The sequence below is a fragment of the Rhodococcoides kyotonense genome (genome assembly GCF_001645385.1).
GTDB lineage: Bacteria > Actinomycetota > Actinomycetes > Mycobacteriales > Mycobacteriaceae > Rhodococcoides > Rhodococcoides kyotonensis_B.
On record NZ_LVHI01000015.1, the window covers coordinates 1 to 57,671 of the forward strand.

51 protein-coding genes (1 of these 51 running past the window's edge) are annotated in these 57,671 nt (G+C 63.6%); 32 read left to right on the top strand and 19 right to left on the bottom strand.

Annotation, left to right across the window (positions count from 1 at the left end):
• Window positions 1-580: 580 nt before the first annotated feature.
• Both A3K89_RS13310 and A3K89_RS13315 read right to left on the bottom strand, forming a co-directional pair.
• A complete protein-coding gene (locus tag A3K89_RS13310; RefSeq protein ID WP_068426703.1) occupies window positions 581-811 on the bottom strand; it encodes a hypothetical protein in 231 nt (76 codons plus the stop codon).
• Window positions 812-1,098: 287 nt separating this feature from the next.
• The gene (locus A3K89_RS13315) at window positions 1,099-1,548 is read right to left on the bottom strand and encodes a hypothetical protein (protein WP_068426918.1); all 450 of its coding nucleotides are present in this window, start codon (window positions 1,546-1,548) and stop codon (window positions 1,099-1,101) included.
• 347 nt (window positions 1,549-1,895) lie between these two features.
• Here A3K89_RS13315 and A3K89_RS13320 point away from each other — a divergent pair, with 347 nt between their 5' ends.
• The 3 genes from A3K89_RS13320 (at window position 1,896) to A3K89_RS26585 (ending at window position 3,126) form a co-directional block, all read left to right on the top strand.
• On the top strand, window positions 1,896-2,480 hold the full coding sequence (locus A3K89_RS13320; RefSeq protein WP_157105321.1) for a hypothetical protein: 585 nt from the start codon (window positions 1,896-1,898) through the stop codon (window positions 2,478-2,480).
• Between the two features lie 298 nt (window positions 2,481-2,778).
• Window positions 2,779-3,003: a hypothetical protein gene (locus tag A3K89_RS13325; protein ID WP_068426710.1), complete on the top strand. Its 225-nt coding sequence runs from the start codon at window positions 2,779-2,781 to the stop codon at window positions 3,001-3,003.
• A complete protein-coding gene (locus tag A3K89_RS26585; RefSeq protein ID WP_302050733.1) occupies window positions 3,004-3,126 on the top strand; it encodes a hypothetical protein in 123 nt (40 codons plus the stop codon).
• Window positions 3,127-3,310: 184 nt separating this feature from the next.
• Here A3K89_RS26585 and A3K89_RS25765 read toward each other — a convergent pair whose 3' ends face one another.
• Window positions 3,311-3,514 (bottom strand): hypothetical protein, encoded by a 204-nt coding sequence (locus A3K89_RS25765; protein ID WP_157105322.1) that lies wholly within the window; start codon window positions 3,512-3,514, stop codon window positions 3,311-3,313.
• Window positions 3,515-3,531: 17 nt separating this feature from the next.
• Here A3K89_RS25765 and A3K89_RS13330 point away from each other — a divergent pair, with 17 nt between their 5' ends.
• Window positions 3,532-3,777: a hypothetical protein gene (locus A3K89_RS13330; RefSeq protein WP_157105323.1), complete on the top strand. Its 246-nt coding sequence runs from the start codon at window positions 3,532-3,534 to the stop codon at window positions 3,775-3,777.
• A gap of 319 nt (window positions 3,778-4,096) precedes the next feature.
• On the opposite strand, the gene A3K89_RS13335 is transcribed toward A3K89_RS13330, so the two are convergent.
• The 3 genes from A3K89_RS13335 to A3K89_RS13345 all read right to left on the bottom strand — a co-directional run bounded on the left by A3K89_RS13335 (window position 4,097) and on the right by A3K89_RS13345 (window position 6,069).
• On the bottom strand, window positions 4,097-4,957 hold the full coding sequence (locus tag A3K89_RS13335; RefSeq protein ID WP_084423781.1) for a zeta toxin family protein: 861 nt from the start codon (window positions 4,955-4,957) through the stop codon (window positions 4,097-4,099).
• Complete coding sequence (locus tag A3K89_RS13340) at window positions 4,958-5,428, bottom strand: hypothetical protein (RefSeq protein ID WP_068426924.1); 471 nt, start codon at window positions 5,426-5,428, stop codon at window positions 4,958-4,960. It lies immediately after the preceding gene.
• 272 nt (window positions 5,429-5,700) lie between these two features.
• A complete protein-coding gene (locus A3K89_RS13345) occupies window positions 5,701-6,069 on the bottom strand; it encodes a hypothetical protein (protein WP_068426713.1) in 369 nt (122 codons plus the stop codon).
• Between the two features lie 341 nt (window positions 6,070-6,410).
• Here A3K89_RS13345 and A3K89_RS13350 point away from each other — a divergent pair, with 341 nt between their 5' ends.
• Both A3K89_RS13350 and A3K89_RS13355 read left to right on the top strand, forming a co-directional pair.
• The gene (locus A3K89_RS13350; protein WP_068426716.1) at window positions 6,411-6,725 is read left to right on the top strand and encodes a hypothetical protein; all 315 of its coding nucleotides are present in this window, start codon (window positions 6,411-6,413) and stop codon (window positions 6,723-6,725) included.
• Complete coding sequence (locus A3K89_RS13355; protein WP_157105324.1) at window positions 6,725-7,075, top strand: hypothetical protein; 351 nt, start codon at window positions 6,725-6,727, stop codon at window positions 7,073-7,075. Before A3K89_RS13350 ends, A3K89_RS13355 begins: the two co-directional genes overlap by 1 nt.
• Window positions 7,076-7,197: 122 nt before the next feature.
• Here the strand turns inward: A3K89_RS13355 and A3K89_RS13360 are convergent, their stop codons facing one another.
• From A3K89_RS13360 to A3K89_RS13375, 4 genes are all read right to left on the bottom strand, one after another.
• Entirely contained in the window at window positions 7,198-8,964 is a 1,767-nt protein-coding gene (locus A3K89_RS13360; protein ID WP_068426722.1) for a hypothetical protein, read from the bottom strand.
• A 256-nt stretch (window positions 8,965-9,220) separates the two neighbouring features.
• A complete protein-coding gene (locus tag A3K89_RS13365) occupies window positions 9,221-9,400 on the bottom strand; it encodes a hypothetical protein (protein ID WP_068426725.1) in 180 nt (59 codons plus the stop codon).
• Between the two features lie 422 nt (window positions 9,401-9,822).
• A complete protein-coding gene (locus tag A3K89_RS13370) occupies window positions 9,823-10,911 on the bottom strand; it encodes an acyl-CoA dehydrogenase family protein (RefSeq protein ID WP_068426727.1) in 1,089 nt (362 codons plus the stop codon).
• Entirely contained in the window at window positions 10,889-11,971 is a 1,083-nt protein-coding gene (locus A3K89_RS13375) for a DUF3068 domain-containing protein (RefSeq protein ID WP_084423782.1), read from the bottom strand. Before A3K89_RS13375 ends, A3K89_RS13370 begins: the two co-directional genes overlap by 23 nt.
• Window positions 11,972-12,301: 330 nt before the next feature.
• On the opposite strand from A3K89_RS13375, the gene A3K89_RS26340 reads away from it, so the two are divergent.
• The gene (locus tag A3K89_RS26340) at window positions 12,302-12,640 is read left to right on the top strand and encodes a methyltransferase family protein (RefSeq protein ID WP_254303522.1); all 339 of its coding nucleotides are present in this window, start codon (window positions 12,302-12,304) and stop codon (window positions 12,638-12,640) included.
• On the opposite strand, the gene A3K89_RS13385 is transcribed toward A3K89_RS26340, so the two are convergent.
• The 5 genes from A3K89_RS13385 to A3K89_RS13405 form a co-directional block, all read right to left on the bottom strand.
• Complete coding sequence (locus A3K89_RS13385; RefSeq protein WP_157105326.1) at window positions 12,630-13,580, bottom strand: hypothetical protein; 951 nt, start codon at window positions 13,578-13,580, stop codon at window positions 12,630-12,632. The genes A3K89_RS26340 and A3K89_RS13385 overlap by 11 nt on opposite strands.
• Window positions 13,568-14,179, bottom strand: a complete 612-nt coding sequence (locus A3K89_RS13390; protein WP_068426735.1) for a hypothetical protein — start codon at window positions 14,177-14,179, stop codon at window positions 13,568-13,570. The genes A3K89_RS13385 and A3K89_RS13390 overlap by 13 nt, the downstream gene beginning before the upstream one ends.
• Entirely contained in the window at window positions 14,179-14,628 is a 450-nt protein-coding gene (locus tag A3K89_RS13395) for a hypothetical protein (protein ID WP_068426738.1), read from the bottom strand. Before A3K89_RS13395 ends, A3K89_RS13390 begins: the two co-directional genes overlap by 1 nt.
• Before the next feature lie 103 nt (window positions 14,629-14,731).
• On the bottom strand, window positions 14,732-15,415 hold the full coding sequence (locus tag A3K89_RS13400; RefSeq protein ID WP_068426928.1) for a helix-turn-helix domain-containing protein: 684 nt from the start codon (window positions 15,413-15,415) through the stop codon (window positions 14,732-14,734).
• A 261-nt stretch (window positions 15,416-15,676) separates the two neighbouring features.
• Complete coding sequence (locus A3K89_RS13405) at window positions 15,677-16,156, bottom strand: helix-turn-helix domain-containing protein (protein WP_084423784.1); 480 nt, start codon at window positions 16,154-16,156, stop codon at window positions 15,677-15,679.
• Between the two features lie 831 nt (window positions 16,157-16,987).
• On the opposite strand from A3K89_RS13405, the gene A3K89_RS13410 reads away from it, so the two are divergent.
• The 18 genes from A3K89_RS13410 to A3K89_RS13495 all read left to right on the top strand — a co-directional run bounded on the left by A3K89_RS13410 (window position 16,988) and on the right by A3K89_RS13495 (window position 34,532).
• Window positions 16,988-18,202, top strand: coding sequence for a hypothetical protein (locus A3K89_RS13410; RefSeq protein WP_068426741.1), 1,215 nt, complete (start codon window positions 16,988-16,990; stop codon window positions 18,200-18,202).
• A 90-nt stretch (window positions 18,203-18,292) separates the two neighbouring features.
• Complete coding sequence (locus tag A3K89_RS13415) at window positions 18,293-19,180, top strand: hypothetical protein (protein WP_068426744.1); 888 nt, start codon at window positions 18,293-18,295, stop codon at window positions 19,178-19,180.
• 41 nt (window positions 19,181-19,221) lie between these two features.
• A complete protein-coding gene (locus A3K89_RS13420; RefSeq protein WP_254303523.1) occupies window positions 19,222-20,880 on the top strand; it encodes a cutinase family protein in 1,659 nt (552 codons plus the stop codon).
• 32 nt (window positions 20,881-20,912) lie between these two features.
• Entirely contained in the window at window positions 20,913-21,551 is a 639-nt protein-coding gene (locus tag A3K89_RS13425) for a DUF6668 family protein (RefSeq protein WP_068426931.1), read from the top strand.
• 43 nt (window positions 21,552-21,594) lie between these two features.
• Window positions 21,595-21,888, top strand: a complete 294-nt coding sequence (locus A3K89_RS13430) for a hypothetical protein (protein WP_068426750.1) — start codon at window positions 21,595-21,597, stop codon at window positions 21,886-21,888.
• Entirely contained in the window at window positions 21,885-22,151 is a 267-nt protein-coding gene (locus A3K89_RS13435) for a hypothetical protein (RefSeq protein ID WP_068426753.1), read from the top strand. The genes A3K89_RS13430 and A3K89_RS13435 overlap by 4 nt, the downstream gene beginning before the upstream one ends.
• A gap of 51 nt (window positions 22,152-22,202) precedes the next feature.
• Window positions 22,203-22,844 carry a hypothetical protein gene (locus A3K89_RS13440; RefSeq protein ID WP_068426756.1) on the top strand — a complete coding sequence of 214 codons (642 nt, stop codon included), beginning with the start codon at window positions 22,203-22,205 and terminating at the stop codon, window positions 22,842-22,844.
• Window positions 22,841-23,677, top strand: coding sequence for a hypothetical protein (locus tag A3K89_RS13445; protein WP_068426759.1), 837 nt, complete (start codon window positions 22,841-22,843; stop codon window positions 23,675-23,677). The genes A3K89_RS13440 and A3K89_RS13445 overlap by 4 nt, the downstream gene beginning before the upstream one ends.
• Window positions 23,674-25,245: a hypothetical protein gene (locus A3K89_RS13450; RefSeq protein WP_068426762.1), complete on the top strand. Its 1,572-nt coding sequence runs from the start codon at window positions 23,674-23,676 to the stop codon at window positions 25,243-25,245. The genes A3K89_RS13445 and A3K89_RS13450 overlap by 4 nt, the downstream gene beginning before the upstream one ends.
• On the top strand, window positions 25,242-26,747 hold the full coding sequence (locus A3K89_RS13455) for an SCO6880 family protein (protein WP_068426765.1): 1,506 nt from the start codon (window positions 25,242-25,244) through the stop codon (window positions 26,745-26,747). The genes A3K89_RS13450 and A3K89_RS13455 overlap by 4 nt, the downstream gene beginning before the upstream one ends.
• Window positions 26,748-26,799: 52 nt before the next feature.
• The gene (locus A3K89_RS13460) at window positions 26,800-28,638 is read left to right on the top strand and encodes an ATP/GTP-binding protein (RefSeq protein WP_068426767.1); all 1,839 of its coding nucleotides are present in this window, start codon (window positions 26,800-26,802) and stop codon (window positions 28,636-28,638) included.
• Window positions 28,635-29,024: a transposase gene (locus tag A3K89_RS13465; protein WP_068426769.1), complete on the top strand. Its 390-nt coding sequence runs from the start codon at window positions 28,635-28,637 to the stop codon at window positions 29,022-29,024. Before A3K89_RS13460 ends, A3K89_RS13465 begins: the two co-directional genes overlap by 4 nt.
• On the top strand, window positions 29,021-30,649 hold the full coding sequence (locus tag A3K89_RS13470; RefSeq protein ID WP_068426772.1) for a peptidoglycan DD-metalloendopeptidase family protein: 1,629 nt from the start codon (window positions 29,021-29,023) through the stop codon (window positions 30,647-30,649). The genes A3K89_RS13465 and A3K89_RS13470 overlap by 4 nt, the downstream gene beginning before the upstream one ends.
• A gap of 75 nt (window positions 30,650-30,724) precedes the next feature.
• On the top strand, window positions 30,725-31,057 hold the full coding sequence (locus A3K89_RS13475) for a hypothetical protein (RefSeq protein WP_157105327.1): 333 nt from the start codon (window positions 30,725-30,727) through the stop codon (window positions 31,055-31,057).
• Window positions 31,054-31,602 carry a hypothetical protein gene (locus tag A3K89_RS13480; protein WP_084423785.1) on the top strand — a complete coding sequence of 183 codons (549 nt, stop codon included), beginning with the start codon at window positions 31,054-31,056 and terminating at the stop codon, window positions 31,600-31,602. Before A3K89_RS13475 ends, A3K89_RS13480 begins: the two co-directional genes overlap by 4 nt.
• Before the next feature lie 125 nt (window positions 31,603-31,727).
• The gene (locus A3K89_RS13485) at window positions 31,728-32,828 is read left to right on the top strand and encodes a hypothetical protein (protein WP_157105328.1); all 1,101 of its coding nucleotides are present in this window, start codon (window positions 31,728-31,730) and stop codon (window positions 32,826-32,828) included.
• Window positions 32,829-33,048: 220 nt separating this feature from the next.
• Window positions 33,049-33,864, top strand: coding sequence for a hypothetical protein (locus tag A3K89_RS26000; RefSeq protein WP_068426781.1), 816 nt, complete (start codon window positions 33,049-33,051; stop codon window positions 33,862-33,864).
• Window positions 33,865-33,941: 77 nt separating this feature from the next.
• Window positions 33,942-34,532 carry an HNH endonuclease gene (locus tag A3K89_RS13495; RefSeq protein ID WP_157105329.1) on the top strand — a complete coding sequence of 197 codons (591 nt, stop codon included), beginning with the start codon at window positions 33,942-33,944 and terminating at the stop codon, window positions 34,530-34,532.
• 34 nt (window positions 34,533-34,566) lie between these two features.
• On the opposite strand, the gene A3K89_RS13500 is transcribed toward A3K89_RS13495, so the two are convergent.
• From A3K89_RS13500 to A3K89_RS13510, 3 genes are all read right to left on the bottom strand, one after another.
• Window positions 34,567-35,397, bottom strand: coding sequence for a hypothetical protein (locus tag A3K89_RS13500; protein WP_068426787.1), 831 nt, complete (start codon window positions 35,395-35,397; stop codon window positions 34,567-34,569).
• A 61-nt stretch (window positions 35,398-35,458) separates the two neighbouring features.
• Window positions 35,459-38,203 (bottom strand): class I SAM-dependent DNA methyltransferase, encoded by a 2,745-nt coding sequence (locus tag A3K89_RS13505; RefSeq protein ID WP_068426790.1) that lies wholly within the window; start codon window positions 38,201-38,203, stop codon window positions 35,459-35,461.
• Window positions 38,200-41,469 (bottom strand): helicase-related protein, encoded by a 3,270-nt coding sequence (locus tag A3K89_RS13510; protein WP_068426793.1) that lies wholly within the window; start codon window positions 41,467-41,469, stop codon window positions 38,200-38,202. The genes A3K89_RS13505 and A3K89_RS13510 overlap by 4 nt, the downstream gene beginning before the upstream one ends.
• 385 nt (window positions 41,470-41,854) lie before the next feature.
• On the opposite strand from A3K89_RS13510, the gene A3K89_RS25775 reads away from it, so the two are divergent.
• The 7 genes from A3K89_RS25775 (at window position 41,855) to A3K89_RS13540 (ending at window position 54,285) form a co-directional block, all read left to right on the top strand.
• Window positions 41,855-42,652, top strand: coding sequence for a hypothetical protein (locus tag A3K89_RS25775; RefSeq protein WP_157105330.1), 798 nt, complete (start codon window positions 41,855-41,857; stop codon window positions 42,650-42,652).
• Window positions 42,653-43,181: 529 nt separating this feature from the next.
• Window positions 43,182-43,844 (top strand): TraI DNA relaxase, encoded by a 663-nt coding sequence (locus A3K89_RS13515; protein ID WP_084423786.1) that lies wholly within the window; start codon window positions 43,182-43,184, stop codon window positions 43,842-43,844.
• Window positions 43,838-45,733, top strand: coding sequence for a type IV secretory system conjugative DNA transfer family protein (locus A3K89_RS13520; RefSeq protein ID WP_068426807.1), 1,896 nt, complete (start codon window positions 43,838-43,840; stop codon window positions 45,731-45,733). The genes A3K89_RS13515 and A3K89_RS13520 overlap by 7 nt, the downstream gene beginning before the upstream one ends.
• Window positions 45,730-46,149 carry a DUF4913 domain-containing protein gene (locus A3K89_RS13525; RefSeq protein ID WP_068426810.1) on the top strand — a complete coding sequence of 140 codons (420 nt, stop codon included), beginning with the start codon at window positions 45,730-45,732 and terminating at the stop codon, window positions 46,147-46,149. The genes A3K89_RS13520 and A3K89_RS13525 overlap by 4 nt, the downstream gene beginning before the upstream one ends.
• A 248-nt stretch (window positions 46,150-46,397) precedes the next feature.
• Entirely contained in the window at window positions 46,398-47,012 is a 615-nt protein-coding gene (locus A3K89_RS26345) for a hypothetical protein (protein WP_068426813.1), read from the top strand.
• A 239-nt stretch (window positions 47,013-47,251) separates the two neighbouring features.
• On the top strand, window positions 47,252-52,852 hold the full coding sequence (locus A3K89_RS13535) for a helicase-related protein (protein WP_254303524.1): 5,601 nt from the start codon (window positions 47,252-47,254) through the stop codon (window positions 52,850-52,852).
• Between the two features lie 377 nt (window positions 52,853-53,229).
• The gene (locus A3K89_RS13540; protein WP_157105331.1) at window positions 53,230-54,285 is read left to right on the top strand and encodes a hypothetical protein; all 1,056 of its coding nucleotides are present in this window, start codon (window positions 53,230-53,232) and stop codon (window positions 54,283-54,285) included.
• Between the two features lie 119 nt (window positions 54,286-54,404).
• On the opposite strand, the gene mobF is transcribed toward A3K89_RS13540, so the two are convergent.
• On the bottom strand, window positions 54,405-57,671 hold the 3' portion of the coding sequence (mobF, locus tag A3K89_RS13545) for a MobF family relaxase (RefSeq protein ID WP_068426818.1). The gene runs 2,916 nt beyond the window's last position; only the last 3,267 of its 6,183 coding nucleotides appear in the window; the start codon falls outside the window, past its right edge — the gene reads right to left on this strand; its stop codon occupies window positions 54,405-54,407.

A 57,671-nucleotide genomic window follows, 5' to 3' on the forward strand; every position in this document is an offset into this window, starting at 1 on the left:
ACCGCGGCCCGGCGCGGCCACCAAACAATCCGTCCCTGGCCGAGCTAGCATCGGCATCGCTACAGGTAGCTGCCTCGGAAACTGCGTTCAGGAACGCAGCCATCGGGGTGGGGTTCGAGTTCGCACTTCCTGCGACTCGCAACAGACTACTTGACATAAGGTTTATTATCGGCAGTTTTATTGCGTTGTGGCGCAATGGATTTGAGGCTTATCTGCCGTAACTTCGCTTTCCGCGACTTGCCGTCATCGTACACTAGTCGGGTCGCTGGGTGACGCAATCCATGTTCAGTGAAACCAGCACCGATGCCTCCGAAGTCATCTACGACCGGAAAGACCCTACGTAAGTCTCCACCTTCGGGGCAGCAACCGCCTTCCTGACCGCGGACACCACGTCATCGACGCATGCACAGCTCAGCTGCCCGCCCCGCGCGATCCGCCGAATCGTCACAGTGACAATTCAAGGTTTTGTACGAGGACGCCGATTCGCGTTGCGGTGCAGCGATCTCTGCGCCGATCGGGCGACGAACCGATGTGCGGCGTGTCGGCGTCACCGACCAACGGCCGATGTCGACCCCAAGCGTTAGGTGTCTGCTGTTCCGTCTTCTTCACATGCTGGAGTTGTCGCGAGCAGCGCGCGTATCTGCGTCGGGGTGAGCTCGGCGGCCGTGTTCAGATCTACCAGCCCTGCGCTGTACGCGCGGTTCAGCGCCTCCCGGTCTGCCGTGTAGACGGCTACGGTGTTCGCGATCAGCGGAGCCACTCGCAGTCTGTCGATGCGTTCGTTCAACCGCCCGAACGTGTTGTCATCCACCGATACTCCATGTCTGCCGGCTTTCATGTTCAACCCGTCGGACGCCCTGGCGGTGCCGGAAGGGCGGGTTGCTGGGTAAAGAAGGACCACGCGCCTCGATCGACATCTTCGATCCGGTCCCGCGTAGACGGACCCGCGTAGACGGACCCGCGACGGGATCGTTCGAAGCGTATCTGTCCGAGCAGACAGAGGCCAGTATCGGTCACCAGCTCGCGACCGCCGGGCCACCTGGCGTCGGTAAGTCGTCGAGTATCGCCGCGAGCTCTTTGGAGACCGATGTTGCCGAATCAGCGGGCATTCGCCTGCGCACGTCGATCAGCGGTCGCGTCGAGGAGAGCACCGTAGTCCACGTCGCTCAACAGGTCACCGGCGCGTTCGATCTGATCCCAGCTGCCGCGGACATAGCTTTCTCCGATCGGATCATCATCGGCGTCGTGTCCGTAGGTGTAGTCCCACGCGGTCAGTTCGGTCATCATCGCGTCGTGATCGATGAGCTGAGCGGCGTGTTCGAGTAACACCTCGCGTGGGCTTCGCTGACGCGCCCAGGGCTGCAGCCGTAGCTTTTTGACGATGCGGCTCACTTCCGGCTGAGCGACACCCAGATTGGCGGCGATCACTCGCTGCGGGATCCCGGCATCGACGGCGTGCGCGACCGCCCTCAACAGCCGCAGCTGCAGCAACTCCCGCTGTGCAGGGATCGACCGAAGATCCCGCTCCAGATCGGACACCAACGCCATCGCGACCACCTCCACAAGGACCTATACAAAATAGTATCGCCGTAGAGGGTGGACACTCCACGCTCGGAGCTCATTCTGGGCGACGGTAGAGCAAGCAGGCGACAGGCGGGTTCGCGGCTCGACGCGTTCCCGGGTGAACCAGAACCCCAACCGTGAGATGGCTCGCACTACCAGGACTCCCTGACCGCATCCCGGGCCCGCACATGCCTGCAGGTTCAGACCGTCAAGATTTCTGGCCCTTGTGACTGATGCGTGGGGTCATCGACGGTAGGTAATGGGGGTTGCCGGTGCGACGTGGGGGCGACCTCAAAGACCGGGTCCGCGAAGCGTCGGGATACGGTGGCCCAGTGGTCGACGACAACGCCGAAATCGCCTTCTCCTGGTCGCGTATAGCCGAGGTGCTTGAACGGAACGGTGTCGACGTCGACACCATCGCCGACGATCAGGACGCGAGCGTGCTGCATGACTGGTACTCGCCACAGTCCTTGAACGTCCCCGCCGTCAACTTTTGGTTTTCCAACGAATGCTGGCGATACGCAACGCTTTTGCCGTCCACACAGACTTTGGGTCCGACACGAAGTGTGGATATTTCACGGTTATGGGTCGAAGTGGAGGAGGGGTCGCCCTATGAGACTGAACCTTCGGATTCGAACCAGGCGGATGAAGCGGGTGGGTGGGCGGATACCTATGATCGCCGCTTGGTCCCCATAGCCGATCAAGATGGCGTCACGCTCGTCATCGACACCAGGCCGGGGCTCATGCAAGGCTGCGTCAGCGAGTACACAGGCGCGTTCGTCGACAAGTCGAGCGTTCGCTGGGGTTCAGCACGAGAATTGTTTGCGGACCTACAATCCGCACTGACGGGGAATTGCCTGTTCGCGGGCCGTTACAGGCCCGTATTCGCTGACGGTGCCCTGAGCTGGCAAAGCTAACTTCAGTGGCGGCAGACGCCAGCGCCGACCTTAGCTCTCCAGCGCTGCTGTATAGGTGCTCCAGGCGGCGCGAATTAATTTTGGCGGACCCAGGAGGTCCTGGCTGAAGGACGCGCCTTTCGGTGCCATATTTTCTCTTGGTGCCTGGTGTGTGGGGTCACCGGCGGCCAGGCAGTGACGGTCTGTGTCCTCCGAAGAAGAAATCCTCAGCGCCGCGCCACAGCCGCTCCGCCAGGAATATCGGCCCGGTTCGCTCCCACCGTGTCGGGTTCGTCTGGGTGGTCTGCTTCAATTCTTCATGAGCGAAAACAACGACGGCATCGAATCCGGCCGCACTGTTGGTGACAGAGTACAAATGAAGCGGGCCGGCGTCGAGCAGGAGGCGGGGACGATCGTCGAGGATTTCGCCGAATCGCTGTGTTCCGGTGACGCGCTGGGGCGGACGTGGGCGCGGCCCAAGCGGTGGGCAATTGCCTTGGATTCGGGCACCCTGGTCTTCGCCGACGACAGCGAACTGGCGTAGATGTATCCCGTTCTGATTTCGCTGTTGATCGCCTCGGCGATCGTCCTCGTTGTGGGTGTTCCGATCCTGCTCGTCGACGCGGTGGTCCGTATCGTCGCGGCTGCCCGCCGGCGCGCGAGGTAGGCACTGCCTCAGGCGTGGAGGTGTTGTCGTGCGCTATTGGGGCCGCACTTCGTGGATCGGCGATCAACCCCACGTGCCTGCGCCCATCGCGAAGCCCGGAGCAGGCTGCGCTGCCGCCGGCACATCCAATCGAGTCGCAGGTTGTGCGGGCGAGGGTTCGGGCAACAACGCCCCGGGGAAACTGTCATGCAGGCGCACAGCGGCCACCGGCTGCCAACGGCGGTTCGGTGACGATCCGATCCACGACGTCATAACCCTGCCCGGTGTCGAACGCGGCGCCCGGCGCAGCTCGACCCAGATCGACTGGTACGCACAGCATCTCGGGGTTGTCGGCCAGTGAGGTGCGAGAACCGGACGCCCCATCTTCATCGGGCGGGTACGCCTGCACTGGGTGATACTGGACAGGTGACGCAGTCCGGGCGCGGTGAGGACGACCGCATGGTCGACTTTGCACTTCGGTGGCTCCCCTACGGCGGTGGGCACGCCGAGGACATCATTGTCGGATTCGGCTTGAGCCCCCGCGAGTTCTTCACCCGTCTCGACGCTGCCCTCCGCGGCCCCGCCTGCCCGCCGCATCTCGACCCGCGCGCGGTCGCGGCCCTGCTCGAGGTGAGTAGCCGTCGGCTCCGAATGAACGAAGGCATCGCCTGACACTCCCCCTCAACACCCATACAGCAGTTGAACACCGGATGTGCACGGGAGGGCAGTCGGTGAGGCAGCGCCGGATCGCCGTAAGCCACGCATAAGCCCATACGTATGGCCATACGCATGGCCGCAGCGCCGGTTGAGAGGCGGTAGTGTTGTGAGACAACGGATGTCGAACCATGAGGCGGTTCGGTCACCGATCGTGGATGCCGGTTCGTTGTCGCTATCGCGCGGCTGGGAGCATCCTGGGTGTTGGGCATCGCATCCGAACACCATGACCCCCGGGTTTATCGGACGTCAGACCGAGATAGGTTCCTGAAGAGCGTTATTCGTTGTTCGGGTGCACACGTTCGAATGTGATGTCGAGTTCACCGGTGGTGTTGCGGCGTAGGACCGCGACGCGGCTGGTGCCGATGGTTGCTGCGGCGAGTTCTTCGAGCTCGAGGGCGTGCGCGGTACACAGCGACGATTCGGTGTCGCTGTAGCAGATGTCGATGGCGGCGGGCGGTGTGAAGCGTCCACCGAGGGCGTCGGTTCCTTCGACCCATCGTCGGCGGCCAGACCACCAGCGCGAGAGGGCTTGCTCGTGACAGGTGTGCCGGTCAGCGTCGATCGCGATGACCTCGATCGAGCGGTAGTCGGCTTCGGTGAGTTCGGCGGCGAGCCGCGGCGGCAGACCCTTCCAGCTGAGTGTGCCCTCGATGACGATGTTCTCGCGGCGACTGGTGCAGATGCGTCGGATCTGGTCGATCAGCTGTGTCGATTCGTGATGCACCAGAGCCGCCAGCTCGCGCGGTGCGACCGGGTGTCCATCGGCCAGAGGTGTGGCGAGGATGTCGTCGTAGATCCCGTCGCGGACCGCTTGCTCGATGAGTTGGTCTTTGATGATGTCGGGATCCAGCACCCGGAACCCAGTCAGGTCGTCGCCGCGAAAGTGGGTGAGTGCGGTGGTCTTTCCTGCTCCCGGTGCCCCGGCAGTGACGACTGCCGAACAGCCGTCGCGCGGCGGGCTTTCACGGTCGAGGTAGTCCGCGATGACGCGTTTGCGGAACGCGAAGCGTTCGATCTCGCCGGCGTAGAGCACGCTGGTGTTGTCGCCGGCGCTGGTGTGCAAGCGGCCGCCGGGAACGGACATGGCAATGAGCTGCGCGGCGACGCTGCCGCGCAACTCCAGATCATCGGTCACTTACGCGCTGGCCGCCTTCTCGAGGTCGCTGCGGCGCCGTTCGATCAGCCGGGAGAACTCGTCGTCGGTGAGCCGGTCACGGTAGTACGCCTGCTCGATGTCATCCCAGTCACCCGAGGTGTAGGCGTCGGTGGCGACGCCGTCGACGTACTCGACACCGCCGAAGTGGTAGTTCCAGCCCAGCAGGGTGTCCATCATCGCCGCATCGTCGATCAACCCTGCGGCGCGCTTGTCGATCACCTCGGCAGGAGTTTCCTTCAGCAAGGCCGGATCGGCCGCGAAGCGGGTCAGGATCCGCTGGATGCTAGTGGTGGAGACGTCTGCGACGACAGCGCTGATCTGTCGGTGTGTGAGATGGTGATTCCGCGAGGCCCAGTAGATTTCACGGTTCAGCTCGAGGGTGTCGATGCGGCGGCGCGCTGCTGCTTGCTGCAGCCTCTGCTGTGCCGTGCGGCTTTCGACTGTCGTCATCGCCACCCACCTCCTGGTTCAAAATGAATCACTGCTGGTAAGGATACGTCCGGCGATGCGTTCTCGTCGAGTCCACACACCCGCGAGATAAACGGACGGCCCCCGTTCCGTACACGGCCGCGTGATGGAAGCCCACATTGCCGGGCGTGCGGACGGCCCGCAGACCCGTCGAGAGGAGGAGTAGCCGGCCTCCCCCTCAGACGGCCGACCACCCCTCCGCACTGTTAGATGCAGCGAGGAAACAATCGGTTCCCGTGCGTCCGGAGAAATCTTCAGAAGATCGCCAGTTGCTCGGCGGCCGGCATTGTTCGAGTGCGTCCGCGGGCGCGTGCTGTTGGGCGACGAGCAGCAGGCGGTGCCGGAATGGGCACGGGGGCTGGAATCTCGGCAAGCCCGATGCCGGCGCGGTTGGCCAGCACTGCGCGTACGTAGAGACGCCGGGCATGCTCCTGGCGACCGCCCTCGCTGTCGCGGCTCTGCCACTGCGTCTTCCATGCCGTCGAGCCTGCCTGTGGCGTAGCGAGTGCGCGGTCGGTGAGCCGATCGAGCAGAACGTCGATCTTGTCGGTCAGAGTCTGTGCGAGCTCGTCGAGCACCGTCTCCGGTATCCCGGCGACCACGGCAGGCTCCCTCTCGCGCATGTCCGCATGCTAAACCGACCCACTGACACACAACAGGGGACACGCGGCACCGGTCAGGTACGCCGGGTCTGAGCCGTACTCAGAGGGCCGAACGTCAGTGGTCGGTCGGCGGGGACGTGGGAGGGTCCGCGTCGGAAGGCGGTCACTGCTGCCACCGTCGGGATCGGGGTTCGACAGGGCGGTCGCCACCGCGGTCGACCGTACGATCTCCTGTTGCAGCGGCGGGCCGATCAGGGTACGGATTCGCATGGACACGAGTATGTGACGTGGCACCGATGCCTGCAGTGGGTGAATGTCGAGGTAGGCGGAACCAGACGGGTGGGTGGTGCGTCCAAGTCGATGTGGAGGACGACCCCGAATATCGGCAGGCGCTGCGCGAGGCCGGGCACGATCCCGATGACCCGCGCGTTCGGACTGCCATCGCCGACGTTGTCGGGCTGCTCGAGCAGATCGCCGAGGAGGAACTTTCGGGCGCCGACCCGGTGATCTCCTGCGCCGAGCGGGCATTGATGCACAACACGATCGCCGACGCGTTCGAGCACATACGGCAGGAGTCCGCTGCGGAGGCGACCCGGCCGCAACACCGCGGCGTGGCGGCAGGCCACCTGTCCCGTCATCGCAACACTTCCACCTCGCAGCGAGATCGGGGGGCGTGATGACCGCGCTGATCGTGCTCACCGTCGACTTCGACAATGCCGGTTATTCGGTCATGGCGACCCTGACCGAGGGCGGCTGGGTCGAGCGACTGGCCTTGACCCGGGGCGGCACGAGTGTGTGGAAGCACGGCCAACATCCCAGCGAGGTCATCGACGATGCGCTGTCCCAGTGCACGGTCGCAACCGGGCGCCGGCTCGGTGTGTTGACCCCGCCCGAGCAAATCATCATCACCTATCCGCAGTATTGGTCCTCGGAGTGGATCGACGATGCGGTCGGCGCGCTCACCTGTGCCGCATACCCCCCGGGCGCGGTGTACGTGCGCGCCCGGCCGACACCACGCACCTGTTAGCGCACGCAGCAGGTCTGCACCTCACTACGCACACTCCGAATACTCGACCCAGTTCGACAGACGTGAACCTGTCTAATGTCGCCTGCTGACGTTGACGCTCACCGATAGGCGCTTCTCGGGAATCAGTGATCGGGTGGGCCGGTGTCCAGGACGTCGGCGAGATAGTCCTCGTCGAACCGCTCGAACCCGGCGTCGTCGACCGTGAACAGTGACAGTGCGGGGTCGGGTGGGGTGCGGGCGTCCTCGCGGGCAGCGAGCCATTCCCGCCAAACGATGCGTTCGGCGCGGTGCCGCACGATCCGCGCCCGCACGGCTGCGGTCAGACCGTGCCGGTGGCCGATGTCGTCGAGGTCCGCCGCACCGATCGTCACGACAGCGCCGTCCAGAACGAGGAGCCCGGCCACCCGCAGATCGCCGAGTGCTTCGTAGCCGCTGGTGCGCCCGATCGCGACCGCGGTGAACAGCTCCTCCGCAGTCATCGGTGTCTCGGTCGCCGCAACGGTGTCGTAAAGCATCTTCTGCCGCCACCCGAGCACGCTCCATGCCGGGTGCACCGACTCCACCTCGGACTCCCCCGCCGATCCGCCCTGGTGCTGCTCAGGATCGTTCTGGGCGCCCTTGGTCGGGACGAGGGCGTAGCGGTCGGGGTTCTGGCCCACACCGCGTTCGATCAACAGCAGCGGCGACCCTTCCATCTCCCGGAGACGTTCGAGCACCGACCACACCGTCGACTCCGGCAACATTCCCGCCGCGATCGACAACGATCTTCCCCCTACCCCGACTGTAGGAATCCCTTCGACGATCTGACCGGCCACTGCTGCCGCCCACGCCAGCGCTTGCACGACCACGTGGGTGGTCCAGCGATCACGACGAGAGGCGAATTCATGAGAGACCCAGGTTTGGGCGTGGGTAACCCAGGAACGTAAAACCGGGTCGGCGGTGCCCCCTGTGTGCTTTTGCTTGTGCCCAGCATCCCGGACTGGATCGGGGAGGGTCGATGCGGCCCAGTCGAGGGCGGCGGCGGCGTCGCGGCGGATCGCGCGCGCCGGTTCGGCGTAGTGCGCGTACGCCGCGCGCAGACCTGCCCAGTCGGGCGCGGCGGCGCGGGCGACGATGTCGTCGGGCGAGCCGCCGGCGAGGACGGCGTGGGTGATGACGGACTGGCGGGCCTCCGAGCGGGAGGGCCAGCGTGTGCGGTCGCGGCGGCCTGTTGCGGCGAACTCGGTGACGGCCGCGGGCGGCGGTGCGGAGCGGCAGAACCGCGGGTGCAGCCGAGTATTGCTACCGGTGCCGACGACTCGTTCGGCCACCGTGGCGGTATGAATATGGGCGGTGACCGGGTGCGCGATCGCCGAGCTGCTGCCGCCGAGGAGGGCTTCGAGTCGAGTCAGGGTGCCGGGATCGGAGCCGACGGTCAGATGATCGGCGGCCGTGGCCGGATCCAGATCGACCAAACGCCGGTGTCCGCCCTCTTTGCAGGCCGAGCCCGGGACGGTGATGCAGCCCGAGGCCGGGTTGGTCATCGGTGTGATGTCCAACGTGCGGAGCCGGGCGGCGAGCAGGCGCAGCAGCGGCCGAATCTCCTCGGCCGTGACGGTCTTTCCCGGTGCCAGCGGCACCAACACGTGCCGGCCACCGGATGACGACGCGTCGACGACGGCGCGGCCGCCGCACTCTCTCAGCCACTGCAGCATGCGTGCAACGTCGTCGACGACCGCGTCCACTCCATGACTTTTGGCGTCGAAGTCGAGCGCCAGAATGCGCGCTCGGCCGTGAGTAAACAACGGGACAGCCGCCGGCAGAGCTGGGCGTTTGGTCGTCAACGGTCCCGCTGCGCCGTACTTCTTCGCGACCGGGTCGTACAGCCGCATCGACTGCCGCGCAGCCATGGCCCGGGCGAAGCGTCGCCACAACCGGTCCGGTGTGGTGTCGGCGACATCGCCGACACGAGCGTTAAATCTTGTACCTACTTCAGGGTGCAAGGTACCCTGAGACCTGTCAGGCAAGACAGTGTCCCTTTCTGGGGGTCACGCAGTATGACGGCGAGTTGGCGCTCGTTCGTCAACAACTTGAGCTCAGGGCCTCCGGTCACACCACCGGGGGCTCTGCTGCGTCAAGGGTGCGTTTTATTGATATTTGGTTTTCCTACGCGGTATGCCGCAGCACCTCCGCTTCGCTGTCGGACTGAACTAGCTCCTCCAGACGAACTCCGACCAGGTCAGCGATAGCTTTAGACAGCAGCAAATTGGCGTTCTGTCCTCGCTTAGCGGCCTCCTCTTTGAGCGCCTTTTTGATCGCTGGGTGCACCTTGCAGTTCAGCTGCACGGGGTCATAGTGATGAACCCGCGGACGGCCGACGAGCCGAGGTGGATCACTCCTAGTCATGCCCAACAGCGTGCCTTAACGACTAGCCGAAATTCAGCAGGACACGCCGACCTCGAGAGAAATTCGGATATCCAATTTAAAGTGGCTGTCCGCAACCGGACAGATTTCGTTCGTTTGAGCTGTCCCTGGCGGCCTGTTTGGTGTTCGTTGCGCATCGAAGATAGTCCGCGCCGTCGCTTGTGAGTCCACTTCACTGCGCCCGCAGCAGAGCCACTCCGCGCCCCTCGCGTCGTCTGGCCATTGAGAGTCGGCTGACTTGTGAGCCCTCGGCCTCTACTCATCGCCGGACGATCCACTCACAGACTTGGCCCGCACACCTGACGGCGATTCATGATGATGGTCACCCACACAGCTGCTTGGCTTTAGTTGAGCCGAGTTGGTTGTTCAGACGCACCTTCGGCATGCGCGATAGATTCGATCGAGGCCTGTACGGTCTCCCTGATCTCAGTAGTCGATGTGCACACCAACGCGAACAGAGCTTCACGACTTAGCCGCTCTGCGGTACTTGCCTTCTTCACAGCACCGCTCCCCGCGACTGTTGCATAGTAGGCGGCAACCTCGACCGCAAAATGGCTAGCCTGTGCACGCGCGGCGTAGATGTCTCCGCTTCGATCCTGAAGTGCAAAGTTCAACTGATCTCGGATGACCGCTAGCCGAGCCCTCAGCCGTTCGCTACTCGCTCCAAGTGCATCCAGATTCTGCAGGCAGCCACGTGATACCCCTAGCGCCAGCGATCCGTTGATCCGAATGATCACCCGGTCCAGCATCGACAGTGTGCTTCGCCGATGTCGATTTCCAGGGCCTACATGTACAACGTCATCTTCGTCGACACAGTATTTGTCGAACTCAAGCTCGACTGTGTTGGAGGCGTTGGCTGCGACCAGGTGTTTCGGCAGCGCGGACAATCCCGGCCGTTCTTCTGCTGGCGCGAGGAAGGTAACGGTCTCGTCGCTTCCCTCGTCGTAAGCCGTTATCCCCAGGACGTCGATGAGGTTCCACCCTGTCACGAATGGTGCTCTGCCGGTGATCGAATAGCCGCCGGTAACTCGGCTAGCCCGTATCAGTGGTCGCTCTGGGGCGGCATAGCCGCTACCCGAGACCCCAGCCTTAACTGTCCCTGTGCGCATATTGTCGAGGTACCGCGTCTTGAGCGACTCGTTTCGCGAGGTAGCCAACCTGAGGAGGGTCCCGTGGTGCTGAGCCCACACAAAAGCCGTCGATAGACATCCACTAACGAGAATCTCGCCGATAGCGGGCAGCGTTGCCACGGGATCGTCTGTGGCCATGGCCACGCCGTAGAGTCCCCGCGAAGCCAGGTGCTCGAAGTGAGTAACTGGGATGATCCCTGTCCTGTCGACTTCGGACGATGAGGGCTCGAGAACCTCCGAGCTTGTTTCTTCGGCTAGCTCAATCCAGTTCACCACCTCGTCACCTCGGTTCCTGGTGGTCATTCAGAACGCATTCTCGTGCTGCTTCCGAACGATCTCGCGCTGCGTGATCTGTTTCCAGATCGCGATCCTTCATTGCCACTGTCAGGATGTGTGCTCGATGTCTGCGCGCTCTAGCAGCACCGATGCCGAGGGCCAGTGCAGCGAGCCCTGTAATGCCGAGGGCGGCAGGTGCGTAGACCTCAACCAGGTCGATTAGTCGTTTGGAATCTACCGCGCGTTGGACTTGGTCGTCGACGGTTGCTGTGTCGAGCTGTGGCGACATCTCAACGATCGTGACTGCGGCTGGATCATCGGCCGTACGACCGTAGTACTGCTTGACGTATTGCTTCCCGAATACGATTGCGCCGCTGCGAGGTTCGACGAGCAGCTCACGTCGCGCCGTGTAGAAGCGGTGCATCAGAATCTCTTCGGTTCCGTCAATGCCCCAGTAAGCTGCGGGCAGGCTCAGTTTCCCTCCAGTGTCGAGTGGCGCAATGTCCTGCGTGAAGCGGTAGACGTCGAGGTCGTGAAACGTGGCTTCTCCGGCGAAGTTGATTGCCTGACTCCGTCGCGCTGTCGTGTCGAAGTACGGATACGACTGTGGCTCAACGTCGAACGGGAACTTAAGCTGCAGACCGTCGTGACTGACTTCGTCTGCAGGCTGGTCCGTGTACTTCTGAATCGAACCCACCGGATCGTCGAACGGAATGGCAGTGCGTCGGTTTGCTGTGAATCTGTCGACTGTTGCATTGACCGTCGCTTGTGGGCCTGCCCTGTCTTCGCGTTGCAGCATAACGGCGGATTGCATGGTGATCTTGTCACTATTGGACGGCTCCTCGACGGTAACCTTCTGCAGCACGCGGATAGGAACGTCGTGATCGACCTTGAGCACGCCGCCGACCAGTGCCTCCGTATCCAAGAGCGTCGCAACTCCGGTCGCTACGGTCGATGAGTCCACATCCAGTGGAGTTTTGACCAGCTTCGGAGCCATGTAGAACGCCATGGTTGCTGATGCCGCCAAGAAGAAGGAGCCGGTTCCTACCAGCGCTATTCCGACGCCTGGCCTTAAATGGTTCCTCATTGGATCGTCCTACGGTCTGATCTGCGCACGTCGTACTTCTTTCTGTGCAGGTCTGAAAAGCTGGACAGCGTGATAGCCGAGAAACTCCCTCTTTTTGCGACGAACCGTGCGGCTGCAGGGGTGTTGGCTGCCGCGTTCGCGAGTTTCGCGTGGTCGGAGTACCGGATCGGCAGACAGAAACCGCAGGTGGGTTCGATCAACCGCGACGACGGTTCTGGCCGCGCCGTCGGCCGCGGACTTGTCCTTGCGTATGGCGGTGGCCTGCTGGTGAGCGTTGCGTCGCCTAGTTCAGTGTGTACTCGCCACCGTCGCACAGTTTTCATCACCGGCTTGGCTACCGCCGCCGCGGGGCAGGCTCTGCGTCTGGCGGCGGTGCGGCGGCTCGGACAATCCTTCACGTTCAAGGTCCACACCCATCCTGCCCAGGAGGTCGTGATGACTGGACCGTACCGCTTGATTCGACATCCTTCGTACGCCGGAGCTCTGCTGTGCGCACTCGGGTTCTGCATTGCATACGGCAACTGGCTGTCACCGGCCATGGTGGCGTTTCTGGCGGGCGGGTACGTCCGTCGGATCCCGGCCGAGGAGAGAGCGATGACCGAGGGACTTGGTGAACCGTACGTCGCGTACATGTCGCGTTCGAAGCGTTTGATACCGTTCATTTTCTAGATGAGCTTCCAGTGGGATGCGGAGCTGATCCGTCGACCATTTCCACCATCAGCCGAGTGGAGGCGACGGAGTCCCGGCTGGCTTTCCAGGCAGTCCGCTTGGAACTGGGAATCAAGGCTTCGGCGAGGATTGCGTTGCTTTGGGTGGCCAGAATCTGCCACCGCTCCATGTAGGCCACGATGCGGCGGTAACGTTGCAGGCGGGGAAGCAGCGCAGTCCAGACATACACTGCGGCAACATATCCCGCAAATATCAACGGGGACATGATGAGGAACAACGAGATCTGTTCCGTGTGGTGGGTGTACCAATTGTCGACCCCTCGGTCAAAGGCCACGAGGAATGTGATCTTATGAACGGCATAGAGCAGAACCATGGCACACGCTAGCGCCGCCCCGATGAGCACTCGGGCGAGCTCTCCGGTTCTCACAATCAGGGCCATGCGTACCAACAGGTAAAACGGCACTATCACGCACAGCGCCAGGCTGCCGAGGAAGATCACCCAGTAGGCGAGCATCCATCCTTCTGCTGCGAAGGTCTGGCTCAGGAAGTGAGTCGACCGAGTCGGCGCAGGAGAGAGCAGAAACGAAACGCCCAAAGCGATCGACAACGCAGCACTGAGGCTATAGCGGTATCGACGGGGAAATCTGCGCTGGGTGGAGTGCGCAACTATTCCAACCAGCTGGGTCGCGGCGCAGACCGCAAGGATCTGTGCAACGAGCACCGAAAGATTCCACAGACCCGTTGCCTGATGGAGGATTGGGTCCAACTTGTCGTCTGCCAGTGCGTGTATTCGAAAAGATTGAGCAGCGCTGAGTGTCAAGAGCATGACTGTCAGAGGCCGCGTCCGCGGCTTGTGGCGATACATCGTCAATCTTTGAAGCGCGAACAACAGCAGCACTACCGGCAGTATCGCCTCGAAAAAGGTACTCACATCTGCCATCCGAAAATCGTGGCGACTCTTCGGAGTGTTTCCTCGTCTTTCGGGTCGATTCCCTCAGGGTAGAACGGTTTTCGCAGCGCGTCGGCACGGTCGAGCATCACAGTTCCAAGCCATTCGGCTTCGAGTTCGATCGGTTGGAGGAAGTCCGGTACACGCGTGAAGCACACTTTGTTGCGTTGTTCTTCTACGAGCGCGTTGACCATTTCAATCGGTATGTCAGGCGCCATTCTCATGAACGTCTCTTTCAGGATGGCTTCGATCACGGCTGTGTCGGCCTCATGACCGAGCAGGATGTGCGCTAGCTCATGGAGGATGCACTGCTCTCTGAACAGCGGATCCTCGCCTTTGCGTACATAGATCACGTCTACAGGAGCTGTCCTGACCCAGAATCCGGACACTTCCCCGCTCGCGCTCAGATCATCGGGCAGGTCGAGAACAACGATGACGCGATCGATCTCGAACCCGACCTCTGCGACGAAACGATCAATAGACCATGGGCGGTTGAACGGAAGGTCCAGTACGTCGAGGAAGGCGCTGGCACGAAGCTGTGGGTCGCCGATGTTCGCAACCGCGGCAGCTGCTTCTCGTGCTGAGCCCATCAGTGGGCGTTGCCGGCCTCGGCTGATCCTCGCCGATCCTCAAGTTCGAAACGTTCGTGAGTGTCGCGAACCAACACACTTAGCCGCTCGGCGATGTCGGGTGTCAGCTGTGGCACTCGGGTTCGTAGTGCGAAGACTGTTGCCTGTGAGTTCCGGACGTTGTCGAAGTAGTCGAGTTGAGCGTCGTAGTCGTTCTGCTCGACTGTCGTGCCGACGAGGTAAGTGGACGGTGCGGCGAAAAATCCTGCAATAGCGTCGAGTACGTCAGTTTCCGGATTGGCGGTAGGTCGGGTGCGAAGTGCGTTTGTCTCGTTGACGCTGACGACGTGACCCACAACTTCACTGACGTGATCGGCCACCATCTGATCAAGTTGCTGTGGCGATCCCTTGTGCCGGAAGCCTTCGTAAAGCCGGTTGATTCGATAATGCAACGGGAGTTGCGTTGTCATCGTGGGTAGTCCTTTCGAGCGTTCTCTCCCCGCGGAGCGTTGCCAAACGAGTCCTGGCTACGGACAAGCACCCTTGTCCATTCCGGACTCAACTTCAACCGCATCATTCAGGCTCGGCCCAGCGCTCCTGGAATCGCGCTTTGGTCTCGTAATCGACGCCGTCGAGGCGACCTGCCAACCAACGTCGGTAGAGCTGCTCTTCTCGTTCGTGGGGATCTTGACCGGAGATGGGCATATCGAGCAGGTGCGCGAAGGCCATCTCGACGATTGGAGGAAGCGCTGCTCCCGGTCCCCCGTTGCGTTCCAGCACGGCCGTGGCATACCGTCCGGCGACCCGCGAAACGTATGCGTTGAAGTTCGATACGACGTGCTCGAAATGAGGTTGGGGCGGATCTGTTTTGCGACACTGCTCGTGCGCGGCGTTCAGTTCACGATGCAGTTCCAACAGACTGTTGATCTCAGCCAAAGGCAGGACGATGGAATCCGGTCCGGCTGCAAAGGCGCCCGGGTTCCGTGGTGAATCAAGACCGGATCGGCTTTCGATAGGTGTGGCTTCTCCGCCTGCAAGGACGTCAGCCGCGCTTCCTTTGACCCAACGGAGGCCCCGGTCAAGCTTCTTCAGAGTGGCCGGGCTAGGAGCTCGCCCCAGTGTTCCATTCTCGATGTTTCCAAGAGTGGTGTCGGAAGGGCCGCCCGCGTCGCGAACTTCGAATCTGGTGAGTCCCAGTCTTGCGCGGCGGTCCGCGATGACCCTGCCGAAACGGAGCAGCCCGTTTGCTTCCTGCATTGCCACACCATACCTGCAGAAGGCAAAAAATTTGCAAATCAATCGCAGAGACCTATGCACTGAGTGCTTCACTTCAACCCGAACGGGTTGTTCGCTGCTACACCTTCCTCGCATTTGCTATTTTCTTGCTTCAAACTTGCTTTGAAGCGTCAGACCCTTGATACTGCACCTATGTTCCGGGCAGATAGACATTCCCCCTCTCGCCGGGGAGTCCGTCGCCGCGAAGGCGATCACACACATCGTCGAGTCAGAGCGACCGCTCTACGCCGGGACGCCTGCAGGTCGATCACGCGCACGCTCGTAGCACTGAATCAACTCGTGAACGTCAATCTGAAGAGCCGACGCCAGTCGGCGGGCATTTTCATCGGTCAGTTTGACCTCGCCGCGTTCGATACGCGCGACCATAGATGTGCTGATCCCCACCAACGAGCCGAGCTGGGGCTGAGTGAGACCCTGCAGGACACGCCAATCTCCTGGAAATCGTTCGACGCGAGGAACATCAACGAAGTGCCCTACAGACAGACCCAGCGTCTTAGCAACCAGCGCGAGGGTATCGACCTGAGGACTTCGAGTGCCGGTCTCCCACTGCTGCACGGTAGCGCCGCCAACTCCGGCTTTACGCGCCAAGTCAGCACGGCTCATGCCCTTACTTTCCCGCGCGGCAGTCAGCCTGGCGGGGGCAAACCCTCGCAAGACCCGTCGACTCACTGCCGTATCCCATTCGTCATTGCTAGACACCATGCCGCACCTCAGCTAAGGTCTGAACTGTGCATGACTTTAAACGATGACAATATCGTGATAGATGCGTCGTCGACTATTCCGCCGAACACTTTCCGTTTTCGCGCGAACATCCGGTCTCGAGACAACAGTCGGGAGGCACAGACGAACTGATATAAGACCCCGGGAGCGTAAGTGATTGGCGTCCCGAACGCACCCGGGGCTTCTCAAACCTGCAAATGACGACTTCGTTCACACGTGCCGACACCCGCAGAGTTCACATCCTATGCGGAGCGGCACGGTCTACCGACTGGAGCACCCATGCCTTCTCCGATAGTCGTAGGACAATCGCAGCCCGGGCCACTCAGTACGGCCGAGGGTAATCAGCAAGTCAACCCGTGTCCGTCACTGACAACAGTGAACGGTGTTGACCTGATCGCATGCTCACTTCGACGCGACTATCGACATTCGATCCATCAAAACTGTGCACAGACACCGGCGAGGTTCTGGCTGAGTGGGTTTCGGCGCGTCGACAGGATTTGAAGAACGCAGCCTAGATTCCGCTTTCAGCGCTCTCTGCCGGCTCTTGCTCAGCACCTGCTAGTTCGGACGTGGTCCGAGAACTCCCCTGTTCTGAGACGTTCGAGTCACGTTCTTGGTCGCGATGTCTGTGTGGATTTCCCGCATAGCTGCCGCACCGATCAGGACGCCATTCGCTGAGTGCGAGGTTTGGCACCCGAAGGCTGGCCCTCGCCTTCGGTTGTCGAACCTTCGCTCGACGATGGTTGTCACACCACCAACTATCCACTACGAAAAGTTCTGCTACACAACTACTTACGAAAGGCACTACTGCCCATGTCTCCTCAGCAAGGAATCGGCGGCCGGCATCGCCGCCGAAGGGAACGCGCACTCGTTCTCACCGCCGTCCCCGTCGCAGTCGCACTGGCATGGGGCTCGGGTACCGCCCACGCTGCCCCACAGGACTTTGTGACCGCACCCGACACTGCCCAGTCCGGAACCACCGACACCACCCCGGTCGCGCCGCCGCCGGCACCAACACAGGAACGCCAGTTCCTGCCCGGCTACCAAGCCTCGCCGCAGGTGCAGCAATCACAGTGGCGCAGCTACGACGACTACCGGTCCGGCAACCAGCAGTCCTCATACCAGAACACCTACTACGAACAGGCACCCACGCAGCAGGCAGCACCGACCGAGGCCCCGCCCGCGCTGCAGGCCGCTCCGCCGCCCCCGCCACCCGTCCCGACGGTGCCGCGGACGGTCATCGCACCGATCGACGCCCCCGACGGCTACATCCTCGCCGGTGGCGAACTCGTCCCGTACGACCCCAATCTTCTCGACCGAAACCTGGTCGAGCAGTTCAACAACACCGGCGCCGCGCTCCAAGCCGATGGTGGAAACTGGTTGGTGGACAACGGTTTCGCCGATGCACCGCAGGCCGACCGCATCGCAGCAGGCACCGCGACCGGTGTCCTCACCGGAGGAGCTGCCGGCCTCGCAGCATCCGTCGCCCCTGCCGCGGTGATCACCGGCACCGCAGCTGCCATCGGCGGCGGACTCGGCGTGGCCGCGACCGCAGGCACCGGCGCAATCGTCTGGGGCGGGCCGGTGGGCTGGGTGTTCATCCCCGGCGCAGCAGCACTCGCTGGCGCAGGTGTGGGCGCGGCCCTGTCCGCACCGATCGTGCTCGGTCTGACCGGCGCAGGCGCTGCCATCGGTGGCGTGCTCGGCGCCACCGTCCTCGGCGGCGAGCAGCAGATCATCGAAGAGCCCGCACCGCTCCCGCCCCCCGAAACCGTACCGACACCCCCAGCCGCACCGCTGTCCGTCGGTGACCCTGGGACCCAGAGCGCCATCGACACCGCCGACGACCAGGCGGTCAACGATGCCCCGTTATGGACTGAACCCGCATACGAGGAAGTCCAGCGGTTCACCACGACGGTGCTCGAACAACCCGCTGTGGCCGACACAGTGGCCACAGTGAACACCGCCGTCGCTCCCGTTCTCGACCAGGCGAATGCCGCACTAGCTGGTCTGAACCTCCCGATCTGACCTCTGTGTGCAGCCCGATCACCCAGGTCGGGCTGCACCCGGAGGGGTTTCACCCCTGTTCGCCACCCTCGACTCTCGGAAAGGCCTGTTGTGGCACCTCGAGACCGCACCACCGACGTCGACACTCACGACAGCACCGATGACTGGTTCGACAACCCCGCAGCCGTCGAACCCGATCCTGTCGCAGACGCCCCCGACAACCAGGCCGGTCGACGGTTGACGGTGTTGCCCGAGCGCCACCTCGTCGACAACCCGGACGACGATTGGTTCCGAGACATCGGCGACCACCCCGACGCACACCAGAGCGATCCACACGCCGAGTACAACTCCTTCGACACTCGGACCGCCGTACTCCGCAACACGCGCACCTACAGCACACCGCAGCCACCCTCGCCGCCGTCATGGTGGCGGCAGCACCGCTCGGCGATCGCGGTCACCGCCGCTATCGCCGTCCTCGGCGGCGGTATCACGGGAACAGCAGTCCTGCTCACCGATATCAGCAGCGAACCGGAACCGACCGCGCCGATGGCAATCGACGAAATCGTCACCACCACAGCGTCAACGCCGACCTCGACGGCTCCCGCTGCTGCGGGTGCCGCTGCCGCAAATGTCACATGGTGCAAGGGCCAAGCCGACGGTGACCCAGTCACCGAAAACAGCAATGATCCGGGCGCGGCGGCGATCTGGCGGTTCGAGAAAGCCTTCTACTTCGACCGCGACGCGGCCGCTGCCCGCGCGGCCGGGGCACCGGATGCGGTGATGGGCTCCGCTGCGCGACTACAAGAAGGCATCGACCAGCTCGAACCAGCCGTCGAGTTCTGCGTCCTGGCCGACCCGATCGACGCCGGAATCTACGACGTCACCGTCGTCGAACGCGGACCTGGCATCGACGGCCGCATCAGCGGGCAACGGATCACCACCACCACGCAACCCGGCGGCCAGACGCTCATCTCCGCCATCGTCCCCCGGCCCCTATGACCAGGCACACCCGCCAGGGCCCACCGAAGAAGAGAGAAGCCGTGCACACAACCATCGACCAGGTTCGCCGCGTTACCCCGCGCCTGCTCGCCGCCGCTGCAGCACTGACGATCGTGGTCTCCTCCAGCGGAGTCGCGGCCGCACAGCCATCCGCCACACCCACCCAACCAGGCGGAAGCGAGGACTGCCCAGTCCTGCATCTCGTCGTCGTCCCCGGCACCACCGAGATCGACGAAAACTCCTCACCCGACGCCGATTCCGGCTTCTTCTCCCGCCTGACCGTCCCCGCGATGCGCGATGCGAACTCCGGCGACGGTCCCGCCCTCGAACGCCGCTACGTCCCGTACCCAGCGAGCTTCGGCGGCAAGCCCGGCGACCGCTCCGCCGTCCCCTACGCCCAGTCGGTCGACATCGGTGTCGAGAACACCACCAACATGATCGCCGACATCGCCGCACGCTGCCCCGGCACCAAAGTCTTTCTCTCCGGCTACTCCCAGGGCGGCGAGATCGCCTCGCAGGTCACCCGCGAGATCGGTGCAGGTACCGGACCGATCGACCCCAACCACTTCGCCGGCGCAGCACTGTTCTCCGACCCCACCCGCGCCGAAGGTGAAGACGTCATCATCGGCGGCGGCTCCACCCCTGCACCAGCGCCAGGAACCGACGGCGCCGCAGTGGGCACCATCTCCCTGGCCCCAGCAGTGTCCGCAGCGGCACCCGCAGGCGGAGGCATCGCGCCAACCCCGAAAATCGCCGGGTTCGGAGCAGTCTCGGACCGCGTCGCTTCATACTGCACCGCAGGTGACCTCGCGTGCGACACCCCCAGCGACGCCCCCGCCGCCAAGCTCGTCGCCTCCATCGCCGGACAGTCCTCGATGGACACCCGCGACCCCGTCCGGATCCTCACCGACGTCTCCACCGCCGTCGGCCGTACTGCCCTGATGACTGGTGCTTCGGTGATCAACGACAACATCGACTTCGACTCCAAGGCAGGACGATTCGAGGTCAACTCGGCACCCGAGACGGTGCTGTCGAAGATGGCAAAGTACTCCGATCCCTCCGCGACCTCGACCGATGACATGATCGACGAAGCGGTCGGTGCGGTCACCAAGATCGGCGGAATGGCCATCGGGGCCGCGATCACCGTGGCCAAAGACGTCCTCACTCCCGAGACGATCGGCCAGCTCGCCACCGTCGGTTTGACCAATCCACCCGCTGCGCTTGCACTGCTGGCCACCAAAACGGTTTCTGCCGCAGTCAAACTCGTGCCCCCGGCCACCATCGACTCTGCCGTCGACGTCGCGTTCGAGGAAGTGTCGAACACCATCGACGAGAACGCCGGCCTCGCCCAGCTCGTCACCGACACCTCGTACTGGAACACTGCCACCAAACACGGCTCCTACGACAGTGTTCCGGTCGGGTCCCACGGTGAAACCCCCGTCGAATTGACCGTTCGGTGGATCGTCGCACTCGCCGCCGACCTCACCGGCGATCAGTCTCTCGCCGACAAAGTCGGAGCCGTGATCCGCAGTGGCGCAGCGCTGTTCGCCACCAGTGAGACCGTCCGCAGCGCAGGGAGCATCCTCACCGCTCACGCCACCATCGGCAGCGCCGCCACCCCATCGACGGCCGCAGCGGCGACCACCACCTCTGCCGTACCCGCAGCAGCCACGACCGTCTCGCCGACCACCACTCGGTGACCGAGAAAGCCGGAGAAGGAGGTGCGCCCGACATGGCCGCACAACCAGCAGAGCACCGTGACTTCCACCGAGACGACGCCGCGGCGGTTACCCCAGCCGGACTGCGGATACCGCCGTCGACGCGTCGGGCACCGATCCACGACACCCCAGTCTCGGTCCACGGTCGCCCGCCCGTGATGTGGCTCCTCGCCGCTCACGGGCGCTCCGGCGCAGGCACTCTCGCCCAGATCTGGGCTCCGGCGGGCGATGCTCGACGGGGCTGGCCCGCGGCCGACCGGCACCGACACGTCGTGGTGGTCTCCCGTACCGACCGCGACGGCCTCGACGCTGCACACGATCTGCTCCTGCAATCAGCCGCAGGTCTGACCGGAGGCTGCACCCTTCTCGGATTGGCGCTGGTTCCCGACGTACCCGGCCCACTCCCCAAAACGCTGCGCAGGCGCGCCGACGTCGTCGCCTCCGCAGCTCCAGCGGTGTGGCGGGTGCCCTACGTCGACGATCTACGCACCCACACACAAGCCGAGCTCGCGATCTGGACACCCACCGAACCCGACCCACCCCCGCCGGGGCGAATGCGCGCACACCCGCCGTCGACGACCGCACCGCACCCCGAAATCTCCTCGATCGGGCGGGAGATCTTCACCGCCGCACGCATCGCGGCAGGCCGCTGAACCCCACGCCGACAAAGTCATTCACCATTTCACAGGGAGAGCAATGATCATCACACTGACCGCTGTAGCCACCGACTTCTCTGCTCAGGACATCGGCGGAGTCGACCCAACACTTCCCACAGGTGACGCAGGAGAAAAGATCAACTTGTTGATGTCCTGGCTGATGGGACTCTGCATCACAGCTTCCGTTGCCGGACTGATGATCTGCGGTTCCATGCTCGTCTACGAGAAGATTACCGGTGGTGGCGGCAACTCCACCGGCAAACTCGTCGGGGGCCTGGTCGGTTCGATCCTTATCGGCTCGGCCGCCGGCCTGGTCAACATGCTCGCCCTATGACCATCATTTCCGCTCAGCCACCAACCACGCCGGTGGACTGGCCCGCCGAAGTGTGGGAGCCGATCATGACGGGCCTGTCGTGGCTGCTGGGCTTTGCCACCGTCACCTGTGTTGCAGCGCTGATGGTGTGTGGGGCGGTGTTCGTCAACCAACGCAAGTCCACCGGAACACAGATAGTCGAGGACGCCACCCTCGCGCGCATCCTGATCTGCGCTGCCGTCATCGGCTCCGCCTCCGGAATCGCTCAGGCCGTACTTGCCTGAGTATGCGAATCCGCTGCACCCGAACTGCACTCGACCGAAAGGCCATACCTGATGACCGTCTCGCACACACTCCGGATCGCCGCGACAACGGCGACGGCCCTCGTCTTTGCTGCATGCGGATCCGGCAACGACGACGCGCCGACCACCGTGGCACAGGCTCCGACACCGGATCTGCGGTCAGCTCCGGCCGAGCTGGCCTGGCGCGAAGTAGCGGGAGTGTCCGTGCCTACCTCTCGCGTCGACGGACCCGACACCGGAACGTCCGTCAATCGCAGTGGATACGCCCAGACCCCGCAGGGCGCTGTGCTGGCAGCGATCAACGGTCAGACTGCACTCGCCGTCGCCGACGACCGCGCGTGGCCGGAGGTGGTCAACACCGTCACCGCTCCCGGACCCGGGCGCGACGAATTCGCGGCCGCACGCGCCGCCGTCACCGTCTCCGGTTCGGTGCCCGCCGACGCGGCACCGACGTTCCTCGGGTTCGAGGTCACCGACTATCGCCAAGATCCGCTCTCTGCTGCGGTGTCGGTCGCACAGACCATCGGCACCGACGACCAGATCTACTCCTACCCCGTTGCCTTGCAATGGATTGCCGACGACTGGCGCATCGTCCTGCCGACCACCGCCGAAAACATCGATGCGGTCGAACTGGACTCCCTCGACGGCTACACCGCATTGGAGCAGAACTCATGAGCGCCCTGACCCGCAAACTACTGATCGGCCTCGCAGCGTTCGTCGTCGTTGCTGTCGTCGGCGCGATCGTGTTCGTCATTCCCAACATGAAGGACGACGATCCTGCACAGACCGCGGAGACGTCGCCTACAACGTCTACACCGTCCGCGCCGACGGACACGACCCTCAACACCGGTGCTCCCGGATTCGGCCTTCCTGACGCGGATCTGTCGGGCCGCACCGTCATGGTTCCAGTCAACCCGGCCGGATGGCCCCTCCCTCTGAGCGATCCGGCCGGACCACGCGTCGAGTGCACGAACGACGGCACCCCAGTCACCTCCCCCGAGGAGATGATGATCCAACGCAATTTCGGTGTCGCCACCCTGTACTCCAAGACCGACGGGCCCTCGTACCTCGACGGCCTGGTCCTCGCCGGCTACACCCGCACACCCCAGGGCGCAGCCCTGGCCGCGGCGAACTTCCTCCCCCGTGGAATGGCAGGCGGCGCAGTGGCGATCGAGGCCAGCGAGAAGCTGCTCCTGGGCGGTAGTGAGGCCACCGGGCCGGACGCACGAACCATCGAGGAGGGCAAGCCGGTCAACACCGAGACGGTCGCCCTTCGAGCCCCGATGGGATTCAAGATCCTCTCCTGCACAGACAGTTTCGTTGTCGTCGAGCTCGCGCTCATCCGCGACGTCGACGATTCCGGTCGACGGATGCAGAACCCGACCTACACCGGCATCCGGATGAACATGGTCTGGGACCAAGGCACGTGGAAAGCACGAGAAGCCACCGGGCCTGCACAATTCGGGCCGTACAACTCCCTCGACGGATTTACCCGGTGGGCACTGTGACCCGCACAGCGATCCTCGCCGCACGAGCCGTCGTGATCCTGCTGCTGTCCTTGATCGCCGTCGTGGGAGCCAGCGGACTCGCCCATGCCCAAGACCCCACTCCGGCCCCGGCACCGAATCTGACCGAGCAGATCAACCCCGACGCCGACGGCAACGACTTCCAGAAACAGCGCCGCGAATGCCTGGCCGAAGGCTCTCCTGTCATCGAAGACGGCGGAATCGCAGACAAGTTCTTGGACGCAATCGGGGCACGAGGCGCGGCCGACCAATTCTTCTGCCTCGACAACGCGTTCAGCGATCACCCGGGCGACGCGTTCGCCACCGCCATCTCCTCGGCCGGATCGGCGTTCTGGGGCGACCCGGTCGGCGACTTCGCCAAAGCGGTCATGGAAGGCAACACCCAAGCATTCCGGTCGGTGATGACGTTCTGGATGTCGTCCGGGATTCCCGGTCTGGCGGCCGAGAACGCCATGTCGGGCCTGCGCAACATCATCTCCGGATTCACCGTCGTCGCCTTGTTCGCCTCGATCGTGATAGCGATGACCAAACTCGCGATCGCCCGCAAACAAGCGGTGATGGAAGGCGCGGTCGAGACCGCGAACATGCTGGTCCGCACTGTCGTCACCGTCTCGCTGCTTCCGATTCTGGTGTTGATGTTCCACCAGGGTGGGGACATCGCCTCGTCGTATGCGCTCGAGAAATTCGTCGGGGGCAACCTCGACGAGAAGATCACCGCCATCACTGCATTCGACGACAAAACCGGCCTCGGCCCGATTCTTGCGCTCGCCTGCGCCGGGTTCGCCTTTCTAGGCTCCGTCGCCCAGTTGATCGCACTGTTGATTCGCGAAGCTGTGCTGTGCGTCGTCGTTGCCGTCATCCCGATCGCCGCCGCTGCGTCCGCCACCGGCGCCGGACGCAGCTCCTACAAGTCGATGATCGCCTTCACTCTCGGTGCACTGCTGTTCAAACCGGTCGCTACGCTGTTGTACCTGTTCGCGTTCTGGGCGGCCTCCGCGTCGGGCACGGACCAGATCGCAACCGCCATCATCGGCTCCGTCCTCCTGGCCATCATCGGGTTCTCCCTGCCCACTCTGATCAAAATTGTCGCTCCCGCCGCAGAATCCATTTCCGCCGGTGGCCGCGAAGTCGGAGCCCTCGGTGCAGCAGGCGGTGCAGTCATGGGAGCTGGAGGCATGGCCGCGTCCCGCGCACTAGGTGCGGCAGCGAACTCCGTCTCCGGATCAGTAGCCGGAGGGAAGGGCGGAGCATCCGGTGCCGCCGGTACCGGTGCACGTCCCGCCACCGGCTTGCAAGGCCGCTACACAGGCGGGTCGAACAGCGGTACCTCGCACGCGGGTGCATCATCCGGGCCGATGGGCGCAGCCCGCAGAGTCGGATCGGCCGCAGCATCGGCCGGGCGCACCGGCACTTCGGCGACTCTGCGGGGCGCAGCGGGGGCACTGAAAGCCGCCGGCACCGCCGGGCGGACCGCCGGGTCGGTCTCGAACACGCTCGGCTCCGCTGCAGAAGGCGCGGTCGGCAACTACCACGGACGGATTCAACGATGAGCACCTCTATCGAAGCCCCATACGAACCGCCGATCTATTCGGCAGGTAACCGCCCGCAGTCCACGTTCGCGTTCGGTCTACCGACGAAGATCATCGCTTACGGTGCAGGATTTTTCGCGATCTCGTTTGCCGTCCTGATCTTCGTGAACGTCGTCGTCGGGCTCGCGTTGATGGGTATCGGCGCGCTCATCCTCACCCCTCTGGTCATCGCACCGAACGGCCGAACTCTCTACGAGACAGGACAACTGAGCATGCAGTGGCAGTGGCGCAAACACATCGACAAGTCCACCGAATACCACGCCGGACCGCACTCGCGGATTCCCGGCGGGCGTTACAAGCTCCCCGGACTACTCGCCCGCACCAAGGTCTACATGGGAATCGACCGACACGGCAACGAATTCGGGATGATTCACAACCCCGACGATCACCGCTACACCGTCGTTTTCGACACCCTCCCCGGCGGCGACGAAGCGATCATTCAGCGCGACAAGGATCTCTACACCGCCGACTGGGGTGTCTACCTCGCCGACCTCGGCCTGCCCGGCGACATCGTCGGTGCGGTAGTGGTGGTGGAGAACATTCCCGCCACCGGGCTACGGCTCGCGCGGCGCGCCGAACACGAACTCGTGCCGACAGCACCGCCGCTGGCGGCGACGTTCGTCGAACAGTCCGCCGTCCGGATGCCATCGGGCCGCCACCGCACCCTGGCGCGGCTGTCGATCACCTTCCGAGCCACCACCCGCGAACGGCAGAAAGACCCCGACGAGATGGCCACCGAACTGGCCCGACGCCTCCCGGACCTGTACGAATCGCTGTCCGGTGCCGGGATCGACGCCCAGCCGATGACCGCCGCCGAGATCACCGCGGCCGTGCACCGCTCCTACAATCCCTCCACCGAGAACGACTTCGAGGAACTGGAGATTTCCGGCCTCGAGCATGGCGTCGACTGGGACGACGCGGGACCGGGACGAGCGAAGACCGACTGGGGCCACTACCGCCATGACGGCGGCGTCTCGGTGGTCTGGGAGATGGCTGCGCCTCCCGAGTCGGTGTTCACCGACACCGTCCTCAAACCGCTGCTGCAGCCGCACGACGACTTACCGCGTAAGCGACTGACGCTCGTCTACCGCCCCTACACCGCCGGGGACGCAGCGAAGAAAGTCGACAAGCAGCACCGGGATGCGTTGCATGCGATTAACTCTCGCGGCAGCAAGATCACCTCCGCCGGTTCGGAGAAGCGGCACGAGATCGCCGAGCAGGCCCGCCGGGAAATGGTCTCCGGAGCGGGATACGAACGCTATTCGGCTCTGCTGACGATCACTGTCGGATCAGTCGAAGAGATCGCGAACGCCGCCGCCGTCACCGAGTCACTCGCTGCCCGCTCCCGGCTGCGGCTGCGGCGCGCGTTCGCCTTCCAGGACGCCGCGTTCGCTGCCGGTCTCGGCGTCGGTGTGCTGCTGCCAGATCACATTTCGACCTCGATCCTGGTTCGCCGCAGCTAGACGCTGCTCGCCCGCACCGGCCCACACCCCACGTGAGAAAGAGAAGTCCTCGATGACCCTGACCGACGACAGACCCGACCTGAGGTACGCCGAAGACCTGCATGTCGACACCGACACTGCGCAGCCGTCGGCGTTCGTCCGCTGGATCATCGGCGACACCGACTACGCCGAGCTCGCCGCAGCCGTCGCCGCCGGAGACGCCGAAGAGCCCTACAAATACTCCCGAAAAGGCCTCGGGCTGGCGCGGTGGCGCAACGACCACCCTCAGGCCGAGCAAGCCGTCCACGAGGCAGCAGGGGACCCGTGGTGGCGGGCAGCGCTCTCATCGAGCACACGCGGCCTCAAAGGCGCCGGTGGTGGCCGCATGTCCACCGTCCCGGCCCCGATCGAGTACGAGGCCACCTCGGTGCAGATGTGCGGGCTAAGCCCGTGGGCGATCGGCGCAGCCGCACCGGCCTCGGGCACCATCGTCGGCCAACACGCCATCACCGGTGAAGCGGTGTCCTGCGATCCGTTCGCCTACTTCCGCGACAACCACATCGCCAACCCGTCGATGTTCGTGCTCTCCCTTCCGGGCCTGGGCAAATCGACTCTGATCCGCAAGATCCTCATCGGTGCCTGCGGCTGGGGGCAGTCCCCGATCATCGCCGGCGACATCAAAGGTGAATACGTCAAGGCCACCAAGCTCATGGGCGGGCAGGTCGTCACCCTCGGCCACGGCGGCGGGCACATGAACGTCCTCGCTGCCGGAACCCTCGGCCAGGCTGTCGTCCGGGCGATCGCCGCGCGCGACGCCGAGACCGACCCCATCCGCATCGTCGAGCTGGACCGTTTGATCGACAACGCGAAGATGACCATCCGCGCGCGCCAGATCAACGCCATCTGCGCCCTGATCGAGCTGATCCGCTACGACACCCACTCGGTGAAGGCCTTCGAGAACTCCCTGATCGGCATCGCCCTCGACGAGCTCTACTCCGACACCAGCGAATTCTCCTACGAGAATCCGCCGCTGCTCAAAGACCTCTACGCCGTCATCGACGCTGGATCCCCGGCGATGCACAAGGCCGCCTACAAGCTCGACGCGCAGTCCTACCGCGCCGAGATCACCGAACTGATGCAGACCCTCGGCGCGTTGACCTCCGGGCCACTGGGGGACATCTTCGCCGATCACACCACCGAGCCAATCGACCTCGACGCCCCGATGATCTGCATCGACGTCTCGTCCCTCGATCGGGGAGATTCCACTCTCAAAGCCGCCGTCATGCTCTCCTGCTGGGCCGACGCCTACGGCACCGTCGAAGCCGCGCATCTGCTCGCCGACGCCGGACTGGAACGGCAACGGTTATTCCTGCTCGCTCTCGACGAGCTGTGGCAAGTCCTCGGCGCCGGACCGGGCATGGTCGCCCGCATCAACGAGATCACCCGCCTCAACCGCACCGACGGCGCCGGATTGCTCATGATCACCCACACCGGCCGCGACCTCGAGACCTTGCCCACCGAAGCCGACATCAAGACCGCGAAAGGGTTCATCGACCGCGCCGGAATGGTCGTCTGCGGAGGCCTGCCGATCGGTGAGGTCGAGCGCCTGTCCGGGGAGCTGAAATTCACCGACGCCGAAGCAAGCTTGGTGACCTCCTGGTCCCGCGGCGCTGCGCTGCGCGGATCCGAACGCCGCACCGTCCGCAGCCCGGTCGGACGCGGAAAGTTCCTGATCAAAGTCGCCAAGGACAACACCCCCGGCATTCCCATCCAGACCGTGCTCACCGACATCGAGTACGACACCGGTGTTCACGACACCAACGCGCGGTTCGCCGAGTACTTCGCTGGCGGCGGTCACCACACCGAGGACATCTCGTACGACGAGAGCACCGCGGTAGCTGGTGCACGATGACCGCCACCGATGATCGGCGTGACCATCGCCGCGCCGAATACCCGGCCGCCACCCGGGCTTGGGCAATCGCCGAGTACGAGAAGTCCCGCCACAACTACAGCTCCCGCTCGGAATGCGTTGCTGCTCTGGCTCTTACGATCGGGGCGCACGAGAACACCGTCGCCCGGTGGATCAAACAGCAGCTTGGATCCGCCCGGTCCCCCGCTGCCGACGAGATGACCGTACGGCTGCGAGCATCGGAAGCGGACAACGAACGTTTGCGCCGCGAAAACCGAAGCCTCACCGAACAACTCGCCGCAAAACAACCGCGGTCGATCACCGCCGAATCTCTCGGCACAGCAACTGTATTCGGCACTGGATCGTCGATCGGGACGGCTGCGCTGTGAAGAAGGGCGGTGCGATCGCCCTGAGCGTGGTGCTCGCGCTGTCGCTGTTCGTGATCCTGTTCGTCACCACCGGCGTCCGCGAAGACGTGGCCGATTGCGTTCCCGGACGCGGAATCGCCTCCGCTACAGGCGGAGTCCCGGCAGGATCGTTCGCCAAACCCGTCAAAACCACCGAATCGACACTGTCGAGCCCGTTCGGGCAACGGTGGGGCACGATGCACAACGGTATGGACCTCGCCGCCCCGGTCGGTACCCCGATCTACGCCTACGCCGATGGCACTGTCACCCAAGCCGGACCCGCAACAGGATTCGGGATGTGGATCGTCCTCGAGCACAACATCGGCGGCCAGATCGTATCGACCGTCTACGGGCACATGTTCCCGGACGGCGTCCTGGTGACACCGGGCCAGCACGTCACCACCGGCCAGCACATCGCGAATGTCGGAAACAACGGTCAATCCACCGGTGCACATCTGCACTTCGAATACCACACCGGCACCTGGACTTCCGACAACGCGATCGACCCGAAACCGTTCTACGACGCAGCCGCAGACCCCGGCTCCGGAGCACGGGGAAACTCGGTCCCGTCGACGAGCACACCTGCTCCTGCGGAGCCGTCGCCGAGCCGTGCCGCCGAGATGGCTGCCCTACCCGCCGGCGTCGGCTCCGAAGAGCACTTCCAGGTCGACACCGTGCGTGTCGCCCGCGCCGTCCACGCGACATTCCCGCAGATCGAGCGCATCGGCGGCTGGCGACCCTACGACGAGATCTCCCAAGACCATCCGACCGGTCGGGCCGCCGACATCATGATCCCGAACTGGTCCTCCGAGGAGGGCAAGACTCTCGGCGACCAGGTCAAGGACTATCTGTGGGCGAACCGGGATCAGCTGCAGATCGAATACATGATCTGGCGACAGCAGTACATTTCCTCGCACGGGGAGCCGAACATCATGGAGGATCGGCACTCACCCACGGACAACCATTTCGACCACGTCCACGTCACCACCATCGGACACGGAATGCCTACGCCCGGACAGACCTACGGACCGGTCCCCGGCGCCGCCGGATCCGCACCCGCACCGTCCGGAACCTGCACCACCGCACCCGGCGCCGGTCTGGGCGATCACGACACCGCCAATCTCGCGGCCGGACAAATACCCGAGGCGTTCCTGCGTTGGCTGCCGATCTCGGCCGCGCAGTGCCGCGAGCTGTCCCCCGCGATTCTTGCCGCCCAGCTCAAGCAAGAGTCCGGCTTCACCGCCGGTTTGACCAGTCCTGCCGGGGCGCAGGGCTACACCCAGTTCATGCCCTACACCTGGGCAGACTACGGCTTCCCGGTCGACGACAACGGCGTCGTCACCGGGGCAGCGGGCGAGGGGGACCCCAACGACGTCGGCGATGCCGTCATGGCGCAAGGCCGCTACAACTGTGCCGTCGTCGACACCCTGCGACCGGGTATTGAATCCGGCTCCATCACAGGCGATCCCATCGAGCTGATGCTCGCCGGCTACAACGCCGGACCCGGCGCCGTCCAACAGTTCGGCGGCATCCCGCCCTACGCCGAAACCCAGAACTACGTCACTACCATCACCGCCACGGCCGCCGCCTACGACCTCGCCCAGTAGACCAAGCGAAAGAAGACGCCGATGCCCCTACCCACGAAGTGCCTTCAGCAACACTGCGATCACCAGGAGACCGCTGTGACCACACCCAGCCACAACGACGACCAGCCGACACCGGATCAACTCTGCGATGCCCGAGGATGGCTCCTCGATTGCGGATTCAGCGACGAACTGATCGCCGACCTCACCGACAGTCAAATCATGCGCTTCGTCGACCGCGAATACGACGGCGGCTGGGAGGCGTTCCTCGTCGACAACATCGGACGTCTCATCGTCCCGCCGAGCACCCCGGAGCACCCCTCAGCCGACGATGCGATGGCACAGTGGGCCGTCATGATCGCCAAAGCCGACGCCCTCGGTCAGCTCCGGCCCGACGACACAGACGCCCCGCCCATCCGGAGTGAGCTGTGACGCGCCGCGCCCTGGCGGTGCTGATCGGCCTCGGACTCGTCGTCACAGCCGCGATCGCCGTCCTCGTCGTGCTGACCTTCGGCGGCACCGACCGCCCCGACCCGCCCGGCACCGACGCCGGATACTCGATCTCGCCGATCGGCACCGGGCCCGCCGACGTCGCCGTCGCCGTGATGTCCGGGGTCTTCACCTGGCAACCGGCCATCCAGGACTCTCCATGGAATGCCCTGCACGCGCAACACGATCGCCTGACCGGGCCGATGGCCATCGCGGCCGAGCACCCCCCCACACCGGCGCCCAAGCCACTGCCGGAATGGGCAGCCTGGGCGCGAAGCGGTGACACGATCACCGCCGTCGTTCGACCTGACTCAGAACCCGTCGTCAACGGGAACACGGCCGCGGTGCTCGTGACCATCGCGCAGACCGTGTTGCACGCCAACGGGGAGAGCACCCCGTATTTCACCTACACCGCTACCGTCGATGTCGAGCAGCGCTCGGATGAGTGGCGGGTGGCAAATTATCGTCTCGGCAACAGCCCGCGATAACCCAACCATCACCCGCCCGTACACGTCGAACTCCTCTCCCCAGAGGCAGGCGCACATAGGGCAAGACCCACGGACGCCGTAACGACTGTTCCCTGCAAGATCCCGACCCAGAGGAGTCTTCGCTAGTGGCCAAAAAGCGTAAAGGCAAGACGGACAAACGACATCGCCGCTACAGCCCCGTCGAGCTAGCATCCGCGCGGCGAAGCGCATTGATGGTTCTACCGCGCCTGAGCGCCGCGCAGATGCCGACGTTGATGAACGGTGTGGCAGCTACAGCGGGGCCGCCGATGACACCACTGCTTCACCATCACCACAAGCAGGGTTACCCCGATCCCACTCGACCCCCAGCCGACGTAGAGAAGTTTCTGTCCGGCCCGAGAGAGCGCAGAACACGCACAGCCGACGAGAAGACCACCAACTATTGCTACACATCGTTCGGGGCCACCACCGCCGCGGTCACGGAAGGCCACCACGCGTACTTCGTCAGCCCCGACATGTCAGCCCTCGTCCTCGCCGGCGCGGCGCGGTCCGCAGACGTGCCGGTCACCGTCGCCGATCTTCCCTCACCAGCTGGCGTGGCCTACTTCAAGCCGCAAGACGGGCCGTTCTTTCTCCTCTGGTACGTCTCACTGAACAGGTTCGTTCATCTTCAAAAAGCCACTCGAACCGGGATGCTGCGATTCCTCGAGCAAGACGGCACAACCGGCCTCGAAGTCGGATCGACGAAGTACCTACCGCTACCCACATTCGAGCTCCTACTGAGCCCACCGGACAGCGACATCGCCCCCGACCCAGCATCACTGCGAATCGACAACGCCCACGTTCCCCAACACACCGACCCCCAACAGCTCCAAGATGTCCAGGACATCGGTGCGGGCGGCAAAGAAGTGATGTCCACCTTCCTGTCGTTCGTCAACATGATCAGACAGGAAAAGCTTGCAGGTAGAACAGAAACCACGTCCCGGGTGCGACGGTCCGCAAGCACGAAACTGGTGTCCAACCCCGTCACCTACATCTACTACAAGCGAACCGAATCCTCGTCACCGGCGGACGCCGCGAACTCCGTCGGCCGGCGCCCTGCCTCCCGCCACCCGGTGCGCGGACACTGGAAACGACAGTGGTACCCGTCCCAACAGCGGCATCATCCCGTCTTCATCGTCGAATACCTACGCGGACAGGGTGAACAGCCCAACTCAGCACCCAACAAAGTCAACATGGTGACGTGAGCACACCTCGACATGCGCGGGCCACACCTGCTCTCGTCAAGATATCTTGACGTGCTATTTGAGGGTACCCGGTGTAAACACGCCGGGTGAGGCGGACTCACTCTGCTGACTCATCTGGCCAGTGCCTGCAGGCGAGCCGTTCGACTCGCTCGGGTCCACTGTCTTCTCCCCATGAAGCGATACTGACATGGTGGCCCCCTCCGAAACCGATTATCTGCCAGTGACAGTGCTGCTACCGGAAACGGTGGTCGATTCCATCGTCATGTACGACTCCCACGCCGCGCTTCGACTTGCGGTCGTAGAACGCAATCACGTCTCTCGGCTCGGGCCCGAGTGGGATCGTCCCGGAAACTACGTGCTGCTCGATCCCGTCGACGCAGACGGGAAATGGGGCTGCTACGTCGGGATGGCCGCCCCTGGTGGCATCCGGTCACGTCTGATGTCGCACCTCAAGTCGAAAGATCATTGGCGAAGGGCTTTGCTGATCCAACGAGACACAACCCACAGCTTTAACTCGGCGCAGGTCGCATGGCTCGAAGGCAGACTCTACGACCTGCTGGACGCAGCAGAGAACGCTCAGCTCAGCAACGGTGTCAGGCCAAGCGACGAGACGTTGCCGGCGTTCGACCGTGCAACGTTGGAAGCATGTGTGCTGCCGGTCGGCCGTGTCCTGCGTCTGCTCGGGCACAACCCCGCCACCGCCGACGACTCTGGACTCACAACATCCGAAACCGGAAGGACCCGGACCAGTCGTTTCCACGGAATCTCGATCCCCCACCTCATCGCAGCGGGTCTCGTGTCCGGCGGAACGAAATTGACCTCGACAAACGGTGCGTGGCCGGCGAGCGCGTTAATTCTCGACGGCGGTGGGATCGAATTCAACGGAACCGAGTATCCCACGCCAAGCGCCGCAGCAAGCGCGGCCAAGAACGGCGGTGCAGTCAATGGCTGGGACTTCTGGGCAATCGAAGAAGAGTCCGGCAAGACGACGCTTGCTACGTTGCGTGGTCGATACCCATCGGTCGAGACCCCGTAACCGTACGTCCGCTCCCTTCGTGCGTCGCAGTCGAACCGCCGATGCACCGCGACGATACCGCGGGCACACTGACAGCTATGACGTCGACTTCGAACAAGGCCGCCATACTTGCCGAGGCATGCACCGCCTTGACCGAAGGTGAAGACTTCCGCGCCGCTGACATTTTGAGGACGAAATACCCATTCGTTTCTACTACGAAAGTTGCGCGCCGCTATACCGAACGACAGAGCCTTCGAATCTTCCACCGGGATGGATTCATCGACAGATACAGCGGCGAACGTCTCGTACACCCCGGTGCGTTGCGGTTGCTGTCGATCATTCTTCCCGATGAATTCCCAGCTGACCCGAATTGGGCAATGTCCAGAACTCACATCGGGTTCTGGGAACTGTTCCCATCGATCGACCATCCTGTCCCCGTTGCCCGCGGCGGCCCCGACGACGACACCAACTGGGTCACCACGTCTATGCTGCGTAACTCGGCCAAAGCACATTGGACGCTCGACGAGTTGGGGTGGTCGCTGCTTCCCGCCGGCGACACTGACACATGGGACGGCCTGACGGCATGGTTTCTCGATTACCTGAACGACAGGCCACAGCTGCCCGCCGCACACCCTTATCTCAGGCGATGGTTGTCGGCGACCATAGCCCTACGAGGTGAAGTGACATGACATCGCGACGAAACCTTCCCCGCACAGCAGCTTGTCAGAACTCGAAGTCCTCTTCCGCTTCTTCTCTAGGGGACTCATCGAACCACGTATGTCCGCAGGTAATGCAACGAGAGTTCATCTGTTCTACTGGTTCACCGGCCAGGACGCAATTCATCGACAAGACTCCGGGCTGCGGCCCGGGCGGCATTCCGAACATCAGATAGGCGACGGTGTGGCGGTCGCACTGTGGACACGGTGAACGGTGAGCCATGACAAGCTCGGCCATACTCTCGGTGAACGGGTCATGGGCCATCGCGTGACAATTGGCGCACAACACCATGAAGCCGCGGAACGACTCATTGGTCGCATGCGGCTGGAGCACAGCCCGCGCCTGCGCGAGTGGCACTTGCTCGAACAGCTGGCGACAACACTCGCACCGCCATTCGTAGCGCGCCTCGCGGGTCCGATCCACAACTGCGTCCCAGCACCCCGTCGCGTCGAAGACGTACCACGGTGTGGGTGATTCTCGTTCCGCTTCATAAGCGTCGAGGAAACTCTTACTGAGGCCTCGGTCAAGAGTTGCCGGCGGTCTGGGCAGCTTGTGGCCCAAGCGTCGCTCGACGCCTACGATTGCGACCCCACGGAGGTTCCAGCCAGCACTGTCTTCGACTTCGCAGTCGCTGTCCTGGCCAGCAAACACCTCGGTATTCAGTATTGCGGGCACGTCGCCGGGAACGACCCAGGCGACGAGGTCGCCCGCATCGTGATCAGGCACGGCGAAGATCAACTCGTTCAGATCCGGATCTTCTTCGCGGTAGAGCGCCAGGAACTGCTCACGCGGCCAGGCGGTGCCCAGATGAACCGTCACCGGATCAGGTATCTCCATGCTTCGTACTCCTCAATCACAAAAACAGGGTCCCCGGCCACGGTGGGCTCCTCTTACACGCCTATAGCAGTCCTTCCTGTCCGGTAAGGATCGCGTATTGCCGTAAGAGGGTTCGTTGTCTATCCGACTCGGTTGCCAGGTTCACCCGCCCGTAGAGTTTGTCCACGATCACATCTAGCTCCTTGTGCGCCTCAGCCAGATCGCTGGGCATGGCCGACGCGTCGTACAACTTCTCTAGTGACCAACCGGGGTGGGCTGCACGAGCAGCAATGACACCGGACGCTGCCTCGACGATAGCTTTGCGCACTGCGCTCGTTACGGGCGGCAATGGAAATGTGTTATAGGTAAATCCCGAGAACCGCGGATCCGACTTAATACGGCCCCCGACTGCCCTCATCCACGACATGAACATTGCGCTGGAAAGCACACCAAACCCATAACCGTCTGGATCTGGGGCCGCGTAGTTGGCGTCAGACATTATGACGTCGGCTGGATATCTCCGAACTGTAAAATAAAGACGGCTCGATGCCACGTGACGAGGAATTCCGAGATAATCGACATCAGGTTGACGAATCTCGGCGAAACGATATGGAGTTGATGCCAATTTGCTCGTTGCCGGACGCTTGCTCTTCGCCCTGTAGCTGCGCACACCTTCAAGGCGCGTCGAGATCAGTTCGCTCCGTGACGCTTCGGAGACATCGCCCTTGGTCAGCCAAATACACCAGCGGTCACGGTCGTATATTAGTTCCCGGGTTCCAATGAACCTTCGCAGATACTTTCTCGCTATCGGATCAGCAGCAAACTCGTCGTATACGTCTGGGGTGACGATAAGCGAACCACCGTCGTTTGCCATGCTCCCAAATGCCACTGTAGGTAGGCTGGGGTTCAACGGTACTGATCGTTTGCGGACGAGAATCGGCGGTCCTGGTGTCAGATACGGACTGATGTTGGCAGGCGTTTGCCGGGTCCCTTCGCCCCGTGCGTTCTCTGCGTAGGTCCACAAGGCGGGTTTTGGTGTCGCACGACGATCGAACCCGACAATGGACACATGCACTGCAGCGCCGTCGGACGCTTCAGTAGTCCATTCGAACGATCGATGCGCAAAACGGCATCGCCAGCTCGCGTCAAGAATCGGTTGCCAGAGATCGGCGACTGGCTCGCCCTGACAGATCGAGTTGGTCGAGACGAATGCCCACCGCCCATCGTGTTTGCCGAAGTAGTCGAGAGTCTTTTTGTACCAGCCCGTGACGTAGTCGAAGTTCGCGCTCATCTGGCTACCCCAGACGGCGGCTAGGTCAGCTTTTTGCCCGGGCGACATCAGTCGGCCGCCGTTGAATGGCGGGTTTCCGAAGATGACCACGTCGTCGCTGGGTGGGAGTATGTGCGCCCAGCTCGTGTGCAGAGCGTTGTCGTACTCGATTCGAGGCGCGATGGTGATGGGGAGCCGGTCGGGGGCTACCCCGAATTCGAGTGCGGTTTGTTGGTTAGCGAGATGGTCGACCAACAGCATTGCTGTCTCTGCGATTCGCTTGGGCCATTCCTCGATTTCGATTCCATAGAAGTGATCGAGGGTCACCTGCAAGTCACCGGTAACATCGAAGCTCAGCTGGGCGCGTTCGACCTTCTTCGATGCCGCCAACACCATGTCGAGATCTCTGCGGCGCTTGAGGATCTCGAGTTCGAGTGCACGTAGTTCTCGGTAAGCGACGACGAGGAAATTTCCGCATCCGCACGCGGGGTCGATATAACGGCCACGCCCGAGGTCGTTATGGAGTTTGGTAAGTTGCGCCTTATCGTCCCATGCCCGTTCTAGACGGGCGCGGTACTCATCGAGGAACAGCGGGCGGATTGTTTTGAGGATGTTTTCTTCGGTGGTGTAGTGCTCCCCGCCGTACCGGCGGGCATCCTTGCTCTTGACTGTTTGGAACATTGAGCCGAAGACTGCGGGTGAGATGATCGACCAGTCGAATTCGCAGGCCTCGATGAGGACGTCTCGAAACTGTTCGGTCAGCGTGTCGAGCATCAGCGCATCGGAATAGAGTCCGCCGTTGATGTAGCGGAACGGCTCGTACGGACTTCCGGCCGGTAAGTCGCGGCCATTGTCGGGTGTGTTGAGGACTTCGAAGAGTTTCTGGAGATCACGGTTCAGGGTTTCGGGTGTGGTGTGCTGGCGCAGGAAAGACTCGAACAACCCCGCGGGTGTCCACATGCGTGCGTCATCCCCGAACAGAAGAAACAGCAGCCGAGCGAGAAGAAGTGTTGCGTCGTGGTCGTCGATGCCTGCGGTTTCGAGTTCGGCGTACAAGGTCCCCATCAGCCGGGCAGCCGCTACCGATGCGGTCTCGGCTTCTTTGTCGAACGCGTCTCGCATCCGTTCGAGTAACGCGACGAGTGGTAGGTCTTCGTCGAAGTCGATTTCGATTGCTCGAAGTCGATCTGCCAGATGTGTGACACGTTGACCGACCAGGTGTTCGTGTACCAGTAGCTTGGCGTTGGCGCTTCCAAGTTGAGCGCGGCGCGGCCACCGCCACTCTTGCTTGTGGTCGTTGGTAAAGATGACCAGTCGTTCGTGGTTGTCTTTGCCTACGAGCAGGTCGATCACTCGCTGAGTTCGGCGCGGCGGTAGTTCGGCGCAGTGCCATATGCGAAGGCCCTTGAATCCGGCTACTTGCATCAGTTCGAAGTGGTCGTCGTCGACCTCGAACGTCAGGTTGGGGCGGTCCGGATTTTCCCACCCCAGTTCGTCGATGAACAGGGTTCGAAAGTCACGCGAGTCGACAAGATCGAGTAGACGGTTTTCGGTCATTGTGCGACTCCCATGCTGCTGACGACGCGGATCGGGTCTTTGCCAGTGCGTGCCGCGATGACGAGCCTTCGGTCGCGGTGGAGAGCACTGATGAGAGTGGTGAGGTCGTCGTCGCTGGAGCCGTTGCGTATGGCACGTTTGAGCCTGTTCTCGGCGTCTCGTTGCAGTGGATGTTGGAACAGCTCATCGAGGGCTTGTGCAGTGTCTCTGTTGTGCGAATTCAGGGTTTCTCCGAGTCTGCGCCACAGGGTGCGTCGTACCCCGCGCAGTCTGCCGGCCGTGGCGGTTGGGGTGGCGAGTGGGCCTCGTACCAGGTTTTCGATGAGCTGGTCATGATCATCTCGGTGTTCGAGGCCGAGTTCCTCGGGCGTGGACTCGAATGCTCGTAGTACCTCGTGCCCTGTGAGTAGACGAGTGCTGCCATCCGCTGTGGCGAGTCCAAATCCGTCCATGCCGGATTCGGTTCGGACGTAGCAGATTACGCCGTCATCTTTGTCGCTGAGACGTTTTGCTCGCGTCGCGTCGATCATGTCCGGTAGCGCGGCTACGCGCGCGGCCAGCGTGGGGTCTTGCTCTTGTGCTCGATGCCAGATTTGATACGCCAGGCTGGATGCGTCGACGTCGTCGGCGGAGTCCTGCTCGTCGAGTGTGCCGTTGTAGAGGTCGGTGATAGCCCGGACTTCGCCTTCGCTGCCAAAGAACTGCTCGTCCGAACCGAACGCTTCGGCGTTGGCGCTGAGTCGATCACTGATGCGCTGGCGCAGGGAGATGACATTGTCGACGGACTCGTGGAAGAACGAGTACAGCAGTATTTCGTCGGATTGCTGCCCCACCCGATCAACACGGCCCGCTCGTTGGATCAACCGGATGATCGCCCACGGCAGGTCGTAATTGACGACAATGTGCGCATCTTGCAGGTTCTGGCCCTCGCTCAGCACGTCGGTCGCGATCAAGACACGCAACTCGTCCTGTATATCGACGCTGTCCTGCCCCGGTAGAGCGTTTGATCTCGGCGAGAAGCGATGCGCCAGTGAGGTGGGATCGTCGCTGTCGCCGGTCGCCAGTCCGACGTCGCCCAGGCCTGCATCTGTCAACGCTGCAGCAATGTAGTTGGCGGTGTCCTTGTACTCGGTGAAGACCAGCACTTTGTCGGCTGGATGCTCGGTGGACAGTAGCTTAAGTAGAGCCGTGAGCTTCGAGTCGTGCTCGACTTTCCAGCCTCCGAAGGCGTCGAGCAGTCCCCGCAAGGCTTTGGTGTCGCGATCAAGGTCCTGGCGCAAGCCTGCGGTAAACAGTTCGGGCCGAATCCATTTCACTGAGGCTGGGTTGGCTTCGCGTAGTGCCTCATAACGACGGCTGGGATCGTCAGTTAGGTGTTCTGCCGCGTCGAGCTCTGTGGCGGTGGGATCGTCGTCGTCGGTCAGGCTCGTGTCGATGATCGTGCCCGTCGGGATCCGGAGATCGTTGTCGATCGCGTATCCGAACAGTTCGTTTCGAGCGATGTGTCGCTGCAGCGACAGCGTGAAAGAGTGGCCGCAGGAAGACAGTCTTTTGTAGAACGTGGTGCGGACGAAGCCTGCAACGTTGCCTCGACCACGGGTGAGGTTGTCGACGAACTCTTTTTCGGCGTCAGTCAGCACCGCTGTCTTCCTCAGATACCTGCCGAGTTCGTAGCGGGGTAAGACGAGGTTGGTGAGGATGTCCAGAGTGGTGTCGCTTGCCATGATCGCCGCCGGATCGGTGGGGCCGAAGGAATGATCGACGGGCTTGGGAATGCGCCGAGGGAACTCGAACCGTACTCCGTTGGAGAATTCGAGGTACTGGCGACCATCGTCATCGGTCTGAGCGAAGTTGTTCTTGATGAATGTCCTGGTCCGACGTACCAGATGCTCGCTCATCAGACGCTTCCAGTCGTCGGGGTCCTCGGACCTGCGAAAGGCGGCCATGGTGGTGATTTTGTCGTCTACTTTGTCGCGTAGGCGTGGATCGGCTGCGATTGCGTTGGTCGGCGCAATGCCGAGGTCGTCGTCGTCGTCGATGTAGAGCGACAGCTGGTTTGCGACGTCGCGGAAGCGGATGTTGTACGGGGTGGCCGTCAAAAGCAGTGTCTTGCTGTCGAAGGCGTGGATGTACTCCTGCACCGCCTTGTAATCTCGTCGTTCGTCGTTCCGCAGAGTGTGCGATTCATCGACGATGACGAAGGCATAGCGCCGTAATCCGGGAAGTTCGCGGTGCGCCATGCTGTAAGGAACGACGTGCCCATACAGGTTGTATGCCTCGAAGTGTTCTTTCCACATCGTGACCAGGTTCTTGGGGCAAACCACAAGAGGCATGTAGCCGTGCTCGTCGCGGAGCATGAGTGCGACCGCGATCGCGGTGAGGGTTTTGCCCAGACCGACGACGTCACCGAGCATGGTTCCTTGCTTGGTCATGATGCGCCGGGCCAGTGTCCGCACCGCTGTCGACTGGTACTCGAGGAGTTGGGCACTTACTTCGTCAGGCACGGAGTATTCGGCCAGTCCTTCTCGGACGTCCCGTGACAGGTCGTAGCAGACCTTGAGGAAGACCTCGTACGGACGGCGTGGTTCTTTTCTGGCCCATGATTCGTCGAGCAGCGTCAGCAGGTCTGCAGTGACTTCGCGGCTGAATCTGTCGTTCCACCGGGCTTCGAACCAATCCGCCAGGGTTTGCGCTCCCGCAGTGTCCAGGACATCGACGTTGAGTTCGAGGTTGTGGGTCAATCCGGGCGCGGTGAGGTTCGAGGAACCGACAAATCCTGTGATCGGATTATTTAGATCCTTCCGATGAAAGATGTATGCCTTCCCGTGGAGGGGCCGGCGAGTGAACACTTTGATCTGCACTGCCTTGGACTCGAGCAGGTCTCGCAGCGATTGCAGAGACGCGCGATCACTCGAAGTAGGGAGTCCCCTCATCAGCTGGGTCCGGAGCTGTTCGACCAGTTCGGCTTTCCGCGCTCGGCCGGTGTTGGCATCTGCGTCGAGGATCTCCGATCCGTCGACGGCGGCTTGTAGCTCGTCGAGCGCTTCCTCTTGCGGTCCCGTCATGACCATGCCGATCAGGATCCGTACTACAGGCTCGGAGCCTGCGGCGTTGGCGGCTGCCTTGTTCTGAACCAGTGAGTCGAAGACCGACCAACCGCGGAGGTTGAAGTAACCCACTGCCACGTCCATACGGTCCGACGCCTGCAGCGTCTGCTGTAAGTGCGCACCCAGGTGCGAATTGATGTTGTCGAAGATCCGCGTCACGAGATGTGGTCGCTCCGTTTCAGTGGTGTTTTCAAACAGGCCGAGATCTTCAGTTGTCGATCGTCCGTTGTGGTTAGTCTTTCAAACGTCTGCGGGGCGGGTGTAAAGAACATGCTTGCGCACGGTTGTAACGAACATCCCGACCGGTTGATCGCCGCCGGCTTGCTTGAGTGACCCTGGGTCCTCGGGGTAATACGCGGTTTCGCTGCCGTGCCGGCCAACCAGAGGTAGCCGATGTCCACGAATCGTTCTCGTGGCCGACCCGTCCCTACGTTCGACGGGCACGGCAGCGAGGAATGTAGGCCGCCTTTGGCGGCCTGTAACGCCTCCGCAGACGCAAACGACTCCCCGGCCAGCAACAGCAACAGCAACAGCAAGGAGTGTCGTGGGTACGACTTATCTAGCCTCAGATGGCAGCGTGACCTTGAACGAGCAAGGACTGACTCTCAATCACAACGCGAGATCGAAGAAGGGTACGCAAGCAGTCACGATTCCGTACTCGTCGATTTCATCGGTCACGTTCCTCGTTCCGGGCCTCACCGCGCCCGGAATCGTTACCTTCAATGTACGTTGCGAACCCGATGAAATATTCGAACAGAGCAATCGCAACACGCTAAGGCTCGACGACGAAAAGGCCGCTGAAGCCGCACGAGAATACGTGGCCATAGTCCGGTCAGTGATGGCCGGTAACAGCGCAAGCCCGATCCAACCTGAAGTGGCTATCGCAGCGGGTCGCGTGTCCAGTCCGCGCACACGGCCAGCCGGGGTACCTCGCAACCGCTGCCTGCCAAACGGCGTACGACTCATTGATCTCGACTGGCCGCCGGACCCCAGTCCCGGGCAGACGAACCACGGTTACGTGTGGAACGGCGACAAGCAGAAATGGGTAAAAGCGCACGATCCGAATGGACTTAACGGGTGGAAAGAATGGTCTTTCGCCGGCATCCTCGGCGTCGGAGCAGTCGCGGTCATCATCGGTATCATCGCACTACTAGGCACGTTGTTCAGCGGATCCGACGACAGCGATGGACGTTGCGAAACCTTACAAGCTTGGTACAACGACAACCCCTATGACTCGAACCCGAGCATCGCAGATGACTACTACTCAAGCTGCGGCCAAGTGCCTCCGCCTGTGCAGAACGGCGAATTGATCAGTCGTAATGGGCATTACGTCTACCCGTGACACGGGGGACGCTCATGTAACTCTGATCCTGGCACTTCGAGTAATGCAGATGAAGTCGTGGCTCGGCAGAACGACGACTAAATGCAGCCGCACCGACTGACATAGAGCCATGCCGACGGGCTCTGCAAGGTCGAATACCCAACCCATACCTATACGCGTCCTGGTCAGCGCGTTCGATGGGAGTTTTACCGCATCGACCAGTTCCCGATGACCGTGGCCAGGAACGGAGGGAAGCGGCCCGGTAGTCTCCTGGTTCCAGTCCGTTAAAGACAGTCGCAATCGTCTCGTTGTGCGACACCCTGCAAGATGGCACGACCATGCACTACAGTGGATTCCTGTTCGACCGTCGATGAGGGTCACGGTCGAGCGTCCATCCAGCAACAGCGCTGCCCGGCAAGTCGTTTGGTGTCGGCGCGGGTTAGCTGTGAGCTGACCGACGCTCCCAGATAAGGCCCTCCATGCCGAAATCCCTTCAGCTCTCATCGAGCACACCTCAAGATCAGTTGGCGTCCGTCGGCGGTGACCGTCGATGACCACACCCATCACCACTGTTGCAGAGTTGCAGCGACGTTCGCAGATTGCTGCTGCCGCCTATGAACGCGGCCGACGCGCTGCATTGGCTGCCGCACGACGCCGCAGCCTTCCCGACCGCGCCCGCAGCCGTCACGACGAGGTCCGGTCCCGCCCACATTCCTACGAGCCGCGCAGTGACAGTCGCGCATTCGGGCTGCTTGATTCCGACCTGTCGTTAGCGCGGGCCGCGGCATACCTTGCCGCGACCGGGGTCGCGCACGAGCTGATCGCCGCACAGTCCTTCCCCAACCCGATCGAGCAGGACTGGGCCGATGCCACCGCTAAACGCACCGCTGTTCACGAGGATGCGTGGCGCGAGCGGCTGGTCGGCGGCGGCATCGACGATGCCGTTCTGCGGCCGGGTCTGTCGCTGGACGTTCTGGAGTTGCCCGCCGAACTCGACGGGCTCGATTTCCAAGACATCGCCGAGCACACCCTCGACGTGTCCTCGACCGCAGCGGACTTCGAGCCGATCCAGCTGTCCGATCTGATGCTCGAGACACCCCGCCAGAATCGTTCGTCGGATTCGGTCGTCGACATCACCGATCGGGTCGCCCGCGTCATCGAGATCGACCGCGGCGTCGACACGGCCGTCGAGGCTGGTGTGGACGCATGGTGACCAAGAAGCCGACCTCCAAAGGTGTCGGAACATCGTCGTCGACGCTGCCGTTGATCGCGATCTCGGTGGTGATCGTGCTCATCGCCCTCGCGTACGGCTCACTCTGGCTCGGACACGCACTGTCCGACACCGGGCAGGAGATCCCCGGAAACCCGTTCGGGGCACTGTTCTCCGTTGTCGCCGGCACCCTGACCTGGCCGGCGGTCTCGACGTGGATCTTCGTGATCGTCCTGGTTATCGTCTCCGGTCTTACCGGTATCGTCACCGCTGCCCGCGCAGCGAGCGGCGGCAGGAACGAGGTGGATGCCAAGGCCAGGTTGATGGGGCCCACCTCGAAGCTCAGCGGGGTGACCGGCAAGCAGGCCCGCGAACGCGCGAAGTCGCTGCGCTCGGATCTCGCCGAACTGGACTCGCTCGACGACGCCGACATCGGTGTCATCGTCGGCCGCACCGTCCAAGGCAATCATAAAGTGTTCATGTCCTGGGAGGACATGCTTTTCGCCCTCGCCGGGCCTCGGATGGGCAAGACTGCGGCCTTGGCGATCGACGCCCTCTGCACCGCACCCGGCGCGGCATTGTTCACCTCCAACAAACGCGACGGCCACGATTTCACCCGCGGTGTCCGCGAAGACGTCGGCAGGGTCTGGCGCTACGACCTGCAAGGCATCGCCGAGGGGCCGCTCACCACAGGCGACGGGTTCTGGTGGAATCCCTTGCGCGGCATCGACACCATCGTCGGCGCCCGCAAGCTCGCCTCCTACTTCGCCGCCGCATCACGCGATGACTCGGCCAGAGTGGATGCGTACTTTGACGGCGGCGCACAAGAGCTACTCGCGCAGATGATGTTCGCGGCCGCGTGCGGCGGCGGGGATCTGTTGCACGTGTACGGATGGCTCTCCGACGAGGCGAACGAACTCCCGCAGAAACTGCTGCTGGCCCACGGGCACAGCATCGTCGCGATGCGGCTGAAATCGACCAGCGATCTGAACCCGCGCCAGCGAGATGGCCTGTACGACATGGCTCGCCGATTCATCGGCCTGCTGGAAGAGAAGTCGTACGCAATGTCGATCCTGCCGCCGAACCGCACCGATCTCTCCACCGACGACACTCCGGACACGACGATCGGCCGCGGCGTGAAATATCCGCACACCATGACAGAATTCGTCGTCGAGGAATTCGTCACCAGCACGGACACGATCTACGCCCTGTCGAAGGAAGGTCCGGATTCCTCGTCGGCGCTGACCACCGCGTTGATCGGGTCGGTCATCGACGCCGCCCAAAGGATCGCACGCCGAAGCCCGCGCGGGAGGTTGCCAGTGCCCATGCTGTGCATCCTCGACGAGGCCGCTAACGTATGCCGCCTCCCCGAACTCCCTGCCTGGTACTCCCACCTGGGCTCACAGGGCATCTGCGTGATGACGATCGTGCAGAACCTCTCACAAGCACAGAAGGTCTGGGGGCAGGACGGGGTCAAACAACTTCTCGATGCCGCGAACTTCCTCTGGTACGGCGGCGGACTCAAGGACAAGACCACCCTCTCCGAGCTGTCCGCGCTCGTCGGGGATCACGACGTCGAACGCTGGTCGAGATCCCGCAACGGTGGCCTGTTCGAGGGTGGTTCGACGTCGAAGTCGCAGTCCTGGTCGAAAGAGCCGATTCTGACCGTCGACGACCTCGGCGCGATCCCGAAAACCCGTGCCTTGGTGCTCATTTCCGGTAACCGACCAGTGTTGGTGGTGAAGGTGTACTGGTCCGACGGCCCGAACGCCGACGGCATCAACGCATCGATCACCCGGTACGGCATCCCCGAAAAAACCCAGATCCAGGCGGTCGACAGAACAACAGTCGAGACTGTCACGTCCATCAGCGACGAGGAGCCGTACCTGTGACCGCATCGGAGCAGACCACCCCCGACGAGATCGACTCCACTGACGAGACACCGTCCCGCCGATTTCCCACGTTCGACGCCTGGTTCGACTCCTGGCTGTCGGCGATCCTCGCCCGAAAACTGTCGACCTCGCCGGGCAAGAACAAAGTGTTCTGCCCGAGGTGGTGGGAGCACCCCGAGGTCGTCGTGCGGCTGCACTCGCTGTGGACCGCGTGGGAAGCCGCGGCGGCCGCCGAGGACGGAGCCGCGATGTCGGGCTGGTGGGTCCATCACGCCGATCCGCAGCTGCGCACGATGCTCGACGCCGAGAATGGCCCGATGTACCGGTGCAGCCGCGATGCGCACCAGCTCACCCCGGCGCTGCGCAACGAGCTCGTCGCCGCTCCGCCCGGATGGTTCGACGAACTGGGCGCCTGACCGCAAAACCTGACACAACCAACCCCAAAAATCCCCGGGGCCCTGGTGGGTGGCTAGACCCACCAGGGCCGATATGACCGGAATCGTGCTCCGGCCGACGACGACGTTAGCGACCCTGCCGCCCTGTACACGGCGGCGGGTCCGCTGACGTCGGTCGTCGACACACCTCTCCAGGAGCACACCCGTGGCCACGCCCGCCGATGACAACCAGCTCGATTTGTTCGCCGAGATGAAGGACAGTGAGACACATGATCGACCCGACCACCCAGGACCTGATGAAGCTCTATCTCGAGCACGTGGGACTGCCACCGGAGCTGAGCCCGGAGGATCAACAGGACTTCCTCGAACGCGAGAGCGAGCGGATAGCGGAGCGGATCGACAACATGAAGATCCACATGCAGGACCGGGCGCTGCGCCGCTACGTGCAGGAGAACGGTCACCCGGCTCCGTATCTGGAGCAGACGGGGCTGATCGAGCAGGCGTGGGCGGAGGCGACGACGTTCGTGATCGACGAGGAAATCTACGGCCAGCTCCCGGAGAACCTGGACGACTTTCCGGAGGACGAGGAACCGACATCGGTGCAGACCGAGCGCGAGCTGGCACGGATTCAGGTGCACCGGTCCGATCCGGAGAGGTGGCGCAACCCGCTCAACTGCGCGGACCCGCAGAAGTGGGCGCGGAATCTGATGTTCCAACTGTGGGCGGACCGACCGGGGAAGTTCCACTACTTCGCGAGCCATCTGCTGCAGGCGAGGATCGAGGACGATCAACCGTATCCGACGTCGACGACGCACCCGCTGTATCCATCGTTCACGAACCTGCTCGACGAGCGGACGGCCGAGTACGAGCGAACCGGAAAGTAAAACGCCGCAACGCCGCCGATGCGCAACTCGATCTGTTCGCGTTCGACGCGGACGGCGCGGCACCGATCGACCCCGCCTCGACCGACATCGGCGCCGCACCGCTCCCCGCGCCGCGCGACCCCGCTGTCCTGATCGCCGAATCCACCGCGGCCACCGACAGCAATGCCAGCATTACCAGCATTGACAGCGGACAGGCAGTCGATTCGCCTGGCACAGCGCCGGACGACATCGAATCTGCTGTGTCACAGCCGTACTCGCCCTCTCGCGAGGATGTCGAACCAGCCGTCGACGAACCGGTCGTGTCGGCACCGGTGGCGGTTGCACCGGTCGACTTCCGTTCCGGACCGCAGGTGTTGGTGCCGTCGGGGACGAAGGCGCGGGTGCGGGCGAACATCGACGCGCTGCGCGTGTTGTCGACGGTCACCGAGCAACAGCGTTACGCCACTGCTGCCGAGCAGGACGTGCTGGCCCGGTGGTCGAGCTGGGGCGCGACCCCGCAGGTGTTCGATCCCCGGCGCGAGGACTGGAGTCGCGAGCGGGAAGAGCTGCGGGAAATTCTCGACGACACCGCCTGGTCGCAGGCGCAGCGCACCACCCTGAACGCGCACTACACCGACCCGGCGATCGCAGATGCGATGTGGCAGGCGATGATTCGGGCCGGATTCACCGGCGGCCGCGTCCTCGAACCGGGCTGCGGATCGGGCACGTTCATCACCCACGCCCCGGCGTCAGCGCAGATGGTCGGCGTCGAACTCGACGCCACCTCCGCCGCGATCGCAGCCGCTCTGTCACCGTCGGCGCAGATCCGCGCCGAAGGATTCGAGAAGACCGCGGTACCGCAGCGCTCGTTCACCGCAGCGATCGGCAACGTCCCCTTCGCCGACGTGCGGCTCTACGACCCGGTGCACAACCAGTCCAAGCACACCATCCACAACCACTTCATCGTCAAATCGTTGGCGCTGACCGCCCCCGGCGGCTATGTCGCGATGCTGACCTCCCGCTACACCCTCGACGCCCAGAATCAACGCGCCCGCCGCGACATCGCCGCCCTCGGTGATCTCGTCGGCGCAGTCCGGTTGCCGTCGAACGCATTCCGGCGGGTCGCCGGCACCGACGTCGTCACCGACATTCTCGTGCTCCGCCGCCGTGAAGACGAGAAGAAGATGTCTGCGCTCACCACGCGGTTCCTGGGTCTCGAAAACGCCACCGCCCTCGACGAAGCCGGCGAGGAGAAAGCCGTCCCCATGAACGCCGTCTACACCGATCACCCCGACTGGGTGCTCGGCGACCTACGCGTCGGGCACGGCATGTACGCCGGGGATTCGCTCACCGTCGCTGCCCGAGACGATGTGGAACTCGCCGCAGCAGTCGAGGAGACCCTGACCGGGATCGTCGACACCGCGAAAGCGAACGGTCTCGGCCACACCGCCTCCTGGACCGACACCCTCGGACCCACCCGCGAGGACTTCGAACGGGGCCTGCTCGCCGTCAACCGCAGCGCGGCCGCCGAGGATCTCGCGGTCGGGACCCTGCGGCACGACGCCCAGGCCGCAGTGATCGAGCGATGGATGCACACCGGCTGGGAGCCGGTGAACACCCGCGGCGCCAAGCAGGTCGCCGAATGGGGGCAGCTCCTCGCGCTACGCGATACCACCCATGCAGTGATCGACTCGCAACGCGACACCGCCACCACACCAGGGGAACGGCAAGCGCTACGGGAAATCCTCGGGGAGCAGTACGACGCCTACGTCGCCCGCTACGGCCCAATCAACCGGTTCACCATGACCGTGCCCAAGGACCTCACCGACGCCCAGCACGACGCCGCTCTGACGAAGTCGATCGACACCTGGCGCAAAGACGAAGGCGTCGCCGGCGACCCGTACGCCGGGGACATTCCCGAAGACGTGTATTCGCGGTTGTCGGATCAGGCGTGGATCAATCCGCGCACCCCGACGAAGCTGCAAGCCCACCTCGGGCGGGCGATCCGCAACGATCCGACGTTCGCCCCGGTGCTCGCGCTCGAACAGTTCGACGAGACGACGATGACCGCCCGCAAGGCGGCGATCTTCCACGCCGATGTGCTCTTCGCCCGTGAGGTCCGCGAGTACGCCGAATCGGTCGACGAAGCGATGGCCATCAGCCTCGACGAGCACGCCCGCCTCGACGTCGACCGGATCGCCGAGCTCCTCGGCGTCGAGCGCGCCGACGCCGAAACGGAAATGGAGGGCAAGGCGTTCCGCACCCTCGCCGATCCGGAGCGGTGGGTGCCCGCGTCGACGTATCTGTCGGGCAACGTGCGCCGCAAACTCGCCGACGTCGAGGAAATCGCGGCGCTCGATCCGCGGTATCGGGTCAACGCCGACGCGCTTGCTGCCGCGATTCCGCCGCGCAAGACCGATGTCGATGTCGCACTCGGGGCACCGTGGGTGCCGATCGAGACCTACACCCAGTTCGTCCGGGAAACGTTCGAAGTACCGGAGTACACCGACGTCGTCATCGAACGGGCGTCGGGCAAATGGGAGGTGGCGGTCAATCCCTATCGCGGCAGCCACGAACAGGATCTCAAATGGGGGTTGGTGCCCAAACGCGGTACGTGGTCGACCTCGTTCAACTTCGAATACCGGCCTGCCGAAGACCGCGGCATCGCCAATGCCGGTGTCCGCTCCGGCGACTACGAATGGCAGGAGTTGCTGGTCGATCTGCTCAACAACACCACCATCGAAATCGGAACGTCGAAAGAGTTCCGCGACAGCGCCGGCGCTCCCCTGATCCACGACGCCGCGACCCGCGCCGCCCAATCGAAAGCCCGCCGGCTGGCGCAGGAGTTCGGGCAGTGGGCGCTGCACACCGACGACGCCCGCCGCGAACAGCTCCTCGACATCTACAACGAGAAGTTCAACTCCGTTGTCGCACCGGTCCATTCCGGTGCGCATCTCGCGTTGCCCGGTCTCGGTGAGACGTTCAATCCGCATCCGCATCAACGCGACGCCGTCGCCCGAATCATTGCCGAGCCGACCGTGCTGCTCGACCACGTCGTCGGAGCGGGCAAGACCGGCGTGATGCTCATGGGCGCAATGGAACTGAAGCGTCTCGGTTTGGCGGACAAGCCGTGGATCGTGGTGCCCAACCACATCATCGACCAAGTCGTCCGCGAAGCCGGGCATTGGTACCCCGGCGCACGGATTCTCTCCGGATCGGCGGCCACCGACGCCGAAGGCCGGCGGCTGCTGATCGCTCAATCCGCATCCCAGGACTGGGACATGGTCATCGTTCCGCAGTCGGCGTTCTCGGCGATCGGTGTCGACCCCGGCACCAAGGCCGAATACATACGCAACCAGGTCGCCGACCTCGATGCCCAGCTCGACCGCGATCTGTCGGACCTGTCCATCAAACGGCTCGAAGCGAAGAAGGCCCGGCTGGAAGAGAAGCTCGAGACCGCGCTCGATCAAGCCGGAAAGGATCTCGGGCTGACGTTCGAAGCATCCGGGTGTGACTACCTGTTCGTCGACGAAGCCCACGAATACAAGAACCTCGCGCGTGCCTCCGACGTCGCGGAACTGGCGAACGAGGGCACCAAACGGGCCACCGACATGGACCTCAAACTGCGGTATCTGCGGTCGATGCGCCGAGAAGAGGCCATCGCGAAAGGCATCTCGGCCGAGGAATACACCGAACGCGTCGCCACGTTCGCCACCGGCACGCCGGTCGCGAACTCCCTGGCCGAGCTGTGGGTGATGCAGCACTACCTACGCCCCGATCTGCTCGAGGACGCCGGGGTCTCCGAGATCGCCGACTGGGGCGCGACGTTCACCGACACCGTCGAACGTGTCGAACTGAACTCCTCCGGATCGAGACTGCGGGCGGTGACCCGGGTCGGTGAGTTCACCAACGTCGGCGACCTGATCGGCATGACCAGCGTGTTCACCGACGCCGTCACCCGCGACCAAGTGCCGGCCGACCTGCCGGTCAAGGCCGGGGGCCGCAACACCGATGTCCTGTTCACCCCCGCGCTGGAGGTGCAGGACTTCATCGCCGACCTGGGGTTCCGCGCCGACGACGCCGACCGGCGTCGACCAGACCTCGACAACGCTCTCAAGATCGCGGGCGACGGCCGCAACGTCACCCTCGACCCGCGCGCCGCCCATCTCGATCCCGCACCCCCGGAAAACTCCCGAGCCCATATCGTCGCGTCCCGGATCTTGGAGGTGCACAACGAGAACCGGGACAACACCTACCTCGACACAGCCGGGCAGCCGCATCCGACGCCGGGGGCGTTGCAGATCGTGTTCTGCGATCGCTCCACCCCGAAAACCGACGGATCGTGGTCGATCTACGACGGCATCCGGGACGAGCTGCTCGCCGGCGGAATGGAACCCGCGCAGATCGCCTACGTGCACGACTACGCCAAGCCGTCGGAGAAGGCCCGGTTGTTCGAGATGTGCCGCACCGGCAAGGTCACCGTCGTCATGGGCTCGACCCAGAAGATGGGCACCGGCACCAACATTCAGGACCGGGCCATCGCCCTGCATCACGTCGACGTGCCATGGCGCCCTGCCGACCTCGAACAACGCGAAGGCCGAATCATCCGCCAAGGCAACCAGAACCGTGAAGTGCGGGTGTTCAACTACGTCGCCGAGAAGACCTTCGACACCGTGATGTGGCAGACGATCAACCGCAAAGCGCACTTCATCGAACAGCTCAAGAAAGCCGATCGGTCGATGCGCCGCGTGCAAGATCTCGACGCGGATTCGCTCGCGGAGAACTCGGCCATGACCAAAGCCCTGGCCACCGGCGACGAGCGCTACATCCAGCAGATCGAACTCGACTCCCAGCTCCAAGAGCTCCAGTCCGAAGCCGACTCGCATTTCGCCGAGCAACGCTCCATCGAACGCGACCGCGACCGCCTCCGAAGAGAAGTGCCCCGCGCCCGTGACCGCGTCGCAGGGTTGGCTGCTGCCGCACCCACACTGAAAGCCCGGCGAGATGCTCAGCAGTGGCCCGGGATCACCGTGCGCGGCCAGTTCCACAGCACCCGTCCCGAAGCGGCGGCAGCGATCACGAAGGCGCTGCAAGGGGCGTATTTCAGCCTCAAAGGTGAGGGCGCGACGAAATCAGTGGTGATCGCGCAGATGAGCGGCTTCGACATCGAGGTGGCGCGACCGGCGACCGACAGCGCCCTCTATATGTCGTTCTCCGGGCTCGGATCGTCGGTCAAAACCATCGTCCAATCCGAGCTGTATCCCAAAATGAACGAATCCGACGGCAGCCAGCACGCACTCGGTCTGCTGACCCGGGTGGAAAACATGGCCTACACCGTCGACACCGACCTCGGGAAAGCCGAGCAGTCACTCGACGGCGACGAACACCGACTGGAGGTGCTCGAGACCGTCGAGCTGCCCGACTTCCCGAAAGCCATCCAGCTCAAAGACCTCTCCGACGAAGTCGCCCGCCTGCGCCGAGAAATCAAAGAAGCCGAGTCCAGTCCCGAAGCGCTCGCCCGCGAGGCAGCACGCACCGAACGAGCCACCGCGAAGGGAAGAGAACCCGGCTGGTCACTCAAGCTCAACCCCACCCCCGCCGTCGTCGAAGCACTCGGCTTCGACACCGCCGACGACGTTCGGGCGATGATGCGCACCAACGAACTCATCGCAGCCCAGGAAGCGAAAGCACAGCACAACGGGGCTTCGGGGGTAGAACAAGGCGACCCCTCGACTCGTCCCGGGAGATTCCTTGGCGCCGTGGACAACGACGCCACTGGAAAATGGCGGGTCTCCGGCACCGAGCCGGAACCACCGGCAACCGACACGCAACCGGACCGGGGCTACGACCTCGACAGCTGAGGGCAAACCACGGTCCGCCGAACCCCTCGGGACCTCTGACTCACCATCACACCCCGCGATACGGTCCGTCAAGAAGTCTTGACGGACCGTATCGCCGTAGATTTGGAGGGGCGGTGAGCCATAACCTCGGGCTCTGCGCCCCGCAGACACCGGAGGTCATTTCGATCGACACAGATTGTCCACATGGCACTCTGTGACCCATGGGCACGCTACCTTCGGACCGATCGCTCTCGGCCGGCAAAAGCACACGGGGTTGGATAATTGCGGGAGTTGTCGCTGTAGTACTCGTTGTAGCCGTCGCGATTACTACATTCGTGGTGCGAGCCGATCGCGGCAATTCACTCGACCTGTCCAGCTTCCCCCGAACCCTGGCCTGCGTGTCCGTGCCGCAGGAATACCCTGCTCCCGGAATAGCCAATGTGCAGGCACCGGATCCTGTGCTTGCGCAAACGGTCCGGATGGAACACCTCGGCGCACAGCGCATCGAGGTCGTCATCAGCTTCGCTGATACTCCGCCGCCCGCCCCCAGACGGGTAGCGATGCCGGGATATCCCGCAACTCAACTGTTCAACGAGGCCGGCAGCATGGACTTCACTGCCCTCATCTTTCCCGGCGGATTGGACGAGAGCAGAGACCCAGACAGGGACGACAACTACAACCTGTCGATCTCCCGGGGAGAGGATGCAGAGCCTCACTTCGTCGACGGTCAATGGACGGTCACCGGAGCATCGGAATTTGGGGACGACACCCCAGCCGAGAGCATCACCACGCCAGTAGAGTCCGCACAGGCGCTGGGCAACACCATCGCCTTCACCATCGACCTCGCTGCGTACCCGCCGCTCTCCGCGGGTTGGACACAGAACCCCGAGGTCATCGTCTACCCGAGTTCGTACGGCTACCCGTCTGCCACCAACGGCGGCGGTCTCACGCAGTACCAGCGGCAGAATTGCACCGCCGATGAGCCCAAGGCAGATAGCGTCGCCAAGCCGACAGCGCAGGATTCCCGGACACCTTCACCGGACGCTTCGACGCAATCCGACGGTCTATTCGCCGGCAGCCCCGTCTCACCAGGCGCGTGTGCCAGCACCGGGATCTGCCAATTGTCCAGTCCGAGCGGCGACTACTACTGCACGATGTCGCGAACGGGTGCATTCTGCTCACCACCACTGGGCGAACCACTGTCCACCGACACCGGTGCCCGACTCATCAAAGTGGGATCGGACGGCGAAACCGGCCTACTGCTCGACTCGGGCGGCAACTCGCACATGCAGGACCGAAACACCATGAAAGATACGACGTTTGCCTATGGCCAGACCATGACGGCCTACGGGATGACGTGCGCCTTCGACCCCGACACCGGTGGCGCACGCTGTAGACACGACGCTTCCGGGCATGGATTCGACGTCAACACGAGAACATACGGGTTCTTCTGACACTCGGTGGAGCAGTCGGCCGAGCCCTCGATTCGATGCGCTGAGCCGCGTTTGTCCACTGCCTTCGAGCCTTGAGGCGTCGGTGGCCACCAATCCGGAGCGTGACACAACCGCGATGCTTACAAGCCCTGCTCGAGGTCATGGCTTTGATTTCGTTCTATCCCCGCGTCGAGTGGTCCAAGCCCGTCACCACGGCCGGAACTCGTACCCGGCCTGACTCTCACCGGTGGAGACACCAGTGCGCGGGGACGTTGATCGCGGTCCACAGGTGGTGTCCCAACGTCGCTTTCGCGGTCCGTAATTCCGGCGATGGCCGAAGCATCAAGGCGTTGTGGAGCATCTGCCGCCGCACGAACACGGCGTTCAGCGTCTGCTTGCCGCCCACCAACCCACATCGTTCTGCGGCGACGACCGCGCTCTAGGACAGCGGTGTCGAACACCTCTGCGGCAGCGAGGTCGCCTACGCGTTGGTCGGAATCGGATGCACGCTGAACAATGGCAGCCCACTCGCTCGTCCCGGCGCCTACACGGCCAGTTGCATCACGTGCTGCCCGTTGAAGATCGCGGATCTGACGGGCCAAGCGCTCTCCCCGGAGTCGCGCTTCGGATACGGCTGGTTCCAGTGTCTTGCGGTCGCGCCGTTTCGCGCTTGCCAGGCGGTCGACGAGGGTGGTGTGTTCGATGCGTGCTGCGTCGTGTTCGGCGGTGATGCGGGCCAGTTCGGTATCAAGTTCGCGGGCGGCGGCGATCGCTGCGGCTTGTTCGTCGAGTCGGGCGTACAACTTCTCCGTGTCGGCGACCACGGTCGCCTCGACGCGGCCTCGTCCTGCTCGGTCGACGAGTGCGTTCAGCTCTGCATCGGGTATGAGTCGAATCGGGTCCTGCAGCATCGTCGCCAGCAGGGCTGCGTCGGCGCCGGACAGCGTGTTCTCGGGATCGAGTCCCGGTTCGGTGTTCACTGTCTCCGTTTCGGCAGCGACGTCGACCGTCGCGGCCGCTGATGCCGCGTCTGGTGTTTCGAGCGCGACGTCGTCTACCTCGACGTCGTTGGTCTCGGCAGCGACATCGACGCCCTGCTCTGCCAATTCGGTGACAGGGGCGTTGATGGCAGCGCGCCGGGCGGAGTGCTCTGCACGCCAGAGCGCGCCTTCGATCTTGTCGGCTTCGGCGCGAAGCTCGGCGAGTACGCCGAGGTCGATGTCGGTGGCGGCGGCGCGTGCGGTGATGACGTCGATGTCGGTGACTTCGCCGCCGTCGAGGTCGGTCACGCGCTGGTATTCGGCGGCGGCCTCGTGGGCGCGGGTGCGGGCTGCGGCGGCGGTGCCGTCGACGAACCCGGCGCGCCAAATCTCCCAGTCCAATTCGCGTTGCGCGAGCAGGCGTGCATCTTCGTCGTCGCCGGCGTCCGCGACTGCCGCGGCGACGGCAGGGCGGACGGTGGTGTCGATGTGATGCCAAAATGCTTCCGCTTCCAGGGTGGCATCGATCCAGTCCTGTTCGGCGTCGAGCTTGGCGATCCGGGCGGGTTTCTGCCGGTCGGCACGCTCGCGGAGGTCAAGGACGATCGGGTCGGCGAACGTGACCGACGGGCTGGTGCCGTTGTCGATCGATTCGAGCATGTCGCGGACCGCCGACTGGGCGTGCTCCAGGTCGATTCGCAATAGTCGTACGCGTTCTTCGCTACTGACCGTCGGATACGGCAGCTCGACGACCGGCGCAACAGCGACGATGTCAGCGAGCCGGTCGAGAACATCGAGAACGGCGTCCGGGTCGACATCGTCGTAACCCGGGAAACCGCTCGGCGCCGACGCGTCGTCGAATTCCGGTGGCGGCGGTGCATCGTCGTACTCGACCGGCGCATCCAAGTGGTCGAGCGATGTCTGGTAGTCGACGTCGGAGCCGTCTGGGATCGACGGCGACATCGCATCGACCGGCCCGGTATCAGCGGATGTGTTGACGGCGGGCGGGAGGTTGTCGGGGTCGGCGAACTCGGGCGGAAGTACATCGCCGGTGGTCTCCCCGATCGTCTCGTCGACGGGTGCGAGTGCTTCTTCGTCCTCGGCCGTGATCGGTTCGACGTCGGGTCCGATGTAGGTGCGGGCGGCATGGTTCTCCCGGACCAGCATTTCCGCACGCCACGTCAACGCGGTGGCCAGTTCGTGGGCGGGCAGGGTGACGCCGTGATCGACCGGGTCGATGCCGCCGTGCAGGAACTCGTACGCGGTCCCGAGCAACTCCCCGGCCGTCCACGCGTTCGGGTCGGCGGCGTCGACAGTGGCCACCAGCGAGGGCCATGCCGGGTCGGACATCACACGTACGGCGGGTCCGTAGCCGAGGATCTCGATCAACTCGCCCGTCCACGTCGGGGCGAGTTCGGTGGCGTCACCGGTACTGCTCTCGTGCGCGGCGACGGACAGTTCCCGCGACAGCCGCCACCACAGTGCGGCAGCGGGCAGCTCGTCGGGCAGCGGTGCTGTGTGGAAGGCCTCGCGGACGAGGGTGTGGACGTCGATGCCGGCGCGGGCAGCGGCTGCGAACCGCTCGGCGAGGATCGGGAAGTACGGATCGCGGGCGATGTGCTCATCGAGTTCGTCGACGAACGGACGCCACCGTGCGACGGCGTCATTTCCGGCACCGATGACGGCGGCGACTCGAGCGTCGAGGCCGCGTTGCGCTTTCCGTGATGCGGCGGCGAGCTGATCGGGTCCGGTGGGTCGGCGGTCGATCGGGTCGACCGCATGCGCGGCCCGGAAGATCGCGAGATCCGCCAGCAGATCCAAATCGACGTCGGGGCCGCGGTCGGGGTCTGCGGTGAGGAACAGGCGTGCCCACTCCGGTGCGCTTGTCGGTGTCCACGATGCTGTGTCGGCGCGGATCGCGTCGCAGTGTGCGGTGGTGAGGTCAGCGCGGGCGGTGAGGTAGCCGCCCCACTCCGGTAGCTCGGCCAACCGGGTCGGGATGGCGGGCAGCCACGGCAACGGTCCGGTCCCAGCCGAATGCCCCGTGGTCGGGTCCAGACGCCAATCCAAAACGGCGGCTTTGTCGACAGCGGATTCGAGTTCGCGCTGGGCGACGGCGGCGCGTAACGCGGCGACGGGGTCGCGGCCGTGGGCGCCGATGATCGCCAAATGGCCGCGCAGCGTCGGCCATGCCGGTTCGTCCGTCAGCCCGGCGATCTCTTCTTCGGCGGCGGTGTCGATCGCGGCCGACACCTCGGGGCCGACGAGGATTTCCGATCCGGTCGCGACGGAATGGTCGTACGCGCGCGTTGCGGGGGCGAGGTTCAGGTGCGGGTCATCGGCAGCGGCGAGGGTGGAGTGCGCGGACACCTGCGCGCCGTCGCGGCGCAGGATCTCGCGTAGATCATCGACCGCGGTCGGAGGCAG

What these genes read in the sequence shown, in the direction of transcription:
- A3K89_RS13385 (WP_157105326.1), bottom strand. Translation starts at nt 13,580, where the DNA reads ATGGCAGATGTGAGTACCTTTTTCGAGGCGATACTGCCGGTAGTGCTG.
- A3K89_RS13405 (WP_084423784.1), bottom strand. Translation starts at nt 16,156, where the DNA reads ATGGTGTCTAGCAATGACGAATGGGATACGGCAGTGAGTCGACGGGTC.
- A3K89_RS13515 (WP_084423786.1), top strand. Translation starts at nt 43,182, where the DNA reads ATGACCACACCCATCACCACTGTTGCAGAGTTGCAGCGACGTTCGCAG.
- A3K89_RS13410 (WP_068426741.1), top strand. Translation starts at nt 16,988, where the DNA reads ATGTCTCCTCAGCAAGGAATCGGCGGCCGGCATCGCCGCCGAAGGGAA.
- A3K89_RS13370 (WP_068426727.1), bottom strand. Translation starts at nt 10,911, where the DNA reads ATGACCACCAGGAACCGAGGTGACGAGGTGGTGAACTGGATTGAGCTA.
- A3K89_RS13425 (WP_068426931.1), top strand. Translation starts at nt 20,913, where the DNA reads ATGGCCGCACAACCAGCAGAGCACCGTGACTTCCACCGAGACGACGCC.
- A3K89_RS13455 (WP_068426765.1), top strand. Translation starts at nt 25,242, where the DNA reads ATGAGCACCTCTATCGAAGCCCCATACGAACCGCCGATCTATTCGGCA.
- A3K89_RS13375 (WP_084423782.1), bottom strand. Translation starts at nt 11,971, where the DNA reads ATGAGGAACCATTTAAGGCCAGGCGTCGGAATAGCGCTGGTAGGAACC.
- A3K89_RS13360 (WP_068426722.1), bottom strand. Translation starts at nt 8,964, where the DNA reads ATGGCTGCGCGGCAGTCGATGCGGCTGTACGACCCGGTCGCGAAGAAG.
- A3K89_RS13460 (WP_068426767.1), top strand. Translation starts at nt 26,800, where the DNA reads ATGACCCTGACCGACGACAGACCCGACCTGAGGTACGCCGAAGACCTG.
- A3K89_RS13340 (WP_068426924.1), bottom strand. Translation starts at nt 5,428, where the DNA reads ATGACGACAGTCGAAAGCCGCACGGCACAGCAGAGGCTGCAGCAAGCA.
- A3K89_RS13315 (WP_068426918.1), bottom strand. Translation starts at nt 1,548, where the DNA reads ATGGCGTTGGTGTCCGATCTGGAGCGGGATCTTCGGTCGATCCCTGCA.
- A3K89_RS13355 (WP_157105324.1), top strand. Translation starts at nt 6,725, where the DNA reads ATGACCGCGCTGATCGTGCTCACCGTCGACTTCGACAATGCCGGTTAT.
- A3K89_RS13465 (WP_068426769.1), top strand. Translation starts at nt 28,635, where the DNA reads ATGACCGCCACCGATGATCGGCGTGACCATCGCCGCGCCGAATACCCG.
- A3K89_RS13495 (WP_157105329.1), top strand. Translation starts at nt 33,942, where the DNA reads ATGACGTCGACTTCGAACAAGGCCGCCATACTTGCCGAGGCATGCACC.
- A3K89_RS13440 (WP_068426756.1), top strand. Translation starts at nt 22,203, where the DNA reads ATGACCGTCTCGCACACACTCCGGATCGCCGCGACAACGGCGACGGCC.
- A3K89_RS13520 (WP_068426807.1), top strand. Translation starts at nt 43,838, where the DNA reads ATGGTGACCAAGAAGCCGACCTCCAAAGGTGTCGGAACATCGTCGTCG.
- A3K89_RS13325 (WP_068426710.1), top strand. Translation starts at nt 2,779, where the DNA reads ATGAGCGAAAACAACGACGGCATCGAATCCGGCCGCACTGTTGGTGAC.
- A3K89_RS13400 (WP_068426928.1), bottom strand. Translation starts at nt 15,415, where the DNA reads ATGCAGGAAGCAAACGGGCTGCTCCGTTTCGGCAGGGTCATCGCGGAC.
- A3K89_RS13395 (WP_068426738.1), bottom strand. Translation starts at nt 14,628, where the DNA reads ATGACAACGCAACTCCCGTTGCATTATCGAATCAACCGGCTTTACGAA.
- A3K89_RS13390 (WP_068426735.1), bottom strand. Translation starts at nt 14,179, where the DNA reads ATGGGCTCAGCACGAGAAGCAGCTGCCGCGGTTGCGAACATCGGCGAC.
- A3K89_RS13430 (WP_068426750.1), top strand. Translation starts at nt 21,595, where the DNA reads ATGATCATCACACTGACCGCTGTAGCCACCGACTTCTCTGCTCAGGAC.
- A3K89_RS13445 (WP_068426759.1), top strand. Translation starts at nt 22,841, where the DNA reads ATGAGCGCCCTGACCCGCAAACTACTGATCGGCCTCGCAGCGTTCGTC.
- A3K89_RS13500 (WP_068426787.1), bottom strand. Translation starts at nt 35,397, where the DNA reads ATGGAGATACCTGATCCGGTGACGGTTCATCTGGGCACCGCCTGGCCG.
- A3K89_RS13505 (WP_068426790.1), bottom strand. Translation starts at nt 38,203, where the DNA reads ATGACCGAAAACCGTCTACTCGATCTTGTCGACTCGCGTGACTTTCGA.
- A3K89_RS26345 (WP_068426813.1), top strand. Translation starts at nt 46,398, where the DNA reads ATGATCGACCCGACCACCCAGGACCTGATGAAGCTCTATCTCGAGCAC.
- A3K89_RS13435 (WP_068426753.1), top strand. Translation starts at nt 21,885, where the DNA reads ATGACCATCATTTCCGCTCAGCCACCAACCACGCCGGTGGACTGGCCC.
- A3K89_RS26585 (WP_302050733.1), top strand. Translation starts at nt 3,004, where the DNA reads ATGTATCCCGTTCTGATTTCGCTGTTGATCGCCTCGGCGATCGTCCTC.
- A3K89_RS13345 (WP_068426713.1), bottom strand. Translation starts at nt 6,069, where the DNA reads ATGCGCGAGAGGGAGCCTGCCGTGGTCGCCGGGATACCGGAGACGGTG.